This is a genomic window from Micromonospora sp. NPDC049662 (assembly GCF_040675055.1).
Lineage (GTDB): Bacteria > Actinomycetota > Actinomycetes > Mycobacteriales > Micromonosporaceae > Micromonospora.
In genome coordinates this window covers 1-57,671 of record NZ_JBFAOC010000009.1, presented here as the reverse complement: position 1 = coordinate 57,671, position 57,671 = coordinate 1, and the positions used below count along the sequence as shown (strand labels likewise).

Below are 57,671 nucleotides of genomic sequence, written 5' to 3'. Positions count from 1 at the left end.
CGGGTCGCTGTGAGCCGCTGTGAGTCTTTGTGAGTGGCTGTGAGTCGCTGTGGGTGCCAGGGTGTAGGGCTCCGGAAAGCGCCTCGTCTCGCGCTCTCGCGCCGGGGCCGCACGCACTCACAGCCCTGGTCAGGGCCCCCGTAGGAACGTGAGCTGGCCGTCGGTCGACGCGGAGCGGCGCAGCGCTGTGAGCGGGTGTGAGTCGGACAGGCGTTCGCCAGCGCACACAAACGGTGGTTATATGAGTGCAAGCGCAGTGCGGCCCCCGATCGGGCGTACGTCGTGCCGGCTGCCCCGGACGACGTGGGCCCGTCTATCCGGCCGCGCCGACCGGTGGCCATACCGCCCAAGCGGTCGTCCGGGCGCGGTACCGGCTCGCAGATCCGCTTCCTCACTGGGCGCGACCATCGACCTGGCCGCTTCGCGGGCCGGGTAGGAAGTGACCTGCGGACCTGGTGTCATCGCGTCATTCGCTGGCCCGTCGCGGCGGCGCCGGGGCTAACGGCCAGATGACGCATCGCCGGGGATGGCGTAATTCGGGGTCCGCGGGCGGCGGGAGTGTGCCACCGACGGCGGGACTGTCCCGCTGTCGCCAGCCTGGCCGAGGGAACGGGGCCCCCGTCGACGGAACCCGGTACCCGCTGGACTCGCGGGGGATCGAGCGGCCAGCTCGTCTTTCACACGCCTCCGGCCGTTTGCCACTTCTCGGCCGGCCCTCGCAGAAATCAACGGCCCGGTGAACCGTGCCAAGGTCAGTTGCGGCGTCAGTGCCCGCCTCCGTTGCGGGGTCGTCCTTGAACCTGACCCCGCAACGGACCCCCGGTTCCGCTCACATCGCAGCACACGCCGCCAGTGATCAGATCCGTCCCAGCTCAGAGAGACCTTCCGGTCTCTCCCTCACCCGCGCAGGAGCCACCAACCATGTCCGATCAACTCCTTCGTGCCCAGTCGATGCTGACCGCCCGCGACCACGTCCTGCTCGGCTGGCTGGCCGACCACGGCGTGTTGACCACGCCGCAGGTCGCCTACGCCCTGTTCCCGTCGCTGGACTTCGCCCAACGCCGGCTGCGCCGGCTCCACGATGTCGGCGTCATCGACCGGTTCCGGCCGCTGAGGACCGACGGCGGCTCCTACCCGTACCACTGGGTCCTGGACCAACTCGGCGCGGAACTCGTCGCCGTGGACCGTGACCAGCCACCGCCACGGCCCAGCCAGACCAAGGCCCGACGCCGCCGCTGGACCGTCGCCCGCATCCTGGACCACCGGCTCGGCGTCAACCAGTTCTTCACGGACCTCGCCGGTCACGCCCGCACTCACCCCGACCATCAACTGCGGCGGTGGTGGCCGGAGGCGCGGTGCGCCGACCTCGGTGTCTTCGCCAACGCCGACTCTCACGTCGCACTCCAGGTCAGTCCCGCCCCGGTCCATCCCGACGGCCACGGCATCTGGACGGCCGGCAACCGGCAGGTGCCGTTCTTCCTCGAGTACGACACCGGCACCGAACCTCTGACCGAGCTCGTCCGCAAACTCGACGACTACCACCAGATGGCCCGCTGGGGAGGGCCGCAGTGGCCGGTGCTGCTGTGGCTGCACTCCGCCGAGCGCGCCCACCACCTGCACCAGCGACTGGCAGAGCAGACCCTGTTCGCGCCCGTGGTCACCGCCAGCCGCGACCATGCCGCCCGGGCCGCCATCGGCCCCGCCGGACCGCTGTGGCAACTGCACGGCCATCACGGCCTGCTCACTCTGGCCGACCTCGCCGACGCGCTGCCCTTCCTGCAACACCCCGACCATGGGCCCGACGCGTTCGGCCATCCCTTCGCCCCGCGCCGGAAGGCCGGGCCGCCGCAAGGCTGAACAACAGACCGCCGCGCCCGAACGTCGGTCGACGGCAGGACCTGCGACGTACGCCGCGTCGAGCCCTGTCTCCGACGTCGCCACACCTTGCGACTCCGCCGGTGTTCACGCCTGTGCCGCGATCCGCACACGGAGCCGCCGAGCGACACCGCAGCCCCCGCAATCACCCCCGCCGCGCAGCGCCGCGGCGGACGTGATGCCACCCGGGCGACCGCTCCGACGCCGTCGCCCGGGGCATCCGTCCCACCGCTGCCGCCGATTGGCGGCACGACCTCGGGGGTACCGGTCATGTTGACCACCTACCACCCACCGTCCCGTCCCGTCCACCCGACCCATCTCGGCGGAGCTGGCCCTCACCGAATCCCACCGCCTCCGCCTCCGCGACTGGTGGGCCGTCGAGATGCTCGCCGAGCACCGCACCCTGACCACCACCCACCTCACCGCGCTCGGTTTCGCCACCGACCCGGCATCGTCCGCCCGGCGCCTGACGATCCTCGCCCGCCGCGGCTGGATCGACCGCCTCCTGAGCACCGCCATCGCCGACACCGGCGACACCTGGTGGTGCACGGGCCCGCTCGGCGCCCAGCTCACCCACTCGGCGATACTGGCCGTGTCACGCCGGCACGGGTCTACCGGGCCCGCGACCGGCTGCGCGAGCACCCGCGCCTGCCCGCTCTGCTGCGGGCCAACGGCTTCTTCGTCGACCTGACCACCCGAGCCCGCACCCAACCCGGCACCGATCTGCGGACCTGGTGGTCACCACGCACCTGCGCACTGATCACCACCTCGCGGCACAATGTCTGGCACGGCGAGTACATCCACGACCGCAACCGACACGCCTTCTGGTACAGGCCCGGCCCCGGATACATCCACACCAGCGCCCTGGCTGACCGCGTCCACCACTACCGGCGGCTCGCCGAGCGGACCGGCCTGGCGACGCTGTTGTTCCACGCCGCCGACGCACAGCGAGAGCAAGAGCTGCGCCGGCACCTCGACCGCCGCACCCTGCGGCACCTCACCGTCGTCACCAGCAACCCCTACCAGGGACACCCCGCCAACCCGGTGTGGCAGCCGATCGGCGACACCCGCCGCTTGGCCCTGACCGACCTCCCGCACAAGTCCGAGCAGCCGGCCGCCCAACAACCTGATCTACGACGTCAGGCCACGCGCTCCGCACCCCATTTACGACCCCGACCGCCCGTACGATGAAGCTGTCGCGACGGCGACTACCAGTACTCGTCGAACCACTGAACCACCAGACCCCTGTCCCTCGGCCGGCCCACCCAGGCCGGCCGAGGGACAGCCACTCGCACAAGCTGGAAAGCCGACGACGACGCGAGTTCGACAGAACAGGTCGCGACGCCAGACCGTGCCTTCCCGCGCTACTGAGTGAGGCCATCAGCGAGTGACGAGACATCCATTAGCCGACTGCCTCCACAAGCAGTTTTAAATTCGTGCGAAGCTCTCGGAGGCCAAGGGTTTCCTGAGCAATTCGTTCGCGGCCCAGAAGCAACTGAGAGATCGGGCTACGTAGATGCTCAGGCGCCCAGGCAACTAGCGTGGAGGGGTCGATGATGCCGGGGTTGGATCTGTCTGGGCGAGGAACGCCGTGTGCGAGCAGCCACTCGTAGAGCGCGGTTGCAGGTTGAAGAGGCGGCAACTTGTGCGCGTTCGCCGTCGCGGCGGCGCTGGCTGCGATGCGCAGTCCAGCGGCGTCGAGGTCGCCTACGTAGTACAACGCGGTTGGCGCCGGGTCGAGCAGGGTCACGGCTGTAATGGAGGTGGGGAACTGGTTGCCGCAGCCCCACCCGATGTGCAGGTCGGGGCGCACGGCGGGATTCAGGTGCCGGGCTGTCTGCAGGAGCGAGTGGAACGTCGCGTTGTTTTCTGCCACCAGCAGCCGCGTCGGCCCTACCCCGGGGACGTGCTGGGAGGGGAAGGGTACGGGCGTGGGATAGCAGGCAAGTAGGTCGAGGGTCAGGGCCCCGGTGGTAAACAGTCGTTTGGTCGTCTCGATGGCGAGTGCCTTCTCGTCGTCGAGGACCTCCAGGGAGCGTTCTTCGAGAGGGACGGGTTCGGCGTCGGCGTTGTTTCGCAGCCAGATGGCAATCTTGTCGAGGAGTTGGTACTCGTCCGGTCGGGTGGCGATCGCGGCGGCTGCTTCGAGTGCTTGCGGCCAGACTCGCCGTGCCGGTGTCGCCCGGGCCCGACGGGGCTTCGTCGTTTTGCCCACCCAGAGCGGCAAGGGCGGTCTCGTCCGGTCGTCCCAGCCGGAGCGTGCCTTCGGCAGCACGACGGCGCCCGCTTCGGCGAGGCTTGCCAGGACGGCGGCGAGCCGGGTCCGTGCTGTCGGATCGCCGACGAGCGTCGGGTCGGCGGCGGTGGCATGCCGGAGCAGGCCGTCGACCGGTACGCGGCTTGTCGGATGGTCTGCGACGTAAGCGACAATAACGTCATTGAGCGTCGTCGTCATGTCGACGCCTCAGTGTGGGGATGGTTCCCCTCACCGCTGGACGATTCGTCATGTGCGACGCGGACGCCGGTGATGAGTCGCTGGTCGGTGTCGGCGAGCGTGTCATCCTGGACGATGTAGCGGCGGTTCCGGGTGCGGCCCGGGCGGTTGTCCAGCCGGATGACGTTGGGGAACCGGGACACGGCATCGGGGTCTTTCACCCCGGTGGTGTACACGAGCTGGACCTTGTGTGCGGCGGCGACCGCTCGTTGGAGGCCGACGAGGCTGCCGTGTGAGGCACGGCCGATCGGGTTGTCGAGCAGCAGGACACCGCCCGAGCGATCCCGGCGTCCGGCGTTCACGGCGCGCAGCGCGGCGATGGTGCAGTAGAGCGCGACGCAGACGGTCAGTTTCTCTCCGCCGGACCATTTGCCGAGCCGGGTGATGTCCTCGGTGGTGGGGACGAGGTCCAAGGCGGGTTTGAGGACCTTGACGGTGAAGCCCCGGGTTCCGGCTGCCTCCTGGACGGCATCCTTGAGCAGCGGCAGTCCTTCCGGTTTGACGCCGTCGGCGATGCGCCGTTCCACGACGCGGTTGACGTAGGTGCGGAGGTCCGCGCCGCTGGCGGGTGCTTCGAAGGAGATTCTGAGCATCTGTTTCCCGGCCCAGCCTCCGGTCTTCGTCGCCACTCGCGAGTACCGTTCGGCCTTGCGCAAGGTGTCGAGGGTGTTCGAGACGAGGCGGGCGAGGGAGTCGGTCACGATCGCCTGGTCCTTGGCGATGTCGGCGAGTTCACCGTTGATCATGTCCGCGCGCAGTCTGAGCTGCTTCGCCAGGTTTCCCGCGTGCTGCGCCAGCACGTCTTCGTTGTCGTGGAGGACGCGGTCCTTCGCGGGTGTGGCGACCCCCGGATACCTGCTGCCTGTTGTCCGCAGGTCCCCGACCGCGTTCGCCCGGGAGACCGCCGCGTCGCCCGCACGTTTCTCCGCGGCACGCAGCGTTTGCATGGCCGCCTGCTTGTGGGTCTTAGCCTCGTCGTCGGGCCCGGCGAACGGCGCGATGACCCGGTCGGCCGGGTCGGGAAGACCGTCTGCGAGCAGCTCGAATGCCGTGGCCCGACTCCGGTATTCACCTTGCTTGGCATCAACGTCGCGGAGTTCGCCCTCTGCGGTTGTTCGCCTTTCGACGCACGCTTGGCCGATCTCGTCATGCTTAGCCGCCAGAGCGTCGGCCTGCTCTGCTGTGGTTGGCTCAATCGGCAATGCGCGCCTGGGCGGATCGGTGCGTCGCGCCCGAATTCTGGTGAGCGTCGCATGGTGCCGTTCGATGTCGCCGGAGGCGTGGCCCTTCCGGCCAACCGCCTCCTCCTTTGTCTCTCGGGCGGCGGCCAGTGCCGCCGCCCGGGCCGGCTTGGTCTGCCCCTCCGCTGTGGTGATCAGGACAGCGGCACGTTGCAGGGTCTCGGCGGTGACTGCAGCGAGGGCCTGTGTTTCGGTCGCCAAAGCCGTGGTGAGGTTGCGTTCCCGCTCGGCGAGCACCGACTGGGAAGCCTGGACCTGCCAGGTACGGGCGGCCTCCTGACGCCGGGCGCGTAGGACATCAAGAGACACCGCCGGATCGTCAGGAAGGTTCGGCTCGGAGTCGAGGAACGTCAGGCCAGCGGCCTCGCTTCGGTATGCGCTGGCCGCCTTGCCCTCGGTATCGGCTAGCTTGCTCTGCTCGGTGGCGTGGTCGAGGGCACGGTTCGCCTCCTCCGTAAGGTGCTCGGCCCGGTCGTGGGCATCCTTCGATCGCGACTTGGCGTCGGCGAGTTCGCTGCGCCATTGCGCGGCCGCCCCCATCTTCTGGATCAGGCCGGACAGGCGGGCGCGGGACGTCTCGATGCCGGAGATCTGTCGCTGTGTCCGCTGCCCCGTCGCCGTGTCCTCGGCCTCCGCCTCGTCGAGTTCAGCGAGGTCAGCGCGAACTTGTTCGAGTGCTGCCGCGATGCCGAGGAGGGTGTTGTCGAGGTCTTCGATGCGGCCGGAAAGGCTGTCGAGGTGCCCGGTGGGGCAGTCGGCGAGTAGTTGGGTGAGCTCGCCGAGCAGCGCCCGGTCGGCTTCACGCGCTTCGGTTAGGCGGGACTGCTGGTCATCGTACGTCTCGGCACGGGCGGCGACCTGGCGAACGTTGCCCTCGGCCCAGGCCGGGTCCATCAAGCCTCGATGCAGTCCCATCCACACCGGGCCAGTGCCGCCGGGGCCTGTCCAGCTGGAGCCCACGATTGCGGTGGCGGCCTGAGCGGTGTAGACGCCGACGAGCGCTGTGGTTGCCGTGTCGACGCCGGCCAGCGCGGTTGCGGCGGTGTCGGCTTGGGCGGTGGGGATGACGAGACCGACGCCGAGGCGCGCGAGCTCCGGGTCCGTAACCGTCTCCAGCATGCGCGTGCCGGGTAGCAGGGTGCGGAGGTGGTCCCAGCCGGTTTCGGCCATGATGCCGTGTTCGGCCAGAACAGCTTGGACTCGCTCGGCGTCGAGGGTGGTGGGTAGCAACCCGGTGCGTGCGTGTACGTCGAGGATGCGTTGGTCGTCGATGCGCTCGGCCTCCAGCCGGATGAGCGCCACATCGGTATCGACGATCGCGTCCGACAATCGACGGGTCAGGGTATCCGCTTCTGCCCAGACGTCCACGGGGGCCTCGCCGGTGGCCTCGGTGAGATCCTGTACGCGTTCGCGCGCGACGAGCTTGGACGCACGTTCGACAAGAGCGGCACGTTCCTCCGCGTGCCGGGTGCGCTGCGCGTCGAGCCGGACCTGCTCACCCGTCAGCGTCGTGAGTGTGCTAGTCAATGCGCGTCGCACCGCCGGGCGATGTTCACGACGGCCCTGGATCTCTTCAAGGATGCCCGTGAGGGTGGTGTGCTGTTCGGCGAGAACGGCGTCATGGTCGACAGGGTCGGTCTGCTCGTTCGGAAGCACGCCGTCGCGGATAGCCGCGCGTAGATCTGTGGCCAGCGACTCCAGCCGAGCCGTCGCGGTCGCCGCGGCCCTGTCCGCTGCCTGCGCCTGCTGGCCGGCTTCCTTCGCCGCGGCGCGGTGCGCCTCGACGTCTGCCTTCGCCGCCCTGGCGGCTTCAGCAGCCGTTCCGGCTTCAGCCTCGTGGGTTTCGGCCAACGTGCGCAGCCGGGTTCGCAGGCGAGCGCTGTGCTCGTCGTGCTCGCGCCGCAATGGTGCGGTGCGCTCGCGTTCCTCGCCGGCCTCTCGCCGGGTGCGCTCCAGCGCGTCTTGCAGCTCTTCCTTCTCTGCCAGATGTCCGGCTGCCTCCCATGCTTCGATGAGCCCGGCGGTGTCCCTGATGACGCCGTCGGCCCTGCTGTATTGATCCTCCGCAGCGCGGAGTCGCATCTGGGCGGCGCGTTCCTCGTACAGGTAGACGAGCTCGTACGCGGCGCCGCCCTCGGTCACCGCCGCGGCGCGGCGCTTCTCGATGCCGTCGCGCTGCCCGGCGAGGGCCTCGATCCTATTTTTCGCTTGAAAGACGGTCGCAGCGAAAGCGGCGGACAGCTTGGCCGCCTCGTCAACGGCTTGCTGGAGGGCGATCGCCGATGCGTCGACCTCCTGCTGGCAGACGTGAATGCGGTCCAGGCCCGTTGCCGAGTCAAGGCAGAAATCACGCTCGGCCGTCTTGGCGGGCTTGGTCGCGAGCAGCGATGCGATCGAGGCCAGACGATCGGCGACGCCGATCGCATCTTCCGGTGCAACCGTGAGATCGATGAGCAGGTCGATGAACTCGCGGGCCGACGAAAATCGGAACATGTCCTCCACGCCGCCCTCGACGTGGTTCATCTGTTTCTGCGTGCGAAACAGTGCTGGGTCGAGGCCGCGACTCGTCAGCGCGGCCGTCCACTCGTGTTGCTTCTCGGAGATGACCAGATCCATGGCCTGCGGGTAGGTCGCTGCGAATTCCTTCAGAGCGGCGACATAGCCCGCCCGGCGACACGGCTCACCGGCGGCGTCAAGGATGGGGAGGCGGTGCAGGTCGAGCACGCCCGGCACCGCATAAAATGCGTAGAAGGTCGTGTCGAGCCGGTCGCGGGCCCGGTCGGCGTCGGCGGGACGGCGCAGGTCGGACCACTCGTAGACGACGCCGGTGACGAGGATGCGGTCAGGTGAGCCGTCCAACGTGTCCGAGGCGGCCGGATGCCACACCGCGACGGTGTGCGCGGTGTCGCCGCTGTCGACGTAGTCCGTGAGGCTGCGTTTCACCGTACGCCCCATGAAGTCGATAGCTCTCGGCAGAAGCAGCGCGTAGAACAGCGACAGTAGTGAGGACTTGCCGCCTCCGTTACGCAGCCACACTACCGAGTCGGCGGGGTGGCTGCTGCTGTCGTCCGGGCCGGTGAGGTCGAGCGTGACGTCGGTGAAGCGAGCGGATCTCTCCCCGATCGAGTGGAGCCGGAATGCGGCCAGATGGTAGGTCATGCTTGCTCCCCGTCGGCTGCGGCGGGCGGCTGGACAGCGGGGCTCGACGGCCGAATGTGCGGCCGTCGGGCGATGTCCGCCAGGAAGGTGTATGCAGGTTCACCGGCCATGTCCTTGACCTGGACGCGGAACCGCTCAGTGAGCATCCAGGTCCCGCCAGTGCTGTCGGCACGGGCCATGCCCTGCTCCACGAGCCAGCCGAGGACGTTGCGAACCCAGTAGAGGGTGCATTTTGGCGACAGCCGTCCGGAGCCGCGGCCCTTGTCGCCGACGAGCGTGGACGGCATCTCGTGATAGGCCCGCCAGGCCTCGTCCAAGCCGTCGTCGGGGACTGGCTCGCCAGCGGCGTCGTGCTCTTGCAGGCGTTCGCACATCGCGCGCATCCACTGCTCGAACTCGACGTCCGCCACGCGGCGAATTCGTTCCTCCTCCAGGTCGGCCGGGGTGGGGTAGGCGTAGGCGGCCACGCCGACCAGGACGAGGCCGGCCATCAGGCGTCCTATCCGGGTCGCCGCGTGAGGCATGTCGCCGACCCGGTAGGCGAACGGAGACTCGGGGCTGACGCCGAGGACGAGTCCGAAGTCGCCGTCGGACAGGACGCGGGCGTGCAGCCCGTGCAGAACCGCATCGGCGGCGATGCGGAAGTCGGACTCTGTGCGGTACCGGCCGAGCACCCGACGGTATTCATGGCTGCGTCCGGGTCGCTGGGTGGGTTGCAGCGCATACGCGATGAGGGTCCCGATGTCGGTGTGATCGTTCTGTGTCAGCGTCATCGCGTCTCCGCGTGTATCCAGGGGTCGTCGGTGACCGGTTGCGGGTCGGCGGTCGCTAGGGCGTCGGGATGCGGAACGATGATCAGGTCGTCGCCGTCCCATCCCGGCAGATCGAGCTTCAGGTCGTCGGCGTCCGCGACGGCACGCGGCCCCAGGATCCGCGCGGTCAGGTCGACCGATGCCGTGTGCTCGGTGTCGGTCTCCTCGGGCGCGAAGCACCACAGCGCGGCCAACGCCAGGATCTCCGCGGCCCGCTGCCGGTCGGTGCCGCTGTCTAGGCCGGGATCGGTCAGGGCATCGGCGAGCAGCGCCGACAGGCGGGCGGGCAGGCCTATCCGGATGACGACCCGCCGTGCGGCGTCCACGATGTCCGGCCCGATCGTCGGCGGATCCGGGTCTCCCGCCTCATCATCGTCGTCAAGGTCACGGTCGTCGTCGGTGGGGTCGCGCACCGCCCACAGGTCGTAGACCAGCCGGTACAGCCGAGACAGTCTCGGAGGGCGCGGACCGGTTATGTCCGACATCCACCTGTCGGTGACCAGGAGGGCGGTCTCGCTGTCCAGGCCGAGCAACGGGGTGAGGATCTCCCGGCTGAGGTCGGGCAGGTGGCCCAGCGCCGGTGGCCGGAACGACTGCCGATCCTGCTCCTCCAGGAACACGCCGCGGGCGGCGATGACCTGCCGGTGCAGCGCGTCGTGCCGACGCGAAGATTCGGTGAGCAGCGCGGCGATCCTGGCTGCCGCCATGGTCACCTGCTGGTCGTCGGATTCCAGCGACTCGCGGACCTTGGCGAGCAGGCGATGCTCGGCCTCCACCCGACCAGCGATGTGTTCCCGGGCCGTGGCCAGGCGTTGCGGAACAACCGTTGCCCACTCCTGGATGACGGCACGCAGATCCCGGCGGGTGTTCTTGATCAGCTCGTGGAGGTCCTCGGCGAGCGAGACCGACAGCAGCCGAGCTCGGACCGCGGCGCGTTCCGCGGCGTCGAACGCTCCTTTGGCCAGCTGACGTTCCAGTAGCACCTCGTTGGCGACCTGCTCGTCTTCGACGTCGAACTCCAGTCCACCGACCAGCGCGTTGATCGCGTCGCGGGTGGCCTTGAGGACGACGTCGCCGCGCACCGGGTCCTCTCGCTCGATCAGCAGCCGGAACTGTACCTGCCGCTGCTGGTGGGCCCGGGCCTCGTTGGTGAAGTCGCTGATCCGGTAGGTGAACGGCGCCTCGCGCTCGCCCCGGTTCAGGAGAGCGTCGACGGTGTACTCGCCGACGCGGCGGTGTTCCGATGCGGGTCGCTCTGGTGCGGTACGGCGGGCGAGCGTGGTGAGGCCCTCCACGACGTCGTCGTAGGTGGCTTCCTCCTCGAATCCCTGCTGGGCAATGACCAGATCAATGGCGGCGAGGGCGAACGTCGCGACGTCGTAGGTGGCCGCCGGCCAGCCCTGCCGGTTCGCGGCGACGATCGCCTCGGTGATCGGGCGGGATCGCATGAGCACCGCGACCCGCACCGGGAAGGTGCGGTCGAAGACTGAGAGTTCCGCAGAAGCCGGTGACTGGGACACGGCGGTGCCGGCGAGGTCGAAGAGCTCGTCCACTCATCTCCTTCCATGCGCTTCCGCACTCGTACGGTAATCGATCGTTCTCAGCGGGTGAGGTCGGCTGCCGAGGCGGGTAGCCGGAGGCGCCGTCCTTGCTGAGACATGGCGTGCATCAACTTGAAGCCCTCGCGGGTGAGCAGATCACCGTTGAGGACTGCCATCGATACAAGGTCGATCGTTTCGCGCGTGGTGATTCCGCGAAAGCGGGCGAGCCGCAGAGCTTCCTGGTCGTCCGAAATCCACCATGAGCCGGCCAGCTCTGGCCAGTGCTCAATCACGTAGCAGGTTTCCGCCTCGCCCAGGTGCTGCAGCGGCTTATCGTCCGTACCGCCGAACACCGCCCGCCGAATGCGGTTGATCTGCTGGATGTCGGACTCGTCGGTCACCTCGATCGCCTCGCCCAGCCAGCCTTCCGAGGCCAGGCGGTGCAGGGCGGAAAGGACGCTCGCCGATCGGCTTGCCTCGTACGCGACCGCTTCGGTCCAGCGCCCCCGTCCGTTGAGCACCGACTTGAGCAGGTCGAGCCGGTCGATGGCGGCAAAGTTGCACAGGACGGTGTTGTCCGGGAACAGGAACTCGCTCATGGGGCATCGTGAGTTCCGTGCTCCAACTCGATCCCGCGCCTGAGTTGGTCGACATCGACGCCGAGTAGGCTCGCATAGGGGCGCAGGGTCGCTGCGCCGGCTTCGTAGGCGGCGTAGGTGTCTCGGACGAGAAGCCCGGGCGGGCGTGGTCGGGCCGCCTCGGTGACCAGGTGGGCGAACACCTCGCCCCGGCCGGCTACGTGCGCTGCTTTGGCGGCGGTCAGGGACTTGAAGCGGTCGCAGGTTCCGGCGTCGATGAGCCGTAGCTGCAGCAGTCGGTACGCCAACGCGGACGGCGTCACGATCAGATCACAGGCTAGGGCAGCGAATGTGTCATCGGTAAAGCCGGTGGGGCCGGCGGCGGCGCGCAGTATGTCCTCGGGCATGAGGAAGGCAGCGGCGAAGGCGTTGGCCCGCATTTCGCTCGGGTCCTTGGCCTGCGACTTGTCGTAGACGTCCCGGTCAAGATGGACGTCCTGGTTGTCGTCGGTGAGCAGGTGGGCCAGCTCGTGGGCGAGGGTGAACCGCTGCCGGGCGGGCACGTGCGAGGTAGCCATGAGGATGAGCTTGACGTGCTGGGACGAGGTCGCCAGGCCGTCGAACCCAGGGCCTAGTTCGACGACGGCGACGTCGGCGCCGAACACCGCCTCGATCACGTCGGCCAGGTTGCCGGTCGCGACCGACCGACCCGCCTGCGTCAGGCGGGTGAGGGCTGCATGAGCCAACCGGCGCCCCTGATCCGCGTATCCGCCGTTCGTGGGACCCAGGGTCAGCGGCCGCCAGGGCTGCGGGTAGCCGAATGACGCCATATCGGCGCGCAACGTGCTGTATCGCCGCGCAGCGGTGATCGCCTTGGTGGCACTACCGCCGGTGGTTCGGGCAGCCATCGCCAGCGGCGGCTCGTCGCCTGTGATGAGCCAGTCGACCGTCACCTGGCATAGCTCGGCGATGCGTGCGAGATCGACCGAGGAGAACCGGCGGGCACCGCTGAGTGACTTCGACATCTTCGACTCGTCGAGGCCGATGCGCTGCCCAAAGGCGCGACGACTCATCCCGGATGCCTCGATCAGGCCCAGGACTCGCTCGGCAACGCTTGACATGTGGCAGATCTTATCTACGGCCTTGCGAAAATCGCAAGCCCTGTGGAGAATGGCGGACGGTGAGCGACGAGGGGAAGACACTGACGTGACGATCATGGCTAACCAGCGGACCGGGAGCGGGCCCGGATTCGCCGTGCCGCTCCTGCCCGAGCCGGGCCAGGTGGTCACCGTGCGCGGTTCGACGTGGGCCGTGGTCGAGGTGCGCCAGCAGGGCCTGCCCCGCAGCCCTGCGGACGAGGGCGCAGCCGGTCTGACGCACGTGGTGGCGCTCCAATCGCTGGAGGAGGACCGCCTCGGCCAGGAACTTGCGGTCGTGTGGGAGCTGGAGGTTGGCCACACGGTCGCTCCCGACCAGGGACTGCCCGAGACCATGAGTCCGGAGGCGTTCGACGACCCGAACACGCTTGCCGCGTTCGTCGACGCGGTGCGCTGGGGTGCGGTCACCTCGGCGGACGCGAACTCGTACCAGGCCCCGTTCCGCAGCGGCGCGAACGTCGAGGCGTACCAGCTGGAGCCGCTGCGGCGCGCGCTGCAGTCGTCACGAACCAACCTGCTGCTCGCCGACGACGTCGGCCTGGGCAAGACCATCGAGGCCGGCCTGGTCATTCAGGAGCTGCTGCTGCGCCACCGCGCCCGCACCGTGATCATCGTGTGCCCGCCGAGCCTCGCCTTGAAGTGGCAGGATGAAATGCGCGAGAAGTTCGGCCTGGACTTCGTCATCGTCAACAGCGACCTGATGGCCACCGTCCGGCGCAGTCACGGGCTGAACGCCAACCCCTTCCGATTGTTCCCCCGAGTCATCGTCAGCATGTCGTGGCTGCCCACGCTGCGCGCCCAGCGGCTGCTGCGGGACGTGTACGCCGACGTGGCGGACACCACCACGGCCCGCCGGTTCTCCTTTGACGTCCTGGTGGTCGACGAGGCCCACCACGTCGCACCCGCCAGTCCCACCACCGCGCCGGGCCGGCGCGGCTACGCCGTGGACAGCCACCGCACGACGGCGACCAAAGCGCTCGCCGAGCGGTGCGAGCACCGGCTCTTCCTCAGTGCTACCCCGCACAACGGGTATTCGGAGTCGTTCACCGCCCTGTTGGAGATGATCGACGGGCGAAGGTTCACCCGGGGCGCCAACCTCGACGAGCGCGCGCTGCGCGACATCGCGGTCCGCCGGCTGAAGACCGATCTGCCGGAGAAGGGTTTCCACCGGCGGGTGCTCCGACCGATCGTGTTCACCCCGAGCGATGAAGAGCAGCGGCAGTTCGGCACCCTCACTCGGATCCTTGCCGAAAGCGCTCGGGCCAACGGCAAGTCGGGTGCTGGCGGCATCGTGGCCATGCTGCTGAAGAAGCGGTTCCTGTCCAGCCCGTGGGCGTTCGCCCGCACGCTGGAGCTGTATGAGGAGGCGACTGACGGCGGCCGGCTGGCGGTTGACGACGAGGAGCAGTACTACCAGGAGGTGCTCGGCAGCGGACAGTCCGACGAGGAAGAGGGTGACGTCGAGCATCCCGAGTTCACCACTCTGCGGCAGAGTAAGGGCTCCCATGCGCTCGTGACGGCGACCAACGACGAGATCGACGAACTCGTCGACTGGGGCCGCCGCTACGAGCACCGCCCGGATTCCCGCCTGGAGGCGCTGATCGGCTTCCTTGATGCGATCTGCCGCCCCGACGGCAAGACGTTCACCAATGAGCGGGTCGTCGTGTTCACCGAGTACGCCGCCACGCTGGACTGGATCGCCCGGGTGCTGGCCCAGCGCGGCTACCGCGATGTCCTCGCCACCATTCAGGGCTCGACGCCGGCCGACGAGCGGGAACTGATCCGCGACCAGTTCACCAAGGACCCGGCGAAGTACCCGGTCCGGGTGCTGGTCGCCACGGACTCCGCCGGCGAAGGCATCGACCTGCAGGACCACTGCCACCGGCTGGTCAACTTCGACATCCCGTTCAACCCGTCGCGGCTGGAGCAGCGGATCGGCCGTATCGACCGGTACGGCCAGAACCACACACCGGAGATCTACCAGCTCGTCCCGGACTCGACCGGAACGGCGTACGCGCGGGACGTGAACTTCCTGATCGAGCACATCGCCAAGAAGGTTGGCACGGTCGCGGCCGACCTGGGGTCGGTCAACCAGGTCATCGACGCCGCCGTGCAGGACCACTTCAATCCGGCCGCGGCCGGCCGCAGAAGCAGGCCGGCCGTCCCCGACGACGGGAACGCGGTGATCACCCGCGCTCTCGCCGGTGGGATCACGCTCAACCGCCAGCTGACCGAGCTGTCCCGCAACTACGACGTCCGCAAGGCGGAGATGCACCTGACGGCCGCGAACGCCCGCCGGGTCGTCGACGCCGCGCTGACACTCACCGCGCAGCCACCGCTGGTACCGGACGACAGTTTCGCCCAGGATCTCGACGCCGAGGTCTTCCGCGTACCCAACCTCGGCTCCGCGTGGCAGTCGGCGTTGCGTGGCCTGGACACCCGCAGCGAGCCCGGCGTGCCCCGACCGATCACGTTCGACGACAAGGCCGCAGAGGGCCGCCACAAGGAGCTGGTTCACATCCACCTCGGGCACGCCCTGATGCAGCGCTCCGCGCGTGTCCTGCGCAGCGCGCTGTTCAGCGTCGACTCCCCGGTCCACCGGGTCACCGCGGTTATCGTCGATGGCCTGCCGCAGTCCTGTGTCGCCGCCGTCTCCCGCCTGGTCCTGGTCGGCCGGGGCGGCCTGCGCCTGCACGAGGAGGTGTTCCTCACCGGCATCCGGGTGCACGGCCAGGCGATGGCCGAGGCCAAAGTGGAACAGGTCCTCGACGAGACACTCGACGCACACGACCTCACCCTGGCCGACGAACCCGTACGCGCCGCCCTCGCAGACCTGTGGAACGCCGAAGACTCCCGGCTGCGCACACGTCTGCTGACCGCGATGGCCCGCAAGGCCGAGACCCGGCAGGAGAAGGTCACCGAGGCGCTGCAGGTGCGCCGGGACTCCGACGTCACCCGCGCCCGGGAGATCTTCGCCGCGTTCCGGACGAACCTTCAGGAGTCCCGGGACCGGCTGACCGCCGAGATCCGCAGCCAGGAAGAACTTCTGTTCACCGACGACCAGCAGGCCCAGCGGCGCCGCGACCTGCGCGCCATGGAGGACCGGTTGGCGAGCCTGGACGATGAGGAACAGCGCGAGATCGCCGCCATCCGTGAGCGATACCGCGACATCAAGCCGCACGTGTCCGCCGCCGCGGTCGTCTTCGCGCTGACCCCGGCCGACGCCGAGGCCGGAAGGGTGGCGGCATGAACCGCAAGCACGTACCGACCGCCGCGGACCTGCACCGCGGGTGGCTGGAACTGGTTGACACCGACGGCCCGTTCCTGGCCGTGCCGGCGCTGCGGCGAGTCTGGCCGCAGGGCATGCCGCAGCCGGAACGCCACGCGCTCGCCGCGCTGAAGGACGCCAAGCCGGCGTTCGAGAAGGCATGGGAGAACTGGGACAAGCACCCCGGCGACGCCGCAGCCCTGGCCTTCTACCGCCAGGCCCGCGACACCTGGGTCGACGTCGTCGTGCGTAACGTTTTGGGCTGGGGCGACTCATACCGCACCGAGACCGGCATCGCGAGCGTGCGTTCACCCAACCACGCCGTGACCGTACGTCCCGACGGCGCCCTCGTCCACGGTGACCTGACCGGCGCGCTGGTCCTGGTCACCGACCCGGTCGACTCGCTGCGCGACCCGCTCGACGACGGCTGGGCCACCAGCCCCATCGACCGCATGGACGAACTGCTGCGCGCGGCGAAGGTCCCTATCGGCGTTGTTACCGACGGCCGCTGGTGGGCGATCGTCAGCGCCCGCGAGAAGACCATGGTCGCCTCCGGCATCGTCGACGCCCAGACCTGGATCGAGGAACCCCACGCCCGGAACGCGTTCATCGAGTTGCTCCAGCGCCGCCGGCTCGTCGGCGGCAAACCGGAAGACCGGCTCGCCGAACTGTTCGGTGTATCCGTCGCCGCCGCCGAAGAGATCACCGAGGCGCTCGGCACCCAGGTCCGCCGCGCCGTCGAACTCCTCGTCCAAGCTCTATCGGAAGCAGCCCTGGACGCCGATCCCGATCCGCTGCCGGACAACCGCGCCCACGTATACGAGGCAGCCGTCACGGTCATGATGCGGGTGGTGTTCCTGCTCTTCGCCGAGGAACGCGGTCTGCTGCCCCAGGGACGGCTGTTCGCCGCGGGCTACGGCATCAGCGGCGAACTGGACGCCCTCGACTCCCGCGCCCGAGAGGAAGGCACCGAGGCGCTCGACGCCACGCACCTCACCTGGCACCGGCTCCTGGCCACTTCGCAGGCGCTGTTCCACGGCTCGTCGTTCGAAGACATCCGCCTGCCCTCGTACGGCGGATCACTGTTCGACCCGAGCCGCTTCCTGTTCCTCACCGCCCGCAACGACGGTGGCACCCTCGCTATCACCGTCAGCGACCGGGTGATGCTGGAAGTCCTGAACGCCGTCCAGGTCGCCAAGCTCAAGGGACAGCCGGCCCGCCGGATCTCCTTCCGTGACATCGACGTCGAGCAAATCGGCTACATCTACGAGGGCCTGCTCGGCTACTCCAGCGCGCAGGTCGACGAGGTCATCGTCGGACTGATCGGCAAGGAGGGCGAGGAACCCGAGATCCCCCTCGCCATTCTCGAAACACTCTCCGCCGAGACACAGACCGACACCGTCCTGGCCGACGCCATCCTCGCCTGGGTCAAGGACCATCAGCCGGCGGCGACCGCACCGTCCAAGTCCGCGCTCATGAAAGCGATCAAGGAAAGCGCCAAGATCGAGGACGCCGAACGCGCCCTGCGGGCGGTCACCACCGACGAGCAGCTACGCGACCGGCTCCGCCCGTTCATTGGCATCATTCGCCGCGACCTTCGTAACCGCCCCCTCGTCGTAGTCCCCGGCGGCGTCCTTGTCGTCGAGACGCCGTCGCGGGCGTCGGCCGGCGCCCACTACACCCCGCGCTCGCTCGCCGAAGAGGTCGTCCGTCACGCCCTCGAACCGCTCGTCTACGACCCGGGACCGCACCAGCAGGCCGACGGCTGGGTGCCGGTGTCGCAGGACCGCATCCTCGACCTCAAGGTCGCCGATATCGCCTGCGGATCCGGCGCCTTCCTTGTCGCCGCCGCCCGCTACCTCGCCGCCCGCCTCGTCGAGGCGTGGCGCAGCGAGGGCGTCGCGGTCGGCACGCCGCACGAACAGCAGACCCACGCCATCCGCACGGTCGTGGCGACCTGCCTTTACGGCGCCGACATCAACGCAATGGCCGTCGAGATGTGCAAACTCTCGCTTTGGCTGGTCTCACTCGACCCGAAGCTGCCGTTCTCCTTCGTCGACGACAAGATCCTGCACGGCAACTCATTGCTCGGCCTCACCGACGTCCGGCAACTCAAGCACAAGCACATCAACCCTGACACCGCACCCCACCAGCCCAGCCTGCTCGACCTTGACGTCGATGGCGTGCTCCGTCAAGCGGCCCGACTCCGCCAGAAACTCGCCACCGAGGTCGACGACAGCGACCCGCAACGCTCGGCATCCACCAAACGCCGGCAGTGGCGCGACTACCAGCAGCTCATCGCACAACTCACCGACATCGCCGACGCGGTGGTCGCCGCCGGACTGCGGCTCGGCGGCAAGCCCGGCAAGGCGCTGCGCGAGGCGTACGAGAACCTGCTCGTCGCCATCGAACGGGCCTATCCCGGCTCTAGCGGTACACCGGACCGCAACATGCTCGACAAGATCCTCGACGCCGGGCTCACCCCGACGGTGGAAACCGACTACGAACGCTGGAAGCCGCTGCACTGGATCCTCGCCGTGCCCGATGTCATGGAGCGTGGTGGCTTCGACGCGATCATCGGAAATCCGCCTTTCGTAACAGGGTCAGATATTACGGGCGCGATCGGGTCTAACGTTCGAGACTGGCTAGTCCATATCCTGGCGTATGGACAACGGGGCAACGCCGACCTCGTAGCCTATTTCTTCCTGCGAGCTAGCGAGCTCGCCGCGAGTCAAAGCGCATTCGGTCTTATTGCTACAAATAGCATCGCGCAAGGCAAGACGCGCGAAGTGGGCCTGGATCAGATGGTGGATAAGGGATTCACCATTACGAGGTCCATCCAGAGTGAACCTTGGCCGGCGCAGGGAGCAAGCCTGGAGTATTCGGCAGTCTGGGGATCGCCGGGCGTCATCGCGCCCTCTGTGCCTAGAACCGCAGACGGTGTTCAAACCCATCGGATCACGACACTATTGGAACCCGCAGGCAAGGTGGAAGGGCGACCCGTTCGGCTCGCCCAAAATCTCGGAACGGCGTTTGAGGGATGTAAACCTTCCGGAGCTGGGTTCATTGTCACTCCCGATGAGGCGAATTCGTGGATTGAAGCCGACAAGCGGAACGCGCGCATATTGTTCCCATACCTCAACGGTGGCGACCTAAACTCGCGTCATGATGCGTCGGCTTCCAGGTGGATTATCGACTTCAATGAAGCGTCGGAGCCGGAGGCTCGGGCATACCCCATCCCTTACCGGCGTGTGCTCCAACGCGTGAAGCCGCAGCGTGCAAAAGGGTCTATGGCGATGAGGGACGCCCCGTGGTGGCTCTTTGAGCGGTCCCGTCCAGCTATGCGTCGGGCAATCGCCGCTTTGGACGAGGTTCTTGTCATGGCAAGGCACTCTGTTACGTTAATGCCGTACCGCGTGAAGAGGTCCTTCTTGTTCGGGGATGCGCTGGTAATCTTCGCTACCGATTCATATGCCGATCAGGCCGTCTTGTCGGCAAGCCCTCACCAGATGTGGGCGATTAAGTACGGATCGGGTCTACGCAGGGATCCGCGCTATACCGCATCGAATGTGTTTGCCGCATTTCCGAGACCACTGCCAACGGAACGCATGGAGCGAATGGGTCGGAAGCTCGATTCTAGTCGGCGAGAAATAATGGTCCGGCGGGAAATTGGGTTGACCGACCTCTACAACCTCATCAACGATCCCGCCACGACAGATTCCGCAGATCGTGACGTTGCTACAATGCGCGCTATCCACATCGAACTTGATGAAGCAGTTATGGGCGCGTGTGGATGGAGTTCGGTGTCGCTGGATCACGGCTTCCACACCTATCGTCGGATGCAGAGGTGGACCGTAAGCCCGAACGCGCGTGTGGAAATTCTCGACCTGCTGCTGGCGGAAAACCACCGACGCGCTGCTGCCCAGGGTGAGGCACCGCCGCCTACTGAGGAGGAACTGGATGAGGGGGACGGCGAGTGACCGCCGCGCAGAAGCCGCCGAAGGACCGGCGGTACCGGCTCAAGTATGAGCCGGACGGGCGGTCGTGGACGGCACGGGAAGATCTGGTCGACATCCTCGAACGTGAGCTCCTTGGTCCAGCAAACGGGCCCGAGGAAGTGCTCGACGCTTCGCCTGACGTTGTGTACTTGATCGGTCGGATCGCTCCGGAGCGGCTCAAGGCGGGCAGTGACGACCCGAAGGAGGCGGAGTCCGACGATGTCGTCACCGACGTCGGCGATGCCCTCGATGCCTTGGAGAGCCGTGGGGTTCCGGTCACCGCGGTTGAGGAGAGCGGCGCGGGCGCCGACGAGGATGCCGTGGAGGACGAGCCGCAGAAGCGCGGGCTGATGATTCCCGCCTCCATGGGCCTGCGCTGCCAGCTTCCTATGGACGTTGCGGAGTTCACGGTGACCGCGTCGTGGGGCGTCTACGAGCCGATCAACGAGAAAGGCGAGGACGACAAGGCCGGGATGCGCAGCTACATGCGCATCCCCGTCGAGATTCCGGCGAAGGTCGTCGTGGCCGACCTCGCACCCGGGAAGACCACGACGGTCCCGTTGAAGGACAAGGTGGTTCTTCGGATCGATCGCCACGACGCTCCGGAGCGTGGTTGCAGGCTTATCGAGATCGCTCTGTGCAATGACCAGGTGACCCCGCGCAAGATCCCGGTAAACGCGTGGCTGTTCCAGACCGTGCTGCGGGTCGAGGTGGGTGGCGAGGACGTATTCCTGCCGGTCGCCGATCCGTTGATCGATACGCGTCCGGAGCGCGATGACGAGCTGCGCCGGCTGCGGTTGCAGTATCGGGACCGGCTGGAGTTCGCCGTGGGTCGCACCTGCTCGGTCGATTGGGACGTGGACGACGGCGCGCGGCGGGCGCGTGCGGTATGGACGACCTGGTTGCCGACGTGTCAGACGCCGCAGACCACCGCTGAGGAGATCGGTGCGGCGCTGCTGGATATGAAGCGTCTGGAGTCGGCGGGCGTGGACGAGCTGCGGGCCGGCTTGGAGCCGATCGTGAAGGGCTACGCCACATGGCTGGAAGGGCAGAAGAACGAGGCCGAGGCGCTTCCCGATCATCTCCGTGGTGAAGGGCTGGACGCTGTTCGGGAGGCGGGCAGGGTTCAGCAGCAGCTCGCTGGTGGGCTGGACCATCTGCTCGGTGATCCCGAGGCTTTGCGGTGCTTCCGGTTCATGAACCGGGTGATGGCCGACCAGCGCGTCCAGTCGCAGGTCGCCGCGCGTCGGGCCAAGAATCCGACGGAGAGCATCGAGCAGGCGCGGAAGGCGGTGCTCGCAGAGGGGCCGAAGGCGCACTCATGGCGTACGTTCCAGCTCGCGTTCGTGTTGATGCAGCTTCCGCTGCTGAGTAATCCGGCGGCGCCGCGGCGTTCTGGGGATCTGGCCAAGGCGCAGCTGTTGTTCTTCCCGACCGGTGGCGGCAAGACCGAGGCGTATCTCGGCTTGGCCGCGTACACGTTCGCTATCCGCCGCCGGCAGGGCATCGTCGACACCCCGGACGGGCCGCTCGACGGTGGGCGCGGTGTGGCGGTGCTCATGCGGTACACGCTGCGGCTGTTGACCGCGCAGCAGTTCCAACGCGCCACGACGCTGGTGTGCGCCGCGGAACGGGTTCGCCTGGAGGATGAGGCGACGTGGGGGACCGAACCGTTCCGGATCGGGTTGTGGGTGGGCACGGATGTTAGCCCGAAGCGGTACGACGAGGCCGCGACGCAGCTCAATCGGGCGAACCGGAGCGGCGGCGGATACCGGTTGACCGTCCTGCAGATCCAGCGGTGCCCTTGGTGCGGCAGCCGGATCAGCGCCCGGAACGTGCGGGCCGCCGAGGGGATCCGCCGGGTGTTCGTGTACTGCGGCGATGACCTGGCGCGCTGTCCGTTCGCCGAGGGTGGCGAGGTGCCGGATGGCCTGCCGGTCCTCACCGTCGACGAGGAGATCTACCGGCTCGCGCCCGCCTTCCTCATCGCCACGGTGGACAAGTTCGCCCGCCTTGCCCGCGAGGGTGAGGCGGCATCGCTGTTCGGTTACGTGTCGCGGCACTGCGGGCGGCACGGCTTCGTGCACACCGATTATCGGCATTGCGACATCAAGGACGGCAGCAAACACCCCAGGAGCAAGGACGGTTTCCCACAGGCGGCCGTGCACCCGACGTCGCGATTGCGGCCGCCCGACCTCATCATTCAGGACGAGCTGCACCTGATCACCGGTGCTCTCGGGACAACGGTCGGGTTGTTCGAGGTGGCCATCGACGTGATGGCTGGCTGGCGGACGGAAGCCGGTGATCGGGTGCGGCCGTTGGTGGTCGCTTCTACAGCGACCGCGCGCAACGCCCCGGACCAGGTGCGCGCGTTGTACGGCCGGGACGTCACGATTTTCCCGCCCCAGGTCCTCGATGCCGGGAAGACCTTCTTCTCCAAGGAGGAGAAGATCTCCGAGGAGTTCCCAGGCCGGCGCTATGTCGGGTTGTCCACCACCGGGGTCCGCCTGACGACCGCCGAGATCCGGGTTGCCGAGGTGCTGATGGCGGGCGCGCAGCTGCTGTTCGACCGGTGCGGTGACGTCGCCGACCCGTACATGACGCTGGTCGGCTACTTCAGCGCCACCCGGGAGCTCGCCGGCATGGCCCGATACATGGGCGACGACATCCAGACCGCCCTAGCCAAGAGGCGTCCCTGGTCGTTGCTGCCGAGCCGTACCGGAACGAACTTCGGGTCGCTCAACGTCGCCGAACTCACGTCCCGAGTCTCCAGCGCCGACATCACCGCCACCCTGGACCAGATGGCGGTGCCGTTCGACGCGCAGTTCGACTCCACCGCCGGCAAGCGGGAGCTTCGGGCATTGCGCGAGGCGCACAAGCCGGTGCCGGCCCGGGACGTGAGCCCGTACGACTCGGTCCTGGCCACATCGATGCTTCAGGTCGGTGTGGACGTGACCAGGCTCGGGCTCATGCTGGTCGTCGGTCAGCCGAAGAACACCGCCGAGTACATCCAGGCATCTTCGCGTGTCGGCCGGGACGCAAAGAGGCCCGGTCTGGTGATCTCGCTGGGCAACTGGGCACGGCCCCGCGACCTGGCCCACTTCGAGCAGTTCCGCCACTACCACGAGACCTTCTACGCCCAAGTCGAGGCGTTGTCGGTAACTCCCTTCTCGACGACGTCGCTGGAACGCGGGCTCGACGGGGTCCTGTTGAGCGCCGCTCGCGTGGTGCAGGCAGCCGAGGCGCAGGGACTGTCGCCGGAGCAGAGCGCCGGCCGGATCGACGGCCAGCGCACCTTCGCGGTCGAGCTGATCGACGCGTTGGTCGACCGGGTGTTGAACGCCTCGGACGAGGACTCGGCGGACCGGGCGCGGCAGCGGCTACTCAACCGGCTCGACCAGTGGGACAAGCGCCGTAAGCACGTGGCCGACCTGCGCAAGTCTTTGGTCTACGAGAAGGTTGCCGATGACAGCCGCCAGGACACGCTGATGATGAGCGCGGAGAACGCCCGGTCCCGGGCCGACGGGCGGGACGCGCCGCCGTTCGTGGTGGCCAACTCCATGCGCGAGGTGCAGCCGGAGATCAATCTGCTGGTGAGCCCGATTAAGGAAAACCTGTTCTACATCGCGCCGCCCGGCGCCCCGACATGGGTACTGCCCGAGGAGAGCGGAACGTCATGACCGACGTCGCCAGATTCGTCTACGACGCAGCGACGGCCGTCGACCCACTGGGCGACGCGGAGAAGGAAGCCGAGAAGGCAACCAAGCACAACCGCGCCAAGGTCGGCTCCGGCCGCCCGTCGTCGCTGCTCTACACCTACGGGCCCGGTTCGATCATGGACCTGCCCCAGTTCACGATCATGCCCACCGGACTCGACGACTGGGACCGGATCTGGCGCCGCCGCGACGGTATCCCACAGATCCGCGCGCCGCGGCTACGGGAGGTGGTTGCCCGACTCCTACGCTCACGTGACGTCCAGTTGCGCCCTCATCCATGGCAGCCTAAGAAGATCAGCCTGTCCACCGAGGGCAACGACCTTGGCGTACCCGCTCGGGTCTTCCCGCAGTGGCTTCGTTGCACCGGCTGCGACATGCTCGGGCTGCTCTCGCAGTTCTCCTACACCAACACCCACCCGTTTCGCACCGATCTGGCGTGCTTCGAACACGCAAAGTGCACCGGGCGCAAAGGCGGCGGTAGCCGCAAGGCGACCAGTCGGACTGCTGTCCCTGCCCGCTACCTGCTCGCCTGCGTCGACGGTCACCTCGACGAGTTCCCGTACGACCTGTGGGTGCATCACGGCAAGGCATGTCCCGAGGTCGAGATACCGGCGCTGAAGATGGTTGACCGCACCGCCGGCAAGGGCGCGTCAGCGGTCATCCACTGCGAATCCTGCGGACAGCGCCGACCGATGAACGAGGCCCAGGGCGAGGCCGGGCGTAGCAAATTGCCGAACTGCCGCGGCCGTCATCCCCACCTCGACGCGTTCGAGCCGAAGGGATGCCGCAACAAGACCCGGCTCATGCTCGTCGGCGCGTCAAACCTGTGGTTCCCCGCCACCCAGTCGATCATCGTGATGCCGGAGTCCCAGCAGGAACGCACCAGCGACCTCGCCAACCGGATCCGCGTCGCGCTCGGCGACAAGCTAGCCAAGTACCGCGACGACCTCGAAACGCTCCGAGACGTGCTCGACGGCAAGGTCGACGTCTCAGAACTGTCCGACGAACAGCTGAACGACGCTGTTGCCGCCGCGATGGCGCCCCCGGAGTCGGCCGAGGAGCAGGAGGCGTGGCTTCGCGACTGGGATCCAGTTGATCTGCTCGTCCCCGAATGGCGTTACCTACTGAAGGACCCACTCGGTCTGCGCCACGAGGACGAGACGAGCGGACTGACACTTTCTAGGCGTGACCGCGACGCTGACCTTCGCACCGAGATCGTGCGGGTCTTGGCCGTCGAACGGCTGCGGAAGGTCAACGCCCTGGTCGGGTTCACGCGTATCGACGACATGGACCGGGCCGGCGACCTGCCCCAGCGTCTAGCCCCGCTCGCCCGCGCCCCACGTCCGGCCTGGACGGTCGCCACCGAGGACCGCGGGGAAGGCATTTTCCTCCAACTCGACGAGCGGGCCGTCGCCGTCTGGGAGAAGCGCATTCTCGCGACCGAGCTCTGGGAGGCTCACCGCGAGGCACACGAGCGCAACTTCGAGAGGCGCTTCTCGGAAACTGCGAAGCATGTTAAGGCCGACTCGCGCCTCAAACCGCCCCGGTACTGGCTGGTCCATACGCTAGCTCACGTACTCATCCGGCAACTGGCGATGACCAGTGGTTACTCTGCCGCGAGCCTGAGCGAACGCCTCTATGCCTGGCCGGAAACGAATAACCGCGAGGCGGCGGTCGGCCTATTGATCTGCACCACGGCATCCGACAGCGATGGCACCCTCGGCGGACTCGTCCAGCAGAGCGAACCCGCCCGACTGCAACGAGTCGTGGCCAACGCGCTCTACCGCGCAACGCGATGCTCCTCAGACCCGATCTGCGCGATGCGCCAGCCCGACAAGTCCGAGGACTTCCTCCACGGCGCGGCGTGCCACTGCTGCGTCATGGCATCCGAAACGTCCTGCGAACGCGCGAACCGCTTCCTGGACCGCCGCCTGCTCGTCAACCTTCCCGGGAGCCGCGTTGGATTCTTCGGAGACATCGATTGACGCTTCCGCCGCCCGCCGCCTCGGTCAACTGCTTACCGGCACCGAGGCAAGACAGGTCGCGGGCCGCCTTGCCGACGGCGACACCCTGACCGTCGCGCTGAAGGCCATCCCGGCCGGACGTCGTGCCGAAGTTCGGTCTTTAATGGGCGAAGACTCAAAAATTTCTCTGATCGCTGTGCTCCGAGCGATCGAGGGGGCGCGTACGGCGCCAAATTCAGCTGTTGCGCTGTGGACAATGCCCGGGCACGTCGCCCGAGGCGGACCTCTCACCAGCTCAGTCAGCCACTTCGTCGAAGATGCTCGGCAATCTGTGACCTGCTCTACCTTCAACTTCCAGCGTTCGTCCGCACTATGGGCAACGCTTCGGCGCGCGGCACTGCGGCCGGAACTGGCCGTGCGGGTCTACGTCGACACTGCCGCTGCCGACCACGGCCCGAGCCGTTCAACCCCGACCACCACTGAGGTGGCTAAGCATCTGCACCCCGGGCTCGTCTTGCGAACGAGGGAGTTCAACGGTGTCCGAGTCCGTAATCATGCTAAATTCATCGCGATCGACCACCGCTTTTTGCTAGTTAGTAGCGCGAACTTTTCCTGGAGCGCAGAGAACGGCAATGTCGAATTCGGGATACTCATCGACAACCGCAATCTGACTGAGGCAGTCGAGCGCGAAATGCTTGACGCCGAGGACCTGCTCTACGAACATGTTGTCTGTGGCCGAGGGGCTTCGGCGCCACGAGTTGACGGCTTGAGCGGGTGAGGCGCGGCCCAGTCGGATAGCTCAACGATGCTCGGTGCCGTCGTTGATGCTCCGCGTACGCTCGGAAGCTGTGTGCCGGACCGGCGCCGGCTGGACGGTGCGACACGTTTGCTTGCTGGAACCCGGCGATATCCGGCGCGACAACCGTCGAGACTCGGATGGACGGTCGGCTTTCGGGACTCATGCCGGCCAACCGCCTTACGAACAGACGAGCACCCTGCGAGGTGCCAGGGTCCACCAGGGACGTAGATCGTCATGTCGACGGGCGCGAGCCGGCAGGTGAGGCTCGATATCTCGTCGATGAATACCGATGTAGCGCAGCGACACCTATGGATTAAAAGTCCACAGCTCTGCCATTGAGCTAGCGGCCCGCGCGCTCAGGTTACCTGACAGTCAGCGATGCCGGCTCTCGGCTTCCGGCCGGCCGTCGATGCCTCGTCAGAGCACCTCGCCCTTGATCGACTCGCCGTCCGGGAAGTCGGGGTATCCGAGTGGCCGGGACACCCCGGTTTCCGGGAAGTCGAGTCGATCAAGAAGGCCGCGGCGGGACACACGGTGGTTGAGCTGGTCCTGGGCGGGTACGGGGTCGGGCATGCGGATCGTGGTGGTGGGGGCGAGCGGCAACGTCGGTACGGCGGTGCTGCGGCGGCTGCGCCGGGAGCGCGGTGTGGAGCTGGCCGGGGTGGCCCGGCGGCTGCCCGGACCGGATGCCGGTACGCCGTACGACCAGGTCGAATGGCACTCCTGCGACATCGGCGCGCCGGCTGCCCCGGCTCAGTTGGCCGAGATCTTCGCGGGCGCGGACGCGGTGGTCCACCTGGCCTGGCAGATCCAGCCCAGTCACGATCAACGGATCCTGCGGCGGACGAACGTCGACGGCAGCCGGGCGGTGTTCGAGGCGGTGGCGCGGGCCGGGGTGCCGGCGCTGGTGTACGCGTCGTCGGTCGGCACGTACGCGCCCGGCCCGAAGGACCACCCGATCAGCGAGCGGTGGCCGGCCACCGGAGTGTCCGGCTCGTCGTACAGCGAGCACAAGGCCGAGGTCGAGGCGCTGCTGAACGGGTTGGAGCGGGAGCACCCGGCCCTGCGGGTGGTGCGGCTGCGACCCGGTCTGATCTTCCAGAGGGACGCCGGCGTGGAGATCACCCGGTACTTTCTCGGCCCGTTGGCGCCGGTACGACTGCTGCGCTTCGGTCGGATTCCTCTCGTACCCACGAACCGGCGGCTGCGGATGCAGGCGGTGCATGCCGACGATGTGGCTGACGCGTACGCCAGGGCGGTTCTGGGTGATGCGCGCGGCGCTTTCAATGTCGCCGCCGACCCGGTGCTGACGCCGGAGCTGGTGGCTCGGCACTTCCATGGTTGGACGGTGCCGGTCGCGGCGCCGGTGCTGCGGGTGGCGGCGGCGCTGACGTGGCGGGCGCGGCTGCAACCGGTCGACGCGGGCTGGGTGGAGCTGGGGCTGAACGCGCCGCTGATGTCCAGCGAGCGGGCGGAGACCGAGTTGGGCTGGACTCCCAAGATCGACGCGTTGACCGCGCTGAAGGAGCTGTTCGCCGGCATGGCCGGTGGCGAACACACCCCCAGCCCGCCCCTGTCCGCCGCATCCCGGCAGCCCGGCCGCCCCACCGGCCTCCTGGCGGGCCGTCCCCCAGGCCAAGGAAACCCCTACTGAGGTGATCAAGAGGTTCGCGTCACCAGACGGACGAAATCTGACGCAAACCTCTTGATCACCGGGCCAGAAGTTCAGAAGGGGGGTCAGGTGAGCGCGGCGCCCAGGAAGAAGATGCCGGGGTGGCCGGGGGTCTCGAACTTGCCGCTGGGGTTGCGGCGCAGGGTCGAGTTCTCGATCTTCATGGTGCCGGTGCGGTTGTTGCTGACGAAGAAGATCGCGCCGCCGCCCTCGTTGGCCCTGTTGTTCTCGATGATCGTGCCGGCGATGCGGACGGCGAACTCGTTGCCGTCGCAGTAGATCGCGCCGCCGCTGCCACCGCCGGGCGTCCCCGACTTGGCCGGGTTGGCGCCGTTGCCGATGGCCTCGTTGTTCCGCAGCAGGCTGTTCAGCACCGTCCACGACACGCCAATGCTGCTCAGCGCCCCTCCGTTCGAGCAGGAGCCGCCGTCGAAGGTGCTGCTCACGACGTACACCGGCTTGTTCTCGTACTGGCTCAGCACCCGCACGGCCGCGCCGCCCAGGTCCGGGCCGGTACGGTCGCAGCGGTTCCGAACGAAGCGTGAGTTGACGATCTTGAGCCGCCCGCCGCGGACGAAGATCGCGCCCCCGCCGCCACCCTCGGCCCGGTCGCCCGTGGAGTTGCCGTCGGCGAAGGTCAGGTTCTGCACGGTGAGCTGCGGGTGGTCCTGGTTCTGGCAGTGCGAGGTGGTCCAGCCCTGGGCCTCGTCGCAGGTGTTCAGGTAGAGGATGCGGCGCTGTCCCTGGCCGCTCAGCGTGACCTTGCCGCCGCCGTCCAGCACGACCTTCGGCCCGTTGGCGTTGCGGACCTTCGCCGTCGCGGCCATCTTGATCGTCACCGGGGCCGGTCCACAGTCGAACGTGATGACGCCACCGGCGGCGACCGCCTTCACCACGGCCGCGGAGGTGCAGCTCGCCGGGGTGCCGGTGCCGACGGTCCGGGTCGGCTTCGAGGTGTCCACGGCACGGGCCTCGGTGGGCACGCTCGCGTGGCCGTTCGGGTTGCCGGCCGCAAGCACCTTGGCTGCCGAAGTGGTCGGCTTCGGGCTGGCGCTGGCCCCCGGACCGCCGAGGCCGTCGCGTCCCGCCGGCACGACGTCCTGGTCGCCGGTCGCCACGGCCTGCGGCGAGGCGGACGGCGTGGCATTCGGCGTCGGCGCGTCGGACGCGCACGCGGGCAGGGTCGCGGTGGCGACACCGAGGACGAGCAGGGCGGCAAGCGACGTCATGCGCACCCCGTGACTCTAGGAGTCGCGACGCCGCGCCGCCGAATCCGCCGGGCCAGGTTTAACCCCTGGCTAAGGCTCGACCCGCGGTCAGGCGTGGGAGAGGGCGAACGCGGTCAGGAAGCCGGCGACCGTGATGAGACCGACCAGCAGGTGGGCGTTCTCGAACGCCTCCGGGACCATCGTGTCGGTGATCATGGCGAGGATCGCCCCGGCCGCCAACGCCGTGATGGCCGCCAGCACCTCCGGTGGCGCGTCACCCAGCAGCGTGTTGCCGACCAGCGCGGCGAGCCCGCTGATCAGCGCGATCCCGGTCCAGAGCAGGAACACGTACCGGCGGGTCCGGCCGGCCTGGCGCATGCCGGCCGCGCTGGATAGCCCCTCCGGGATGTTGCTGAGGAACACCGCCACGACCGTGACCAGGCTGACCGCGCCGCCGGCCAGCAGGCTCGCGCCGATCACGACCGATTCGGGTACGCCGTCCAGCAGCGCCCCCACGGCGATGGCCGACCCGGAGCCGGGTTGCTCGCCCTCGGAGGGCTGCTGACCGCCCGAGCGCTTGCGGTGTCGCGCGCCGCGCCGGGCGAGGCCCACGTTGGCGAGGGTGTACGCGCAGGTGCCGCCGGCCGCGCCGATCACCGTGGGCAGCATCCCGCCCTGGTCGTGCGCGACCTCGATCAGCTCGTACGAGACGGCGGAGAGCAGCACGCCCGCGCCGAACGCCATGACCGACGCGATGAGCCGCTGGGGCACCCGCGCGAACCAGCCGACCGCTGCTCCGATCAGCAGCGCCGACCCGGCCAGCAGTCCCCATCCGCCCGCCTGCAACCACTCCGGCATTCCCGGGACCGTACCCCGGGTGGTGGGGGCGGCAAACCGTGCTCAGAAGTCGGCGAAGAGGTACGGGACCGCGCGCGGAAAGATGCCACGCAGCTCGGCGGCGGCGTCGACCGGCACCTCGCCCAGCCCTCGCAACGGCAGCTCGGACGGATCCAGCACCCCGTACGCCAGAGCGGAGAGCCCGGCCGCGGTGAGCGTCGCGGTCGGCGCCGGGCCGCGGTCGCCGGCAACGATCTCCAGGTTGCCGGTCGTGCCGTCCAGCAGGTGGGTGCCGGCCAGCCACCGGTCGTCGGTCAGCTCGACGCGGACCCGACCCGGCCCGGCGGGCAGCCCGCGCAGCGCGTCCAGCGACAGGAGCCGGGCCATCGGCGCGGACGCCCCGGGGCGGCCCGCCCGCGCCTCGACGTGCACGTCCAGGTCGGTGAGCCACAGCTCGGGCAGCTCGTCCGGCGGCACCTGGACGCTGACCCGTCCGACCTGGTCGACGTGCCGGGCGAGGAACTGCAGCAGCAGCATCCGGGCGAGCGGGTCGGTGGCGAGCAGTTCGTTGCCGTGCAGCGTGCCGCCGTGTTCGTCGATCCGGTAGGTGACCGCGCCGGTGACCTCGCCGTCCACCCGGGCGGTGAGCAGCCAGTGCTCGTCGCGGTCCCGCAGCCCCACCGCCCGGTAGTCCGGGAAGACCGAGAAGCCGTGCCGGTCCCGCAGGCAGCGCTCGGTGAACGCGCGCCACGCCGGGTAGCCCGCCCCGATCCGCTCCCAGCCCACCTCGCCGGGGAGTTCGGCGCGCAGCAGCGGCCCGAGGTCGGCCGGGGTGAAGGTGACCGTGCGCGGCTTGGGGAGCCCCACATAGCCGAACCGGGCGTAGAAGCTGGGTCGGAACGGGTAGAGCGCGCTGAGCGCGTGCCCCTCGTCGCGCATCTCGTCGAGCAGTTGGTGCAGCAGCGTCCGTACGTGCCCCTGCCGGCGGGCCAGCGGATGGGTGGCCACACTGGCGACGCCGGCCATCGGCAGCACCACCCCGCGCAGGTTCTGCCGCATCGGGATGGCCGAGGCGGCGGCCAGCGTGACGCCGTCCTCCTCGACGGTGAGCGTCGTGTTGCCCTCGTTGTAGGGCAGGTAGTCACGGAACTGCTCGACCCGCGCGGCGCCCAGCGGTGACGAGTCGAACGCGTACGCGGCCAGCGGGAAGCTGGTGGTGAGACGGTCGTCGGCGGTCACCCGGCGGATGGTCATCCGCTCATCTCAACCCGCACGGCCTGCGACAGCAACCGGATTGACCAGATCCGCTCAGCCGACGGGTAGGTGGCGCAGGTGCCGGCGGCGGCGCAGCCGCACACTGGCCACGGTGGCCACGCCCACGACCAGCAGGGCGGTGACGATGAGGCCGTGCAGCACACCCCGGGTCAGGTAACCGTCGTCGGTGTGGTCCACCGCCCAGGTCGCGACCTCCCGGCTCGACCAGAACGGCGTCAACCTCGCCCCCGACTCGGCCGGGTCGATGAGCATCTGCACGGTCACCACCGTGAGCAGCAGCAGCGTGCCCTCCATCTCGCGGGGCAGCAGCGTGCCGATCAGCACCCCGAACGGCGCGGCCACCGCGACGCAACACAGCAGCGCCGCGACCAGGCCGCCGTAGCGCAGGTCCGCGCCGTCGAGCATCGGCAGGAGGAAGAAGGGTACGGAGATGACGAGCCCCACCGCCCACAGGCCGAGCATCCGGCCCAGGTAGAGGTGGTGCGGACGATAGCCGGCCAGTCGAAGCCTCGGCTCCAACTCCCGCGCCGCGGTGGTCGCGAAGAGCGCCGCGGTGCTCACCGCCCAGCAGACGCCGAGCAGCAGCGACCGGACCGACTGACCGAGGTACGCGTCCCGCCGGATCAGGTAGAAGGTCAACGGCATCAACAACAGCAACAGGAGTACGCCCCGACGCCGCAGCAGCTCCCGTAGCGTCATCTCGGCGACGGTGACGAGCCTGTTCACGGGCGGCCTCCTCGAACACCGGGCGCGACCCGCCCGGACTGGTGTGCCGGGGTCAGGTCGAGCACGGTGTCCACCCGGTCGAGTTGGTTCAGGAGGTGGGTCACCACGACGATCGCCGCGCCCCCGTCCCGCAACCGGCTGAGCTGATCCCAGAAGTTGACGTAGGTGCCCTGGTCGAAGCCCTGGTACGGCTCGTCGAGCAACAGGACGTCCGGCTCGCTGAGGGTGGAGATGGTCAGGTTGAGCTTCTGCCGTGTGCCGCCGGAGAGGTGCCGGGCCTGCACGGTGCCGCCCGCCTCCCAGCCGAGCTGTCGGGCCGCCGCCCGGCCGGCGCGGCGGGCCGGTCCACGGGCGATGCCCTGGCCGGCGCCGACCAGCACGAAGTGCTCGTCGGCGAGCAGGAAGTCGGAGGTGCCGCCGGACTGCGGGCAGAAGCCGAGCCGGCCGTTGACGGTCACCTCGCCGGCGTCGGGCGACATCAGCCCGGCGCAGATCCGTAGGAAGGTGCTCTTGCCGCAGCCGTTCGCGCCGACCACCGCCGCGATCTGTCCGGCCCGGACGGTCAGTGAGACGTCCCGCAGCACCGTCTGCCGGCCGTACCGTTTGGTGATGCCCGCCGCGTGCAGCCGGACCGGTCCGGGGCGTGGCCCGGGCGCGGTGCCGATGCTCTCCACGATCGCGCCCGCGTACTGCTGGGGTGGACCGAAGACGACCCAGGGATCACCGCCGGAGTCGCGCAGGTGTGTGGCGGCCTCGGCGACCACGTGCCGGGCGGCGTCCGGCGCGACCCGGCGCTGGTGCAGCTCGGCGGCGAATGTCCGGAGCCAGTCGTTGGCGTTCACCCGGCAACCCCCTTCGTGACGATGTCGTTCACCGGCCGCACGAAGGTGAGCCAGGCGCTGCCGCCCTCGCGCAGCGCCGCCTGCCCGTCGTCGGTGAGCCGGTAGTACTTGCGGGCCGGCCCGGCGGTGCCCTCCCGCCACTGGGCGGTTACCAGACCGGTCTTCTGTAGGCGCAGCAGGACGGGGTAGAGCGTGCCGCCCTGGATCGGCCCGACGCCCGCCGCGTCGAGCGCCTGGGCGAGTTGGTAGCCGTAGGACTCGCGTTCGGCCAACAGGGCCAGGACGCAGATGTCGAGCACCCCCCGCAGCCACTGCCCGCGCCGGTCGGAATCCACAGCCGGGACACTAGTGCCGCAACCTAGATGGCACAACCACCTAGTTGAGGTGACCGGGCCCGATCGGGCGGCCCCCATGGGACCGTCGAGCGGGCCGGATCGGTCAGCGGGTGGTGACGTCCGAGACGACGACCGTGACATTGTCGGGAGCACCGGCGTGGTGGGCCAGCTTCACCAACTGCTCCCCGCACTGCTGGCGGTCGGAGTACATGCCCAGCGCCGCCGCGATGGCGTCGTCCTCGACGTAGTCGGAGAGCCCGTCGCTGCACAGCAGCAGCCGGTCACCCTGCGCCACGGTGAGCACACCGACGGCCGGCGGCGTGTCCGCGCCCTGCACGGCCCGGGTCACCAGGGAGCGCTGCGGGTGGTGCCGGGCCTGGTCGGGGGAGAGGGTGCCCTGGTCGACGAGCGCCTGCACGAACGTGTCGTCCCGGGTGAGCTGGGTCAGCTCCCCGTCGCGCAGCAGATAGCAGCGGGAGTCACCGACCTGGGCCAGCACCAGCGTCTCGCCGGCCAGCAGCGCGGTGGTCAGCGTGGTGCCCATCCCCTCGCGCGCCGGGTCCACGGTGATCGCGGCGTGGATGCGCTGGTTGGCGGTGCTGACCACGGCACGCAGGGCGTCCGCGGCCGCGTCCGGTTCGGTGGGTGGGGTCAACTCGTCCAGGATCCGGATCACGATCTCGCTCGCCACCTCGCCCGCGGGCAGGCCACCCATGCCGTCGGCGACGGCGATCAGGCGGTCACCGGCGAGGGCCGAGTCCTCGTTGTTGGTGCGGACCAGGCCGATGTCGTTGAGGATGGCCGAGCGGAGGATCAGCGTCATGGTGCCAGCTTGCCAAGAACACCCCGCCTTCGTCTCTACGCACTACTGCGTAGGGTTGAGAAATGATGCCGGTGTCCATGGTCGGACGCGCCGGCGAGCTCGCCGAGCTCGACCGGGCGTGGTCGTCCGTGGCCGCCGCCGAGCGTCGCGCGCCGACCGTCGCGGTGCTCACCGGCGCGGCCGGCGTGGGCAAGAGTCTGCTGGTCGCCGCCGCCGTGGATGCCCTCACGCCGCGTCCGTCCGTGGTGCTCTCGGGGGCCGCCCGGGTGTACGGTCCGGCCCCGTACGACTGGTTGGCGTCGGTGCTCACCGGCCGCGACACCGGCTCGCTCGCCCTGCCGCCGGACGCGCTGGCGTGGCTCGCCCAGCAGCCCACCGCACCGCGCGAACGGTACGCGCCGGGCACCCTGCTGCGCCTCGCCGTCCGTACCGTCCAGTTGCTGGTCGGCCCCGGCCCGGCGGTGCTGGTCGTGGACGATCTGCACGCGCTCGACCCGGCCAGCGTCAACCTGGTCGGTGAGCTGGCCACCGTGGCCGAGCTGCCGGCGCTGCTGATCGTCGCCAGCCGGCCGGCCGCCGACGCGGTGGCCCCGGACCTCACCCGCCGCGCGTTGGCCCGCCTCTGCGGGGTACGCGGCGTCGTCCGCCAGCATCTGGGTCCGCTGCGCCCGGCCGAGGTCGCCGAGGTGTTGACCCAGGTGTACGAGGGTGCGCCGCCGTCCGACCGGCTGGTCACCTCGGTCTGGCGACACACCGGCGGCAATCCGTACGCGTTGACCGAGCTGCTGGCCGCGTACGCCGGGGAGGGGCCGGACGCGTTGCTGCGACGGTTACCCGGGCCGCGTACGCCGCTCGGCCCGGTCGAGGCGGTCGACGTGGAGTTGACCGCCCGGGAGGTCGAGGTACTGGGCTGCCTGGTCAGCGGTATGTCGAACAAGCAGGTCGCGAAGGCGCTCGGCATCTCGGTGCGGACGGTCACCGTGCACGTGTCGAACCTGCTGCGCAAGACCGGGTCGGCGTCGCGGACCGAGGTAGCGCTCTGGGCGGTACGCCGACGGCTGCCGGTCCCCGCCCCGGTGGACTGAGCCGGGTTCAGTTGCGGGGGTAGCGGAGCAGCAGGCTCGCGGCGACCTCCTCGTCGCCCACCGCCGCGTACGTGTGCGGCACGTCGGAGACCCAGCGGAGGTGACCGCCGGCCGGGGCGGTCAGTGGCGCGTCGGCCGGGCCGGCCCGCAGCACTCCGCCGAAGACGGTGATGTGTTCGGTGACGCCCGGCTGGTGGGCGGGGGACGTCTGCACGACGCCCGGTGCGACGCGCATCCGGTACAGCTCGTAGGTCGCGTCGGTGTCGGTGAACACTTCCAGCAGGGTGGCGGTGACGGCGGCGCCGTGCACGACGGGCCCGGGGGTCGGGTCGGCCAGCAGGGCGGTGAACGGTACGCCGAGCTGCGCGGTGACCGCCCAGAGCGTCTCCAGGGTCGGGTTGCGGGTGCCGTGTTCCAGTCCGGAGAGGGTCGCCTTCCCGATGCCGGCGAGCCGGGCCAGTGTGGACAGCGAGATGCCCCGCTCCTCGCGCAGGGCGCGGACGCGCCGACCGACGACGACGGGGTCCACGTCGAGGCCGGGACGGCCCGCTGGTGGTGGCTGCGGCATCCGACTATGGTGCTACACACTGCCGTTCCGTAAACGGAACGCTCCGGGGGTGGTGACATGGGTGGACGCGCGCAACCGGTGCTGGCCGGCGTGGTGACCGCGCTGGTCGGCTTCGCCAGCTCCTTCACCGTCGTGCTGGCCGGGCTCCGGGCGGTCGGCGCGTCGGACGCGCAGGCCGCCTCCGGCCTGCTCGCCCTCTGCGTGGCGTGCGGGCTCGCCGCCGTGTGGCTGGGTTGGCGGCACCGCATCCCGATGAGCGTCGCCTGGTCGACGCCGGGCGCGGCGCTGCTGGTGGCGACCGGGCCGCCGCCCGGAGGTTGGCCGGTCGCGGTGGGCGCGTTCCTCGTCTCCGGGCTGCTGATCGTCGCGGCCGGTCTCTTCCCGCCGCTGAGCCGGGCGGTGGCCGCCATCCCCAAGCCGGTGGCCGGCGCGATGCTCGCCGGAGTGCTGCTGCCCCTGTGCACCGCACCGGTCCGGGCGCTCGTCGAGCTGCCCCGGGTGGCCGGTCCGGTGGTGGTCGGCTGGCTGCTGCTGCACCGGTTCGCCCGCCGCTGGGCGGTGCCCGGGGCGCTGCTGGTGGCGGTGGTGGCGCTCGCGCTGACCGCGCCCCCGGCCGGGCTGAGCGGCACCGCGCTGATCCCGTCGGTCACCGTGACCGTGCCGGCCTGGAACGTGTCCGCGCTGGTCGGCTTGGCCCTTCCGCTGTTCCTGGTCACGATGGCGGCGCAGAACGTACCGGGCATGGCGGTGCTGGTCGGCTACGGCTACCGTCCGCCGTTCGGCGCGGCCCTGCGCGCCACCGGGCTCGCCAGCCTGCTGGCCGCCCCCGCCGGCGGACACGCCGTGAACCTCGCGGCGATCACCGCCGCGCTGGCCGCCGGCCCCGACGCGCATCCCGACCGGGAGCGTCGGTGGGTCGCCTCGGTCACCGCCGGCGTCGGGCTCGCCCTGCTCGGGCTGGGCGCGGGCGTCGCCACGGCCCTGGTGGCGGTCGCGCCGCCGATCCTCATCGAGGCCGTCGCGGGGCTGGCCCTGCTGGGCGCGCTCGCCACCGCGCTCGCGGCGGCGGTGACCGACCCCGAGGGCCGGGAAGCCGCTGTGGTCACCTTCGTGGTGACCGCGTCCGGGGTGACGCTGGTCGGCGTGGGAGGCGCGTTCTGGGGGCTGATCGCCGGCTGCCTGATGCTGCTGCTCTTCCGTCGCCCGGCCGCGCCCGTCCCGCCCGCGCCCGTCCCGCCCTCGTCGGAGAGTTCGACCGAGCCAGCACGACGGCTCCCGGCCTGATCCACTCGGGCTTCTGGAAGGCGGGGTGTCCGGGGTGCGGTGATGCCGCTGTTTGCGGGAAGCCGAGTCGATCAGGGCGACCGGGTTACTCCTCGCGGGGGAGGTCGGCCATGCCCACGGCGAGGAGGACCCGGCCGTCGGCCACCGAGCCGATCCGGTCGGCCGGGACGTACACGGCTCCGTCGGCCGACTCGGTGGAGACCTTCAGGTAGCCGGTGTGCAGCAGACGTGCCGCCAGGTCGGCCGGCACGTCCGGCTCCTCGACCGCGGTCGCCTCGATCAGCTCGTCCAGGCTGCTGCCCGGGTCGGCGGTCGGTGTCTGCACGGTCACCGCGTTCGGGTCGCCCCGCTGGACGAGGTCCACGGTGCCGACCTCGGTGCCGGCCACGTCGATCACCGGCATCCCGGTGGTGATCCGCGAGATGGTCGCTTGCTGCGCGTCCTGCTGGTCCATCTCTCAGCGGTTCCCGAGGCGGCCCGCCGCTAAACGCCGCCTCCGGAGCCGCGCGCTCAGCCGTTCGGGAGGGTCCAGCCGCCCGGTGGGCGGGGAGACAGCTCCCGCCAGGTGTCCGTGCCGTCGAGCAGCGCCCGGACCGTCTCCTCGGCCTCGTCGGCGCTGCCGTACTCGTAGAACCGGGAAATGCCCTCGGCGCCGCCGGCCCGCTGCTCGACGTGCCACCGGTCGGCGTCCACCCGGAGGAAGACGTCCCGCCGGGCCAGCCGCCCCCACTTCCCGTTCCACCAGTGCTTGCGCTGCTCCATGGCCGGACTCTATCGAACACACGTACGAGAAGATGCGGCCCCTGCGGGAATCCCGCAGGGGCCGATGTGCATCCGTGTGGGTCAGCGCTGCGTCGGCGGTTCGGTCCGGCGGCCCAGCACGTCGTCAAGCGCCCCGCGCTGCTGGCCCGGGGTCGTGTGACCGGCGGAGACCAGGGCGTCCCGGATCTCGGTGAGCAGCTTGACCTCCTCGCTGGGGGCCGCGGGCGGCGGCTCCTCGCCCCGCTGCCGCCGCTCGGCCAGCTTGTTCATCGGGAACACCACGAAGAAGTAGAGCACCGCCGCGGTGAGCAGGAACGTGATCACGGCGTTGATGAATGCCGCCCAGTCCACGTAGTTGCCCTCAGTGAGCTTCCATTTCCCGGCGCTGAGGGCGGTGCCTCCGCCGATCGCCTTGATCAGCGGTTCGAGGAACGACTTGGTGAGCTGGGTGACCACGCCGGTGAACGCGGCGCCGATCACGATGCCGACCGCCAGGTCGACGACGTTGCCGCGCATGATGAAATCTTTGAAGCCCTTGAGCATCCGTACTCCCGAGGTGTCCGGTTTTCCGTCGCGGACAACCTATGCCCCGTCGGCCGGCTCCAGAAAAGCACCGGCCTCGATCGCCGCCCGGCCCGCGTCGCCGGCGCGGATCGCCTCGACCAGCCGGGTGTGGTCGACGTAGCGCTCGGGCGCGAGCGCGCCCCCCATCGCCTGGGCGACGGTGCTGCGCAGGGCGGCGCCGAAGGAGGCGTACAGCTCGGCGAGCATCGCGTTGTGCGCGGCGGCGACCACCGCGACGTGCAGCGCCGCGTCGGCCTCCACGAACGCGTCGACCCGGCCGCCGCGCCAGGCCGCCTCGCGGTCGGCGAGCGCGCCGTCGAGCGCCGCCAGGTCCTGCGGGGTACGCCTCAGCGCGGCGAGTCGGGCCGCCTCCACCTCGAAGGCACGGCGTACCTCGATGACCTCGGTCATCCGGTCGTCGCCCAGTCGACGGGCCACCACCGGGGCCAGCTCGTCGGTGGACACCACGTAGGTGCCGGAGCCCTGCCGGCACTCCAGCACCCCGGCGTGCACGAGGGCGCGGACGGCCTCGCGGATCGTGTTGCGCCCGACGCCCAGCGCGGCGACCAACTGTGGCTCGGTGGGGATGCGGCCGCCCACCGGCCACTCGCCGCCGAGGATCCGGGCCCGGAGTTGCTCGATGGTCTGGCGGACGCGGTGCCCCCGGGGAGGCGCGGCTGGCTGCGCGGCGGGGGAATCGACCGACGGTGGCACTGGTTACATCACCGGCCTGAAATTCATCCCATGATTGTAGGTTAGAGGTCATGACCCCGCCAGCCGCCGCCGCTCCGGCCCCGCCCGCACCCGTCCTCGCCGTCGACACCCGCCCGGCGGACGGCACCACGGCCCGGCGGACGCACCCGGTGACCGGTGGCGCGCTGGTGCTGGTCGGGATGCTGCTGGTCGCGCTGAACCTGCGCATGGCGGTCACCAGCCTCGGCGCCCTGCTCGACGAGATCCGCGCCGGGTTGGGGCTCTCCGGCGTCATGGCCGGACTGGTCACCACCCTGCCGACCATCGCGTTCGCCGGCCTCGGCGCGCTCACCCCGTGGCTGGTCCGCCGGGTCGCCCCGGCCCGGGTACTGGTGGTCGCCATGATCGTCCTGGCCGTCGGCCAGGTGCTCCGGGCCGCCACCGACTCGGCCTGGATCTTCGTGCTCACCAGCGCGTTGGCACTGGCCGGCATCGCGGTCGCCAACATCCTGCTGCCCATGCTCGTCAAGCAGCACTTCGGCCACCGGACCGGCCTCGTCACCGGGGCGTACACCATGGCGTTGACCCTGGGCACGACGGTGGCCGCGGCCTCCGCCGTGCCGATCGCGCACGCCTTCGGGTCCTGGCGGGCCGGGCTGGGCGTCTGGGCCGGGCTGGCCGCGGTGGCCGTACTCCCGTGGGTGCCGCTGGCGCTGCGGACCCGCCGGGGCGCGCGGCGCGCGACCCCGACGGCGGCCGTCGCCGCGCGGGTCCGGCCGGCGCGGACCCGGCTGGGTTGGGCCATGGCGATCTACTTCGGGGCGCAGTCACTCAGCGGCTACGCCATCATGGGTTGGCTGGCCCAACTGTTCCGCGACGCCGGCTACCGGCCCGAGTCGGCCGGGCTGCTGCTCGCCGGGGTGACCGCGCTCGGCGTGCCGATCGCGCTGCTGATGCCCACCCTCGCCGGCCGGCTCGCCACCCTGCGCCCGCTGGTGTTCGGCCTGACCGGCGCGTCGGCGCTGGCCTACCTGGGGCTGGCGCTGGCACCGCACGGCGCCGCGCTGCTCTGGGTGACCCTGCTGGCGCTCGGCCAGGGCGCGTTCCCGCTGATCCTCACGACGATCGGTCTGCGCGCGCGGACCGCCGACGGGACCGTCGCGCTCTCCGCCTTCGCGCAGAGCACCGGGTACGTGATCGCCGCCCTCGGCCCGCTGTCGGTCGGCATCCTCTACGAGATCACCGGCGGCTGGACGGCGCCGATCGGATTCCTGCTGGCCGCGCTCGCCGTGCAGACGGCGGCGGGCATGGCGATCGCCCGTCCCCGCTACGTCGAGGACGAGTAGGTCGAAACAGCGGTCAGGAGGACGCCGGCGTCGGTTCGCCGGCGACGGCCTCGTCCACCGTCGGGTAGGTGTGCAGCACCTCGACGAGCCCGCTCACCTCGAGGATGCGCAGCACGCCACGCTGCGGAGCGGCCAGCCGCACCACACCGCCGGCCTCGTCACAGCTGTTCTTGGCGCGAACGAACACCGACAGACCGGTCGAGTCGCAGAACGAGACGTCCGCCAGGTCGAACACCAGCCGGTTGCGGCCCTTGTCGAGCAGGTCGGTGATCTGGTCCTGCAACTGCGGTGCGGTTGCCATGTCCAGCTCGCCCGCGACCGACACGACGACCACGTCGCCGCGTTGTTCCGTGTGCACCGTCAGGGACATTCGCCAGACCTCCTGTTATCGGGGGAACGGTATCCCACGACCGGGGTCGCACGCAGAACGGGAGCCGGCATCCGGTGGTCCCCGTCATTCCATTGCTACGGAGCAAGTAGTTGTGCAGGCCCCGGTGATAGAGTCCGGCCGGTCCAGGTCGAGGGGGGTTTTCGCGATGGCGTTGAACGCCGAGGAAAGTGGTCGACTGGCCGCGCTGCTGGGCGGCCACGCCGAGCAGATCACGCAGCGGTGGACCGACATCGTGGCCGGCTCGCTGCGGGGCCGGCTGAGCCACGCCGAGCTGCGCCGACAGGTCGAGGATCTGCATCAGGCCATCATCGGCGTCGCCCAGCAGGGCAGCTTCGACCTGTCCGCCGAGAGCACGGGTGAACTGCGCGCCACGCTCTCCGAGTTGTCCCGGGGCAGGGCCCGGCAGGGCTTCTCCGCCACCGAGACGACGATCAGCGTCTTCGCGCTCAAGGACGTACTGGCCGAGCTGCTCCAGGAGTCCGGCGGGGCCGACGCGCTGCACGACTTCGTCGCCTACTCCAAGCTCGTCGACGAGCTGGGCCTGTTCACCTTTGAGAGCTTCGTGCGTACCCGCGAGAGCCTCATCGCCGACCAGGCCGAGCAGTTGCTCGAACTCTCCACCCCGGTGGTGAAGCTGTGGGAGGGCGTGGTGGCCGTCCCGCTGGTCGGCACCCTGGACTCCGCCCGGGCCCAGGTGGTCATGGAGCGGCTGCTGCAGACCCTGGTCGACACCGGTTCCCCGTACGCGATCATCGACATCACCGGCGTCCCCGCCGTGGACACCCAGGTCGCCCAGCACATCCTGAAGACCGTGGTGGCCGCCCGACTGATGGGCGCCGACTGCATCATCTCCGGCATCCGGCCGCAGATCGCGCAGACCATCGTGGCGCTCGGCATCGAGTTCGGCGACATCGCCACCAAGGCCAGCCTCGCCGACGCGCTGCGCCACGTGCTGCGGCTCACCGGGATCGAGTCCGCCCGTCGCCAGTCCCGCAGGGACGCCTGATGGAACGCGTACCGATCCTCAAGATCGGTGACATCCTGCTGGTCTCCATCCAGCTCGACATGTCCGACCAGACGGCGGTTCAGCTCCAGGACGATCTCGCCGAGCGGATCGTGGCGACCGGCTGCCACGGCGTCATCATCGACATCACCGCGCTGGACATCGTCGACTCGTTCGTCGGCCGGATGCTCTCCACCATCGCGTCGATCTCGAAGGTCCTCGACGCCGAGACGGTGGTGGTCGGCATGCGCCCCGCCGTCGCCATCACACTTGTCGAACTGGGGCTGTCGCTGAACGGCATCCGTACCGCGCTGAACGTCGAGCGCGGCATGGAGCTGATCGCGGCGGCCAACGCCGACGAGCTCGATCACCAGCTCGACGACGATCCGGACGCCGAGACGGCCACGCCGTGACCACGGGCATCGACCTGGGCCACCCGCAGGCGCAGTCGGTCCGCAGCGACGAGGACGTGGTACGCGTCCGGCAACTGGTCCGGTCGGTGGCGGTCGCCGTCAAGCTGTCGCTGGTCGACCAGACCAAGGTGGTCACGGCCGCGAGCGAGCTGGCCCGCAACACCCTGGTGTACGGCGGCGGCGGCACCGTCGAGGTGGCGACCGTGGACAACGGCCGACGTAAGGGCCTGCGGATCGTCTTCGCCGACTCCGGCCCCGGCATCGCCGACCTCGACCTGGCCCTGACCGACGGGTACACCACCGGCGGCGGCCTCGGCCTCGGCCTCAGCGGGTCCCGCCGGCTGGTCGACGAGTTCGAGATCGAGACGTCGGCGGAGGCCGGCACCCGGATCACGGTCACCAAGTGGGCCCGGTGAACGGGGACCCGGTCACCGACAGCGGCATCTGGTTCCGGGTGGAGGCGGGCAGTACCGCCAGCGCCGTACGACGCGCTGCGGAACGCCTCGGCGAGCAGATCGAGATGGGTGCGGCCCGCATCGCGGACCTGGCCATCGTGGCCGCCGAACTGACCAGCAACCTCGTCAAGCACGCCGACAACGGCGTCCTGCTGCTGCGGCCGGTCCGCCGTGCCGGGCAGGCCGGCGTGGAGATGGTCGCCATCGACTCCGGGCCCGGCATGGCCGACCTCACCGTCTCCTCCCGGGACGGGCACTCCACCACCGGCACGCTCGGCATCGGCCTCGGCGCCATCGTCCGGCAGGCGAGCTGGTTCGACGGCTACTCCCTGCCCGGTAAGGGGACCGTCTTCGCCGTCCAGGTCTGGCCGGCCGAACCGGCGACACCGTCCTGGGCCGGTGGTCTCACCCGGCCGATCCCCGGCGAGACGGTCAGCGGTGACGGGTACGCCGTCCGGCTCGTCGACGGCCGGCACCAGGTGCTCGTCAGCGACGGTCTGGGGCACGGCCCGCTGGCCGCCGCCGCCACCGAGGCCGCGCTCGCCGCCTTCCGCAACGCGCCGGCCGGCGCCCCGGCGGCGGTGGTGAGCCACCTGCACCGGAGCATGTCGCACACCCGTGGCGCGGCGCTCGCGGTCGCCGAACTGGCACCTGGCGTGCTGCACTACGCCGGGCTCGGCAACATCTCCGGCGTGATCGTCGACGACGATGGCCAACGCCGCGGGCTCGTGTCGCTGCCCGGCATCGCCGGGCACCAACGGCCGACGGTACGCGGCTACGACTACCCGTTCGGGCCGGGTTCCCGGCTCGTCATGCACAGCGACGGCGTCGTCGACCGCTGGCGGTTGGCCGACTACCCGGGCCTCGTCGAACGGTCCCCGCTGGTGCTGGCGGCAACCCTGCTGCGCGACGCCGGAACGCGGCGCGACGACGCCTGTGTCCTGGTGGCGAGGTCCGGGCATGAGCGTTGATCCGGCCTCGGTGCCGCTGCTGCAGATGGCGCTCCGCGTCGAACAGGACATCTTCGTCATCCGCCAGCGTGGCCGCGAGGTGGCCGGCGTGGTGGGCCTCGAACACCAGGACCAGGTGCGGATCGCCACCGCTCTCAGTGAGGTCGCCCGGGACCTGCTGCGGCTGACCGGCGGCGCGGACGTCATCTTCCACCTCGAGGGGCGGCCCGACGGCCGCTTCCACCTCCGCGCCGACCTGGCGCCGGTGGGGCCGCTACCCGACGGCCGGTACGAGCCGCAGTCCGGTGCGGTGTCCCGCCTGGTCGACTCCCTGAGCGTGACGACCGCCGAGGGGGTTACGGTCGTAAGGATGTCCCGCAGAGTCCCGGCGAACGCGCCGATCCCGACCCCGGAGCGGCTGGCCGAGTTCCGTTCCGAACTCGGCCGCACCGCGCCGGGCAGCGCGTTGGACGAGTTGACCGTGCAGAACGGCCAGCTCATCGCGGCGCTCGACGAGGTGCGCAGCCAACGCGACGAGCTGGCCGTGCTCAACGAGGAGCTGGCCGAGACCAACCGTGGCGTGGTGGCGCTCTACAACCAGCTCACCGAGGAGCTGGAGGCGACCAACCGGGGAGTCGTCGCCCTCTACGCCGAGCTGGACGAGAAGTCGGCCCAACTGCGTGCCGCGAGCGAGTCGAAGAGCCGGTTCCTGGCGAACGTGAGCCACGAGCTGCGCGCCCCGGTGACCGCGATCATCGGGCTGGGACGCCTGCTCGCGGACTCCTCCTCCGACCCTCTCACCACCGAGCAGGTCCGTCAGGTCGGCCTCATCCGCTCCTCGGCGGAGGATCTGCTCGGTCTGGTCAACGAACTGCTGGACCTCGCCAAGGCCGAATCGGGCCGGATCGAGCCCGACTGGGCGGACGTGGACCTGCGCCCGGTCTTCGGTCAACTGCGCGGCACCATGCGGGCACTGGCCACCCGGCCCAGGGTGGAGCTGACGGTGGAGGAGCCGACCGTGCCGGCCGTGCTGCGCACCGACGAGGTGCTGCTCGGCCAGGTGCTGCGCAACCTGCTGCACAACGGGCTGAAGTTCACCGAGCGCGGCGAGGTGCGGCTGCGCGCCCGACGCCGCGACGACCGGTGGCGCTTCGAGGTCAGTGACACCGGCCCGGGTATCCCCCCCGAGCTGCACGATCGGATCTTCGAGGAGTTCTACCAGGTGCCCGGCGCGACCCGGGTCGGCGGCACCGGCCTCGGCCTGCCGTACGCCCGGCGACTGGTGACCCTGCTCGGTGGCACGCTGGAGCTGGCCAGCGAGCCCGGCCGGGGCAGCACCTTCACCGTCTCACTGCCCATCGGCGGAGCGTGACGGTGGACGCCGTACCGACGACCGTCCTGGTGGTCGATGACAGCCGTACCAAGCGTTACCTGCTGGTCAGTTGGCTCAGCCGGGCCGGGTACACGGTGCTCGAGTCGGAGAGCGGCACCGAGGCGCTGGCCCGGGTCGAGACGGCGCGGATCGACCTCGTGGTGCTGGACGTCCGGCTGCCCGACCTGAGCGGCTACGAGGTGTGCGAGCGGATCAAGGCGGCCCACCCGGCGCTGCCGGTGATTCACGTCTCCGCGCACGCCGTGGACGTGGCCGACCGCGCCCAGGGGCTCACCCGGGGGGCGGACGCGTACCTGGCCGAGCCGATCGAGCCGGAGGAGCTGATCGCCACCACCCGGGCGGTGCTGCGCTACTACCAGGCCCGGCAGCGTGCCGAACTGCTCGCCGAGCGACTGCTCGGCCTCGCCGACACCACCGTCGCGGTGCACGCCGCGGCGACGTTCGGGCGGCTCCTCGAGGTCGCCGCGGAGGGGGCCGCGCAGATCTTCAAGAGCCCTGCCGCAGTGATCGCCGAGACGTTCGACGGTGACTGCATCGCCGGTGTCTGCGCCGGCCCCGGCGCCGAAGCCGCCGTTGTGCCGTGGGTCGTCGACGACACCGGAGTGCCCACCGGCGCCACCGTGCGGGTGGAGCCTCCGGAGAACTGGGGTCTGCTCACCTGGCCCGCGGACGACACGGTGACCGTGGCCGCGGCCCGGCTGCGGGAGGACCGCGCGCCGCTCTACGTGGTCGTACCCACCGCCACCCAGACCGCCCGGACGCCGGTGCTCGTGCAGCTCGCCCAGGCCGTCGCGGCGGCCGTCGAGGCCCAGCGCTCCTTCGACGAGGAGCACCGGATCGCCGTCACCCTCCAACGCAGTCTGCTCCCGCGCAGCCTGCCCACGGTCGCCGGACTGGACTTCGCGGTGCGCTACGAGCCGGCTAGCGCGCAGACCGAGGTGGGCGGCGACTTCTACGAGCTGGTGATGCTCGACGGGCACCTCCTGCTGGCGATCGGGGACGTGGCCGGCCACTCGCTGCACGCGGCCACCGTGATGGCCGAGCTGCGGCACGCGGTACGGGCGTACGCCGTCGAGGGGCACCAGCCCGGCGAGATCCTGCACCGGGTCAACGAGCTGATGCGTACCCTGCTGCCGAACGAACTGGCCACGCTCTGCGTCCTGCTGCTGCACCCGCCGAGCGGTCACGTCCGGCTGGCCAGCGCCGGTCATCTGCCGCCGCTGCTGCACCGGGACGGCAAGGTGGAGTTCGTGCAGCACTCGGCACCCCTGCTCGGCGTCCGCGCGCCCCGACCGGCCGACCTGGAGTTCGTCCTGCCGACCGGCGCCACGCTGGTGTTCTACACCGACGGGCTGATCGAGCGCCGGGACGCCACCATCGACGAGGGGCTGGCCGCGCTAGCGGCGGTGTCGACCACGGTGGACGACAACCTGGACGACTTCTGCGCCCGCCTCCTGGTCGAACTCGCCCCCGACAAGATCCAGGACGACGTAGCCGTAGTAGTCCTCCGCCGCCACTAAACCCCCACCCCACCCCCCCGGCCCTCCGCCCCCCAGGCCCTCCGGCCCCCTCTCTGCTCCGGTGATCAAGAGGTTTGCGTCAAATTTCGCCCTGTCGATGACGCGAACCTCTTGATCACGCGGGTGAAGGGGTGGGGGTGGGTGGGGGGTGGGGGTGGGGGGGTGTTGACGGGGGTATTCGCTGGGTGAATAGTGGGGCGGTGTCTACGCCGCATGTTCTGCTTGGGTTGCTGGCTGGGGGGAGTCGGCACGGGTATGAGCTCAAGCGTGCGCATGACCAGCGGCTGCCCCGGGCTCGACCGTTGGCCTTCGGGCAGGTCTACGCGACCCTCGGTCGCCTCGAACGGGACGGTCTGGTGTCCGCCGCCGGTCAGGACCGCGCCTCCGGGCCGGACCGCACGGCGTACGCGCTGACCGACGAGGGTCGCTCCACTCTGGATCGGTGGCTGTCCACGGTGGAGTCGCCGATGCCGTACGTGGCCAGCACGCTCTTCGCCAAGGTCGTCGTGGCGCTGCTGGTCGCCGACGTCGACCGGGCGCGGTCGTACCTGGTCGCCCAGCGTGCCGCGCACACCGCGCGGCTGCGGGAGCTGACGGCGGTCAAGACCGACCCGGCCGCCACCCTCAACGACATGGTCGCGGCCGACTTCGCGATCGCCCATCTCGACGCCGACCTGCGGTGGCTGCACACCACGCTGGGCCGGGTCGCCGACTGGCACCGGGAGGTGCACGCGTGACGCAACTCCAGGCTCGCGGCGTGGTTCGGGCGTACGGCCCGACGCCCGCCCTGCGCGGTGTGACGCTCGACGTGGCCGAGGGCGAGATCGTCGCGGTCACCGGGCCGAGTGGCTGCGGCAAGTCGACCCTGCTGCACTGCCTGGCCGGGATCCTCCGGCCCGACGCGGGCGAGGTCACCTGGCGCGGCCACCGGCTCGACACCTGGTCGGAGGCGGCCCGGTCCCGGCTACGGCGTACCGAGTTCGGGGTGCTGTTCCAGTTCGGGCAGTTGGTGGCCGAGCTGACGGCGGCCGAGAACGTGGCGCTGCCCCTGCTCCTCGCCGGCACGGGGCGGCGAGAGGCGCGGACGGCCGCGCTCACCTGGCTGGAGCGGTTCGGGGTGGCCGACCTGGCCGACCTGCGACCCGGCGAGATGTCCGGCGGCCAGCAGCAGCGGTGTGCGACGGCGCGGGCACTGGTCACCGAGCCGCGGGTGCTCTTCGCCGACGAGCCGACCGGCGCGCTCGACACGCTCACCGGCGAGCAGGTGCTCACCCAACTGGTCCGGCTCGCACGGGAGCAACGCACCTCCGTCGTGCTGGTCACCCACGAGCCGCGGATCGCCGCGTACGCCGATCGGGAGATCGTGCTGCGCGACGGCCTGGTGGACCACACCGGCCTGGGGCTGGACGTGCCGTTGGCGGGCGGCGCACGGTGAGGCCGGCGATGCTGGTGCGACTCGCGTTGGCCGGCAACCGCACCGACACGGCACGCGTGGTGCTGACCGCGCTCAGTGCGCTGCTGGCGGCGCTGGCCGGGCTGGCGGCGCTCACCGTGCTCGCGATCCAGAAACCGGCCGGCGACGCCTGGGCGCAGTCCGAGCAGTACCGCAACGCGCTGCTGCGTGAACCGGGACTGCGCGGCGGGACCGCCTTCGCGCTGCTGATGCTGGCCGTACCGGTGCTGGCGCTGGCCGGCCAGTGTGCCCGGCTCGGCGCTCCGGCCCGGGACCGGCGACTCGCCGCGCTCCGGTTGGCCGGCGCGACCCCCGGTCAGGTCACCCGACTGGCGGTGCTGGAGACCGGCCTGGCCAGCCTGCTCGGCACCGGTGTCGGGCTGGGCGTCTACCTGGTCGGCCGCGAGCTGCTGCACCGGCCGGACGACCAGGGCCGGTTGGCGCTGCCCACCGACGTGCTGCCCTCGGTCGCCGTGCTGGCCGCGGTGGTGCTGGGTCTGCCGGTGATCGCGGCGCTGGCCACCGCCCTCATGTTGCGTACCGTCACGACGAGCCCGCTCGGGGTCAGTCGCAAGGCCGCCCGCGAGCGGGGTCCACGCCCCTGGGCCGGAGTGCTGATCGGCCTCGGTCTGGCCTGCTTCGCGGCCACGCGCCCGATGCTCCGATGGGTCGACGGGAACGACGTGGTGCGGGGCTGGCTGGTGCCCCTGCTCTTCCTGGCGGGCGGGCTCGCCGCGATGATCGGGGTGGTCGTCGGCGTCGGCTGGATCTCGTACACCTGCGGGCGTCTGCTGCGCCGACATGCCCGCGGCGCGGCGGCGTTACTCGCGGCGGGCCGGCTGATGGCCGACCCGTGGGCGGGCAGCCGGACGTTCGCCGCCTTGCTGGCCGCCATGATCTTCGGTGCCGGCGCGGCGGTCCAGCGTGCCTACTTCGTCGCCCAGGCCGCGCTGGAACGGGAGCAGAACCGTCTCGCCGGGGTGGACGACGGCGGCGCCAACCCGTTCTACCTGTCGACAATGGACCTGGTCGACGCCGCAGTCGCCGTCGCGGTGCTGATCGCGGCGGGCGGTCTGCTCGTCGCGCTGGTCGAGGGAATCGTGGCCCGCCGTCGCGCGTACGCGGCGCTGGTCGCCACCGGCGTGCCCCGCAGCACGCTCAGCGGATCGGTGGCCTGGCAGGCATTGGCCCCTGCGGTGCCGGCGATCCTGCTGGCGCTCACCGTCGGCGTGCTACTCGGTAGGGGACTCTTTCCCAGCGTCACCACGAGCACATCGTCGACGACGGTGTGCGACGCCACGGCGGCGCTCTGCGACGACCCGGCCACCCGTGACCAGTACACCCACCTCGTGCCGACCGCTGCGCAGGAGCGGACTGTCGCCGTACCGCTGGAGCACCTGGCCTGGCTCGGCGCCGGCGCTCTGGCGGCGGTGCTGGTGACGGTCGGTGTCGGCCTGCTCTTCCTGCGGGTGAGCACGGCGGTGGACGAGTTGCGGACGGCCTGAGCGATGTAACGCCGTCGCCTGCGGTGCCGCTGTCCGCATCGGGAGCCCGGCCATCGGGTTCCCGGTGACGGGCCGGACGGTCCGTGACGCGGGCGACGGTGGGAGTTACGCCAGATGTACGACCAACCCGGAGCTGCCCCGCCGGTGTTCGTCGACGGGACCGGCCGCCGCCGTCGGTTGACCGTCGTCGCCGGTACCGCGATCGGTCTCGGCCTGCTCACGAGCCTTGGGCTGATCGCGGCAGGGCTCTTCATGGACACGTCCGTGCCGCTGCCGGGTTGGTCCGACGACAGCCGGGCGCCCAGGCCGGTGGAGGCCGGCGTGGACGGGGCCGACCAGCCTCGGGCGTCCACCGGTCCCACCGGGCCCTCTCCGGTGACCCGTACGTCGCCGCCGGTCCCCGGCCCCACGGCGTCCGTCGCCGCGCGACGATCCTCGCCGCCCCCCGCCGTCACCGTGACACCGTCCGCAAGCGCCCAGCCGGGCCGGGGCGACGAGCACCGCAACACCGCCAAGCCGAGCCGGCCACCGGGTAAGCCGCAGTGACGAGGGCGCGACACGTGGCCCGACGTGACCCTCGGGCCCACTGGTTCCTGCTCCTGCTCGGGCTGCTCCTGCTGCTCGCGGTGCTCACCGTGAACGGCCTGGTGACCGGAATCGCCGGTGGATCCGGCGGAGCATCCGGCGGGGCATCCGCCGAGGGCTCCGGCGCGGGCGTGCCTCCCGGCGTCGGCACGGGTGGGCCGGTGCTGCGGCTGGATGGGGACGAGCCGGTCAGCCGGGCCCTGCCGGCTCGGACCATCGCGCTGACGTTCGACGACGGGCCGGACCCGCACTGGACCCCCCAGGTGCTCGACGTGCTGCGCCGCCACGGCGCGCACGCCACGTTTTTCGTGGTCGGGGCCCGGGTCAACGAACATCCGGAGTTGGTCCGACGGATGCTCGCCGAGGGCCACGAGATCGGGTCGCACACCTTCACCCACGCGAACCTCGCCGCGGTACCGCCGTGGCGTCGTGACCTCGAACTCTCGCTGACCCGCAAGGCGATCGCCGGAGCCGCCGGTCGGGAGGTAACCCTCCTGCGGCCGCCGTTCTCGTCGGTGCCGACGGCGCTGACCGGGCCGGAGTACGACGCGTTGCGCGCCGCCGCCGGTGTCGGGCACGTCGCGGTCCTCGCCGATCAGGACACCAGGGACTGGCAGCGCCCCGGCGTCGACCAGATCGCGCGGGCCGCCACCCCGAAACGGGGGCGGGGCGCGGTGGTGCTGATGCACGACGGCGGCGGGGACCGGGCGCAGACGGTGGCCGCGCTGGACCGACTGCTGCCGGCGCTGACCGATCAGGGCTACCGGTTCACCACCGTCTCGGCCGGCATCGACGCCGCGCCATCGATGGTCGCGGCCTCCGCCGGCAGCCGCCTCAGCGGTACGGCGCTGCGGTGGACCCAGCGCGCCGCACACTGGTCGGCGCAGGTGATGAACCTGCTGCTGGCCGTCGCCCTGGTGCTCGGCGTGGCCCGCCTGGTGGTGCAGGTGGTCTGCGCGCGGCGGCACGTGCGCCGGGTACGCCGCCAGCGGCACACCCGCCCCGAGGTTCGCGCCCCGGTGTCGGTGATCGTGCCGGCGTACAACGAGGCCGCGAACATCGCCGCCACGGTGCGCTCGCTGATGGCCAGCGCGTACCCGGCTCTGGAGGTGATCGTGGTCGACGACGGGTCGGACGACGGCACCGCCGAGATCGTCGAGCGGATGCGGCTCCGCGGGGTACGCGTGATCCGGCAGGCCAACGCCGGCAAGCCGGCGGCGCTGAACACCGGCATCCGGGCCGCGCGGGCGAACCTGCTGGTGCTGGTGGACGGGGACACCGTCTTCCAGCCGGACACCGTGTACCGGTTGGTGCAGGGGTTCGCCGATCCATCGGTCGGCGCGATCAGCGGCAACACGAAGGTCGCCAACCGCCGTCGCCTGCTCGGTCGCTGGCAGCACCTGGAGTACGTCATCGGCTTCAACCTCGACCGGCGGATGTACGACGTCCTGGAGTGCATGCCGACCATCCCCGGCGCGATCGGCGCTTTCCGGCGTGAGGTGCTGCTGCGGGTGGGCGGCGTGCCGTCGGACACCCTGGCCGAGGACACCGACCTGACGATGAAGGTCCTCCGGGCCGGCTGGCGGGTGGTGTACGAGGAGTCCGCGATCGCCTGGACCGAGGCGCCCTCGTCGCTCCGCCAGCTCTGGCGGCAGCGCTACCGCTGGTGCTACGGCACCATGCAGGCGATGTGGAAGCACCGGCATGCCCTGCGCGAGTCGGGCGGCGGCGGCAAGCTCGGCCGACGCGGCCTGCCGTACCTCACGGTCTTCCAGGTCGTGTTGCCGCTGACCGCGCCGGCCGTCGACGTGTTCGCCGTGTACGGCCTGCTCTTCCTGCCGTGGTCGACCCTGGCTCTGGCCTGGGCCGGTCTGCTCGTGCTCCAGGCGGCCACCGCCGGGTACGCGCTGCGCCTGGACCGGGAGCGGTACGGACCACTGTGGGCGCTGCCGTTCCAGCAGGTGATCTATCGACAGCTGATGTATCTGGTGGTGGTGCAGTCGGTGGTGACGGCGCTGATCGGCAATCGGCTGCGCTGGCAGCGCATGGTGCGCACCGGTGAGGTCGCCGCGCTGGTCGGCGCCGGCCAGCGGTAGGCCGCTGCTCCCCGGATGTGGTGGCGGCGTGAGGCCACCACATCCGGGATCGAGCGTCAGGCGCGGCCCAGGCGGTCCAGGATCCAGGCGTTGATGAACGCCTCCTCGCGCCAGGCGTCGTACCGGCCGCTCGGGCCGCCGTGCCCGGCGCCCATCTCGGTCTTGAGCAGGTAGTCGCCCTGCGGTGCGGTCGCCCGCAGCCGCGCGATCCACTTCGCCGGCTCGGAGTAGAGCACCCGTGTGTCGTTGAGGCTGGTCACCGCGAGGATCGCCGGGTAGTCCACCGCCGTGACGTTCTCGTACGGCGTGTACGACTTCATGTACGCGTACACCTCGGGATCGTCGAGGGGGTTGCCCCACTCCTCCCACTCCGTGACCGTCAGCGGCAGCGACGGGTCGAGGATCGAGGTGAGCGCGTCCACGAACGGCACCTGCGCCACGATCCCGGTGAAGGCGTCCGGAGCGAGGTTGGCGACCGCGCCCATCAGCAGGCCGCCGGCCGACGCGCCCCGGGCCACCAGCCGGTCACTGGCCGTCCAACCGGCCTTGACCAGGTGCCGGGCGCAGGCCACGAAGTCGGTGAAGGTGTTCTTCTTGGCCAGCATCTTGCCCTGGTCGTACCAGCGCCGGCCCAGCTCGCCGCCGCCCCGGGTGTGCGCCACGGCGAAGACCACGCCCCGGTCCAGCAGGGACAGTCGGGCCACCGAGAACCACGGGTCCATGCTGGCCTCGTACGAGCCGTAGCCGTACAGCTCGCAGGGCGCCGAGCCGTCCCGGGGCGTGCCGACCCGGCAGACCAGCGAGATCGGTACCCGGGTGCCGTCGTCGGCGAGCGCCCAGTCACGGTGCTGCTCGTACTCCGCCGGGTCGTACGGTCGGCCGTCCGGACCGGGCAGCACCGGCTTCTGCTTGCGCAGCACCATCTGCCGGGTGACCAGGTCGTAGTCGTAGACCGAGTCGGGGGTGACCAGCGAGGAGTAACGCAACCGGACCTGCCCGGTGCGGTACTCCGGGTTGGCGTCCAGCCCGACGCTGTACAGCGGCTCGGGAAAGTCGATGTCGTACCCGTCGTCGCTGCCGACCGGCAGCACCCGCAGGCCGGTGAGGCCGTCGGTGCGCAGCGACACCACCAGGTGGTTCGCGAACGCGTCGACCGCCTCCAGCCGGGTGCCCGGGGTGTGCTCGATCAGCGGAACCCAGTCGCCCGGGGTGTCCGCCGAGGTGAACGCCAGCGCGAAGTCCTCCGCGCCGTCGTTGTGCAGGATCAGGAAACGGTGGCCGTGGTGCTCCACCGCGTACTCGACGCCCTGCCGGCGGGGCGCGATCACGGCCGGCGCGCCGGTGGGGTTGCCGGCCGGAATCACCAGCACCTCGCTGGTGATCTTGCTGTGGATGTCGATGAGGATGAACTTCTCCGACCGGGTCAGCTCGACGCCCACCCAGAACCGCTCGTCGTCCTCCTGGTGCACCACCACGTCGTCGGAGGCGGCGGAGCCGATGGTGTGCCGCCAGACCCGGTTCGGCCGCCAGGCGTCGTCGACCGTCACGTAGAACAGCGCCGACGCGTCGGCCGACCAGGCGGTGCCGTAGAAGGTGTCGGGCACCTCGTCGGGCAGCAGCTCGCCGGTGTTCAGGTCCTTCACGCGCAGGGTGAAGCGCTCGTCGCCGGAGAAGTCCGTCGAGTACGCCAGCCAGCGCCCGTCCGGGCTGACGTCGAACGCGCCCAGCGAGAAGAAGTCGTGCCCCTCGGCCAGCAGGTTGCCGTCGAGCAGCACCTCCTCGCCGTCGAGCGGGGCGCCGTCCGCGCTGACCGGTGGCTCGGACTCGCCGTCGCGGACCGCGCGCCGGCAGTGCACCCCGTACTGCTGGCCCTCGATCGTGCGGGTGTAGTACCAGTACCCGCCCTTGCGGGTGGGCACCGACAGGTCCGTCTCGCGGGTGCGCTGGCGGGTCTCCTCGAACAGCTCCGCCCGCAGGGCGGCCAGGTGCGCGGTGCGCTCCTCGGTGTACGCGTTCTCGGCGGTCAGGTAGGCGATCGTCTCCGGGTCGTCCTTGGCGGCGAGCCAGGCGTACTCGTCGACGACGGTGTCGCCGTGGTGGGTGCGCTCGGTGGGCACCCGCTTCGCCGCGGGCGGGGCAGTCTCGGTGGTCACGGCGGCCACGTTACCGGCCGACTCACCCTCCGTGCCGGACCAGCGGCATCCCGAACATCCCCACCCCGTCTTTCGTACACATGTACGATTGCCGGCATGGCGGCAGCAGCGAGTTCCCTCGGCCGGTCCGGAGCCCTCGAGATCACCCGGCGATTGACCGCGATCTGCGGTCCGCCGTTCGCCCGACTCGCCGGCTCGGCCGACGAGGTGGCCGGGCGGCCCGCGCGCTGGGTGGCGGTGCCCGGCGGGCCGCACGCCGCGGCCGAGGTGCTGCGGCTGGCCGCCGTCCACGATCTGACGGTGGTGCCCCGGGGCGCCGGCACGAAGATCGACTGGGGTGCCACCCCGACGCAGGTCGACATCCTGCTCGACACGGGTCGGCTGGCTGGCATCGGCCACGAGCCGGTGGGCGCCCCCGTGGTCGAGGTGGGCGCGGGCACTCCACTGCGGGCGGTACAGGCCACTCTGGAACGCACCGGGCAGCGGCTCGCGATGGACGCTCCCTCGCCCGGCGCGACCCTCGGCGGGGTGCTCGCCGCCGGGGAGGCCGGTCCACTGCGGCACCGCCACGGCAGCCCGTGCGACCAGCTCGTCGGCGTCCGCTATCTGGCCGCCGACGGTGAGCTGGTCAGCGCCGGCGGCGGCGCGCCGGGGCTCGACCTGGCCCGGCTGCTCTGTGGTTCGCAGGGCGCGCTCGGCGTGCTGGTCTCGGCGAGCCTGCGGGTGCAGCCGGTGCCCGCCAGCCGGCTGTGGGTGTCCCGGCCGGTGTGGACCCCGCTGGAGGTCCACGAGCTGATCCGGTCGATCCTCGCCGCCCGCCTCGACCCGGCGGCCATCGAGCTGGACCTGCCCGGCGGCCTGCCCCGGCCACGCAGCGTGTACCCGCCGGGCCATCCGTCCGCCACCGCCCGCGAGCGCCACCCGTCGATGTCCGGCCGGTCCGGGGCCCCGTCCCGGGCGGGCAGCCTCGTCGTGCTGCTCGAAGGCGGCCCGGCCGAGGTGAACGAACGCGCCGAACGGCTGGTCGGCCTGCTGCACGGCGAGGCGACCGTGACCCACTCGGCACCGCCGTGGTGGCGTCGTTACCCCTTCGCGCCCGGCGACACAGCACTACGGCTGGAGGTGCCGATCAGCGATCTGCACGCCGCCGTGTACGCGCTGCGCGACGCGGCCGGCGCTCCCGTGCCGGTGCGGGGCTCGGCCGGTCTGGGCGTGGTGCACGCGGCCCTGCCCGGCGCGGTGCCACCCGACCGGGTGGCGTCCATCCTGGCCGCCGTCCGGGGGGTGCTGCTGGCCCGGCAGGGTCGCTGCGTGGTCGTCTCCGCCCCGGCCGCCGTCCGACAGGCCGTCGACCTGTGGGGAGAGTTGGCCGGCCTGGTCCAGCTCCGCGCCGCGAAGGAGCACCTCGACCCGGAGCGACGCCTCGCCCCCGGCCGCCTCCCCGGCGGCCTGTGAGGCTGTCCCGGCCGGTGCGGACGTGACGCAACGCCGGCGGGGTGAGCCTGCGCCGGTCAGACCGCGTCGTTGCGGAGCACCAGGACGGCGATGTCGTCCCGGGGTGGCTCGACCGAGAAGTTGATGGCGGCGGCGCGCAGGCGCGCGGCGACCACGTCGGCGGAGTAGCCGGCCAGCGGCGCCGCCGCGTCGCGCAGCCGGTCGGTGCCGAACAGCTCCCGACCGTGCCGCCGCTCGGTGACCCCGTCGGTATAGAAGATCAGCGAGTCGCCGGGGGTGAGCGTGATCTCCGTCGTCGGTGAGGTGATGGTGTCGAGCAGACCCAGCGCCGTGCCCCCGGCACCGACGAACCGGGCGCCACCCGCGCCGGCCAGCAGCACCGGCCGGTCGTGCCCGGCCAGGTGCAGCGACACGTCGAGGTGGTCGCCGTCGCCCGGCCCCACCGCGGCCAGTGCCAACGTGCAGTACCGGCCGCCGCCCCGCTCGACGAGCGTCTCGTTGAGCCGGGCCAGCGCCTCCGGCAACGGCTTGCCGTCACCCACCAGCACCCGGATCACGTCCCGGACGAGCCCGGTGACCGCCGCCGCCTGGACGCCCTTGCCCGACACGTCGCCGATCACCACGAGCCAGCGTCCGTCGGGCAGCGGCACCACGTCGTAGAAGTCGCCACCCACCTCGGCGTCATCGCCGGTGGGTACGTACTCGGCGGCGAAGCCGATGCCCTCCACGACCGGCAGCACGGGCGGCAGCAGGGACTTCTGGAGCGTCTGCGCCACCCGTCGCCGCTCGGCGTGGATCCGGGCGTTCTCGATCGCCAGCGCGGCCCGCCGCGCCACGTCCTCCAGGACGGCCACCTCGTCCGGGTCGTGCCGGTGCCGTTGGTGCCGGCCCACCGCGAGAGTGCCGAGACGCTGGCCGCGGGCGATCAGCGGAACCGCGAAGCCCTCCATCGGGCCGCCGAGCGGGATCTGCGCCGCACTCCGGGACGCCTCCCGCAGCCGGGCCTGGATGGAATCCGGGCCGGTCTCCGCCAGCACCCGGTGCAGTTGTGGCAGCACCGACTCGTCGGCGTGGCTGGTCGCGGCCAACCGCAGCCGCCCCCACTCGTCGGTCGTGTGCACGGCGCACCACTGGCCCAGGCGGGGCACCACCAACTGCGGAATCAACGCCATGGTCAGCTCGACGTCCAGCGACTGGGCCAGCAGCTCGCTGGCCTCGGCGAGGAACGTCAGCCAGGCCTGCCGGCGGACGTCCGCCCGGCGCAGCCGGTCGTTCTCCAGGTGCAGCGACAGCCGCTCCGCGGTGAGCACCGCCAACGGGCGGGCGTACGCCGATGGCGCTGCGTCCAGCTCCAACTCCCCGGCGTACGGGCGGTGCACGGTCAGCGGCACCCGGAGCAGTTCGCTGTCGGGGCGGGGCTGCCGGCCGAAACGTGCCAACAACTGTCGGCCCTGCCCGTCGCCCCGGTCGAGGCGGACGGCCCCACCGGCCGCGCCGACCATCTCGGCGACCCGGTTGAGCAGGCTGGCGGCGAAGTCCGGCAGCGGGTCGTCCGCGTACATGTCGGGGGCGGTCTGCATGAGTTCGCTCATCGCGCCCGCGCTCGGCGCCGAGCCGTCGCCGGCCCCGGGGCCGGCGGCCACCCGCGTGCCGCCGGCGCGGGCGCCCGCGCCCGGC

At 70.6% G+C, this 57,671-nt stretch carries 45 protein-coding genes; 23 read left to right on the top strand and 22 right to left on the bottom strand.

Translation table 11 applies throughout. From position 1 onward, the window contains the following. Window positions 1-921: 921 nt before the first annotated feature. Complete coding sequence (locus tag AB0J36_RS09715; RefSeq protein ID WP_357392513.1) at window positions 922-1,857, top strand: replication-relaxation family protein; 936 nt, start codon at window positions 922-924, stop codon at window positions 1,855-1,857. Between the two features lie 558 nt (window positions 1,858-2,415). Further along, window positions 2,416-3,066 (top strand): hypothetical protein, encoded by a 651-nt coding sequence (locus AB0J36_RS09710; RefSeq protein ID WP_357392512.1) that lies wholly within the window; start codon window positions 2,416-2,418, stop codon window positions 3,064-3,066. Between the two features lie 211 nt (window positions 3,067-3,277). Here the strand turns inward: AB0J36_RS09710 and AB0J36_RS09705 are convergent, their stop codons facing one another. The 6 genes from AB0J36_RS09705 to AB0J36_RS09680 are packed head-to-tail and all read right to left on the bottom strand — an operon-like array spanning window position 3,278 to window position 12,821. Further along, window positions 3,278-4,330 (bottom strand): Wadjet anti-phage system protein JetD domain-containing protein, encoded by a 1,053-nt coding sequence (locus AB0J36_RS09705; RefSeq protein WP_357392511.1) that lies wholly within the window; start codon window positions 4,328-4,330, stop codon window positions 3,278-3,280. Beyond that, on the bottom strand, window positions 4,327-8,769 hold the full coding sequence (locus tag AB0J36_RS09700) for a hypothetical protein (protein ID WP_357392510.1): 4,443 nt from the start codon (window positions 8,767-8,769) through the stop codon (window positions 4,327-4,329). The genes AB0J36_RS09705 and AB0J36_RS09700 overlap by 4 nt, the downstream gene beginning before the upstream one ends. Then, window positions 8,766-9,542, bottom strand: a complete 777-nt coding sequence (locus AB0J36_RS09695) for a hypothetical protein (RefSeq protein ID WP_357392509.1) — start codon at window positions 9,540-9,542, stop codon at window positions 8,766-8,768. Before AB0J36_RS09695 ends, AB0J36_RS09700 begins: the two co-directional genes overlap by 4 nt. Next, window positions 9,539-11,134, bottom strand: coding sequence for a hypothetical protein (locus AB0J36_RS09690; RefSeq protein ID WP_357392508.1), 1,596 nt, complete (start codon window positions 11,132-11,134; stop codon window positions 9,539-9,541). The genes AB0J36_RS09695 and AB0J36_RS09690 overlap by 4 nt, the downstream gene beginning before the upstream one ends. A 47-nt stretch (window positions 11,135-11,181) precedes the next feature. Further along, window positions 11,182-11,721 (bottom strand): hypothetical protein, encoded by a 540-nt coding sequence (locus tag AB0J36_RS09685; protein ID WP_357392507.1) that lies wholly within the window; start codon window positions 11,719-11,721, stop codon window positions 11,182-11,184. Beyond that, on the bottom strand, window positions 11,718-12,821 hold the full coding sequence (locus AB0J36_RS09680) for an XRE family transcriptional regulator (RefSeq protein WP_363660393.1): 1,104 nt from the start codon (window positions 12,819-12,821) through the stop codon (window positions 11,718-11,720). The genes AB0J36_RS09685 and AB0J36_RS09680 overlap by 4 nt, the downstream gene beginning before the upstream one ends. Before the next feature lie 94 nt (window positions 12,822-12,915). Here AB0J36_RS09680 and drmD point away from each other — a divergent pair, with 94 nt between their 5' ends. Genes drmD through drmC form a run of 5 tightly spaced genes read left to right on the top strand, consistent with a single transcriptional unit; the run spans window position 12,916 to window position 26,581 of the window. Continuing rightward, complete coding sequence (drmD, locus tag AB0J36_RS09675) at window positions 12,916-16,107, top strand: DISARM system SNF2-like helicase DrmD (RefSeq protein ID WP_357392556.1); 3,192 nt, start codon at window positions 12,916-12,918, stop codon at window positions 16,105-16,107. Beyond that, window positions 16,104-20,105, top strand: coding sequence for a DNA methyltransferase (locus AB0J36_RS09670; protein WP_363660392.1), 4,002 nt, complete (start codon window positions 16,104-16,106; stop codon window positions 20,103-20,105). Before drmD ends, AB0J36_RS09670 begins: the two co-directional genes overlap by 4 nt. Beyond that, window positions 20,102-23,803: a DISARM system helicase DrmA gene (drmA, locus tag AB0J36_RS09665; protein ID WP_357392504.1), complete on the top strand. Its 3,702-nt coding sequence runs from the start codon at window positions 20,102-20,104 to the stop codon at window positions 23,801-23,803. The genes AB0J36_RS09670 and drmA overlap by 4 nt, the downstream gene beginning before the upstream one ends. Further along, window positions 23,800-25,824, top strand: coding sequence for a DUF1998 domain-containing protein (locus AB0J36_RS09660; protein ID WP_357392503.1), 2,025 nt, complete (start codon window positions 23,800-23,802; stop codon window positions 25,822-25,824). Before drmA ends, AB0J36_RS09660 begins: the two co-directional genes overlap by 4 nt. Further along, window positions 25,799-26,581: a DISARM system phospholipase D-like protein DrmC gene (gene drmC / locus AB0J36_RS09655; protein WP_357392502.1), complete on the top strand. Its 783-nt coding sequence runs from the start codon at window positions 25,799-25,801 to the stop codon at window positions 26,579-26,581. The genes AB0J36_RS09660 and drmC overlap by 26 nt, the downstream gene beginning before the upstream one ends. Before the next feature lie 438 nt (window positions 26,582-27,019). On the opposite strand, the gene AB0J36_RS09650 is transcribed toward drmC, so the two are convergent. Then, the gene (locus AB0J36_RS09650) at window positions 27,020-27,175 is read right to left on the bottom strand and encodes a hypothetical protein (protein ID WP_357171630.1); all 156 of its coding nucleotides are present in this window, start codon (window positions 27,173-27,175) and stop codon (window positions 27,020-27,022) included. Between AB0J36_RS09650 and AB0J36_RS09645 the strand changes: the two genes are divergently transcribed. Beyond that, entirely contained in the window at window positions 27,174-28,256 is a 1,083-nt protein-coding gene (locus AB0J36_RS09645; protein ID WP_363660391.1) for an NAD-dependent epimerase/dehydratase family protein, read from the top strand. The genes AB0J36_RS09650 and AB0J36_RS09645 overlap by 2 nt on opposite strands. Window positions 28,257-28,339: 83 nt before the next feature. Here AB0J36_RS09645 and AB0J36_RS09640 read toward each other — a convergent pair whose 3' ends face one another. The 7 genes from AB0J36_RS09640 to AB0J36_RS09610 all read right to left on the bottom strand — a co-directional run bounded on the left by AB0J36_RS09640 (window position 28,340) and on the right by AB0J36_RS09610 (window position 34,320). Next, entirely contained in the window at window positions 28,340-29,503 is a 1,164-nt protein-coding gene (locus AB0J36_RS09640) for a hypothetical protein (RefSeq protein WP_363660418.1), read from the bottom strand. 87 nt (window positions 29,504-29,590) lie between these two features. Continuing rightward, a complete protein-coding gene (locus AB0J36_RS09635) occupies window positions 29,591-30,340 on the bottom strand; it encodes a ZIP family zinc transporter (protein WP_363660390.1) in 750 nt (249 codons plus the stop codon). 42 nt (window positions 30,341-30,382) lie between these two features. Then, on the bottom strand, window positions 30,383-31,573 hold the full coding sequence (locus AB0J36_RS09630) for a GNAT family N-acetyltransferase (RefSeq protein WP_363660389.1): 1,191 nt from the start codon (window positions 31,571-31,573) through the stop codon (window positions 30,383-30,385). 54 nt (window positions 31,574-31,627) lie between these two features. Next, entirely contained in the window at window positions 31,628-32,320 is a 693-nt protein-coding gene (locus tag AB0J36_RS09625; protein ID WP_363660388.1) for an ABC transporter permease, read from the bottom strand. Further along, window positions 32,317-33,162, bottom strand: a complete 846-nt coding sequence (locus AB0J36_RS09620; protein WP_357392499.1) for an ATP-binding cassette domain-containing protein — start codon at window positions 33,160-33,162, stop codon at window positions 32,317-32,319. Before AB0J36_RS09620 ends, AB0J36_RS09625 begins: the two co-directional genes overlap by 4 nt. Then, entirely contained in the window at window positions 33,159-33,497 is a 339-nt protein-coding gene (locus tag AB0J36_RS09615; protein WP_357133795.1) for a PadR family transcriptional regulator, read from the bottom strand. The genes AB0J36_RS09620 and AB0J36_RS09615 overlap by 4 nt, the downstream gene beginning before the upstream one ends. Window positions 33,498-33,600: 103 nt before the next feature. Then, the gene (locus AB0J36_RS09610) at window positions 33,601-34,320 is read right to left on the bottom strand and encodes a protein phosphatase 2C domain-containing protein (protein ID WP_357133793.1); all 720 of its coding nucleotides are present in this window, start codon (window positions 34,318-34,320) and stop codon (window positions 33,601-33,603) included. Between the two features lie 62 nt (window positions 34,321-34,382). Between AB0J36_RS09610 and AB0J36_RS09605 the strand changes: the two genes are divergently transcribed. Next, on the top strand, window positions 34,383-35,405 hold the full coding sequence (locus AB0J36_RS09605) for an AAA family ATPase (protein ID WP_357171621.1): 1,023 nt from the start codon (window positions 34,383-34,385) through the stop codon (window positions 35,403-35,405). Between the two features lie 7 nt (window positions 35,406-35,412). Here the strand turns inward: AB0J36_RS09605 and AB0J36_RS09600 are convergent, their stop codons facing one another. Beyond that, complete coding sequence (locus AB0J36_RS09600) at window positions 35,413-35,973, bottom strand: XRE family transcriptional regulator (RefSeq protein ID WP_357133789.1); 561 nt, start codon at window positions 35,971-35,973, stop codon at window positions 35,413-35,415. Window positions 35,974-36,030: 57 nt separating this feature from the next. Between AB0J36_RS09600 and AB0J36_RS09595 the strand changes: the two genes are divergently transcribed. Then, window positions 36,031-37,257 carry a benzoate/H(+) symporter BenE family transporter gene (locus tag AB0J36_RS09595; RefSeq protein WP_357171620.1) on the top strand — a complete coding sequence of 409 codons (1,227 nt, stop codon included), beginning with the start codon at window positions 36,031-36,033 and terminating at the stop codon, window positions 37,255-37,257. 85 nt (window positions 37,258-37,342) lie between these two features. Here AB0J36_RS09595 and AB0J36_RS09590 read toward each other — a convergent pair whose 3' ends face one another. The 4 genes from AB0J36_RS09590 to AB0J36_RS09575 form a co-directional block, all read right to left on the bottom strand. Continuing rightward, window positions 37,343-37,711, bottom strand: a complete 369-nt coding sequence (locus tag AB0J36_RS09590) for a hypothetical protein (RefSeq protein ID WP_357133785.1) — start codon at window positions 37,709-37,711, stop codon at window positions 37,343-37,345. Between the two features lie 56 nt (window positions 37,712-37,767). Beyond that, complete coding sequence (locus AB0J36_RS09585) at window positions 37,768-38,019, bottom strand: hypothetical protein (RefSeq protein WP_355048337.1); 252 nt, start codon at window positions 38,017-38,019, stop codon at window positions 37,768-37,770. Window positions 38,020-38,100: 81 nt separating this feature from the next. Continuing rightward, window positions 38,101-38,562 carry a large conductance mechanosensitive channel protein MscL gene (mscL, locus tag AB0J36_RS09580; RefSeq protein WP_357171618.1) on the bottom strand — a complete coding sequence of 154 codons (462 nt, stop codon included), beginning with the start codon at window positions 38,560-38,562 and terminating at the stop codon, window positions 38,101-38,103. 39 nt (window positions 38,563-38,601) lie between these two features. Next, window positions 38,602-39,297 (bottom strand): FCD domain-containing protein, encoded by a 696-nt coding sequence (locus AB0J36_RS09575; RefSeq protein ID WP_357171616.1) that lies wholly within the window; start codon window positions 39,295-39,297, stop codon window positions 38,602-38,604. A gap of 179 nt (window positions 39,298-39,476) precedes the next feature. Between AB0J36_RS09575 and AB0J36_RS09570 the strand changes: the two genes are divergently transcribed. Beyond that, complete coding sequence (locus tag AB0J36_RS09570) at window positions 39,477-40,622, top strand: MFS transporter (RefSeq protein WP_355048772.1); 1,146 nt, start codon at window positions 39,477-39,479, stop codon at window positions 40,620-40,622. Between the two features lie 13 nt (window positions 40,623-40,635). Here AB0J36_RS09570 and AB0J36_RS09565 read toward each other — a convergent pair whose 3' ends face one another. Further along, the gene (locus AB0J36_RS09565; RefSeq protein WP_007454464.1) at window positions 40,636-40,992 is read right to left on the bottom strand and encodes an STAS domain-containing protein; all 357 of its coding nucleotides are present in this window, start codon (window positions 40,990-40,992) and stop codon (window positions 40,636-40,638) included. A gap of 166 nt (window positions 40,993-41,158) precedes the next feature. Between AB0J36_RS09565 and AB0J36_RS09560 the strand changes: the two genes are divergently transcribed. The 11 genes from AB0J36_RS09560 to AB0J36_RS09510 all read left to right on the top strand — a co-directional run bounded on the left by AB0J36_RS09560 (window position 41,159) and on the right by AB0J36_RS09510 (window position 52,386). Continuing rightward, window positions 41,159-42,019, top strand: coding sequence for an STAS domain-containing protein (locus tag AB0J36_RS09560; protein ID WP_357133779.1), 861 nt, complete (start codon window positions 41,159-41,161; stop codon window positions 42,017-42,019). Continuing rightward, complete coding sequence (locus AB0J36_RS09555) at window positions 42,019-42,429, top strand: STAS domain-containing protein (RefSeq protein ID WP_355048333.1); 411 nt, start codon at window positions 42,019-42,021, stop codon at window positions 42,427-42,429. The genes AB0J36_RS09560 and AB0J36_RS09555 overlap by 1 nt, the downstream gene beginning before the upstream one ends. Then, window positions 42,426-42,845 (top strand): anti-sigma regulatory factor, encoded by a 420-nt coding sequence (locus AB0J36_RS09550; RefSeq protein WP_357133776.1) that lies wholly within the window; start codon window positions 42,426-42,428, stop codon window positions 42,843-42,845. Before AB0J36_RS09555 ends, AB0J36_RS09550 begins: the two co-directional genes overlap by 4 nt. Then, window positions 42,833-43,855, top strand: coding sequence for a SpoIIE family protein phosphatase (locus AB0J36_RS09545; RefSeq protein WP_357133774.1), 1,023 nt, complete (start codon window positions 42,833-42,835; stop codon window positions 43,853-43,855). Before AB0J36_RS09550 ends, AB0J36_RS09545 begins: the two co-directional genes overlap by 13 nt. Further along, entirely contained in the window at window positions 43,845-45,206 is a 1,362-nt protein-coding gene (locus AB0J36_RS09540; RefSeq protein ID WP_357133772.1) for a sensor histidine kinase, read from the top strand. Before AB0J36_RS09545 ends, AB0J36_RS09540 begins: the two co-directional genes overlap by 11 nt. A 2-nt stretch (window positions 45,207-45,208) precedes the next feature. Further along, a complete protein-coding gene (locus tag AB0J36_RS09535; RefSeq protein ID WP_363660387.1) occupies window positions 45,209-46,747 on the top strand; it encodes a SpoIIE family protein phosphatase in 1,539 nt (512 codons plus the stop codon). 200 nt (window positions 46,748-46,947) lie between these two features. Further along, window positions 46,948-47,484, top strand: a complete 537-nt coding sequence (locus AB0J36_RS09530; protein ID WP_357392497.1) for a PadR family transcriptional regulator — start codon at window positions 46,948-46,950, stop codon at window positions 47,482-47,484. Further along, window positions 47,481-48,182, top strand: a complete 702-nt coding sequence (locus tag AB0J36_RS09525; RefSeq protein WP_357133766.1) for an ABC transporter ATP-binding protein — start codon at window positions 47,481-47,483, stop codon at window positions 48,180-48,182. The genes AB0J36_RS09530 and AB0J36_RS09525 overlap by 4 nt, the downstream gene beginning before the upstream one ends. A gap of 8 nt (window positions 48,183-48,190) precedes the next feature. Continuing rightward, window positions 48,191-49,705: an FtsX-like permease family protein gene (locus AB0J36_RS09520; protein WP_363660386.1), complete on the top strand. Its 1,515-nt coding sequence runs from the start codon at window positions 48,191-48,193 to the stop codon at window positions 49,703-49,705. Between the two features lie 114 nt (window positions 49,706-49,819). After that, window positions 49,820-50,251 (top strand): hypothetical protein, encoded by a 432-nt coding sequence (locus AB0J36_RS09515; protein WP_363660385.1) that lies wholly within the window; start codon window positions 49,820-49,822, stop codon window positions 50,249-50,251. 14 nt (window positions 50,252-50,265) lie between these two features. Continuing rightward, complete coding sequence (locus tag AB0J36_RS09510; RefSeq protein WP_363660384.1) at window positions 50,266-52,386, top strand: bifunctional polysaccharide deacetylase/glycosyltransferase family 2 protein; 2,121 nt, start codon at window positions 50,266-50,268, stop codon at window positions 52,384-52,386. Between the two features lie 56 nt (window positions 52,387-52,442). Here AB0J36_RS09510 and AB0J36_RS09505 read toward each other — a convergent pair whose 3' ends face one another. Further along, window positions 52,443-54,539: a S9 family peptidase gene (locus AB0J36_RS09505; RefSeq protein WP_357133762.1), complete on the bottom strand. Its 2,097-nt coding sequence runs from the start codon at window positions 54,537-54,539 to the stop codon at window positions 52,443-52,445. A gap of 96 nt (window positions 54,540-54,635) precedes the next feature. Between AB0J36_RS09505 and AB0J36_RS09500 the strand changes: the two genes are divergently transcribed. Then, entirely contained in the window at window positions 54,636-55,994 is a 1,359-nt protein-coding gene (locus AB0J36_RS09500; protein WP_357171611.1) for an FAD-binding oxidoreductase, read from the top strand. Between the two features lie 56 nt (window positions 55,995-56,050). Here the strand turns inward: AB0J36_RS09500 and AB0J36_RS09495 are convergent. Next, window positions 56,051-57,671 (bottom strand): SpoIIE family protein phosphatase (locus AB0J36_RS09495; RefSeq protein WP_363660383.1); only part of this gene is annotated, 1,621 nt, incomplete at its 5' end.

What these genes read in the sequence shown, in the direction of transcription:
- AB0J36_RS09715 (WP_357392513.1), top strand. Translation starts at nt 922, where the DNA reads ATGTCCGATCAACTCCTTCGTGCCCAGTCGATGCTGACCGCCCGCGAC.
- AB0J36_RS09705 (WP_357392511.1), bottom strand. Translation starts at nt 4,330, where the DNA reads ATGACGACGACGCTCAATGACGTTATTGTCGCTTACGTCGCAGACCAT.
- AB0J36_RS09700 (WP_357392510.1), bottom strand. Translation starts at nt 8,769, where the DNA reads ATGACCTACCATCTGGCCGCATTCCGGCTCCACTCGATCGGGGAGAGA.
- AB0J36_RS09695 (WP_357392509.1), bottom strand. Translation starts at nt 9,542, where the DNA reads ATGACGCTGACACAGAACGATCACACCGACATCGGGACCCTCATCGCG.
- AB0J36_RS09685 (WP_357392507.1), bottom strand. Translation starts at nt 11,721, where the DNA reads ATGAGCGAGTTCCTGTTCCCGGACAACACCGTCCTGTGCAACTTTGCC.
- AB0J36_RS09680 (WP_363660393.1), bottom strand. Translation starts at nt 12,821, where the DNA reads ATGTCAAGCGTTGCCGAGCGAGTCCTGGGCCTGATCGAGGCATCCGGG.
- drmD (WP_357392556.1), top strand. Translation starts at nt 12,916, where the DNA reads ATGGCTAACCAGCGGACCGGGAGCGGGCCCGGATTCGCCGTGCCGCTC.
- AB0J36_RS09670 (WP_363660392.1), top strand. Translation starts at nt 16,104, where the DNA reads ATGAACCGCAAGCACGTACCGACCGCCGCGGACCTGCACCGCGGGTGG.
- AB0J36_RS09660 (WP_357392503.1), top strand. Translation starts at nt 23,800, where the DNA reads ATGACCGACGTCGCCAGATTCGTCTACGACGCAGCGACGGCCGTCGAC.
- AB0J36_RS09645 (WP_363660391.1), top strand. Translation starts at nt 27,174, where the DNA reads ATGCGGATCGTGGTGGTGGGGGCGAGCGGCAACGTCGGTACGGCGGTG.
- AB0J36_RS09650 (WP_357171630.1), bottom strand. Translation starts at nt 27,175, where the DNA reads ATGCCCGACCCCGTACCCGCCCAGGACCAGCTCAACCACCGTGTGTCC.
- AB0J36_RS09640 (WP_363660418.1), bottom strand. Translation starts at nt 29,503, where the DNA reads ATGACGTCGCTTGCCGCCCTGCTCGTCCTCGGTGTCGCCACCGCGACC.
- AB0J36_RS09635 (WP_363660390.1), bottom strand. Translation starts at nt 30,340, where the DNA reads ATGCCGGAGTGGTTGCAGGCGGGCGGATGGGGACTGCTGGCCGGGTCG.
- AB0J36_RS09630 (WP_363660389.1), bottom strand. Translation starts at nt 31,573, where the DNA reads ATGACCATCCGCCGGGTGACCGCCGACGACCGTCTCACCACCAGCTTC.
- AB0J36_RS09610 (WP_357133793.1), bottom strand. Translation starts at nt 34,320, where the DNA reads ATGACGCTGATCCTCCGCTCGGCCATCCTCAACGACATCGGCCTGGTC.
- AB0J36_RS09605 (WP_357171621.1), top strand. Translation starts at nt 34,383, where the DNA reads ATGATGCCGGTGTCCATGGTCGGACGCGCCGGCGAGCTCGCCGAGCTC.
- AB0J36_RS09600 (WP_357133789.1), bottom strand. Translation starts at nt 35,973, where the DNA reads ATGCCGCAGCCACCACCAGCGGGCCGTCCCGGCCTCGACGTGGACCCC.
- AB0J36_RS09595 (WP_357171620.1), top strand. Translation starts at nt 36,031, where the DNA reads ATGGGTGGACGCGCGCAACCGGTGCTGGCCGGCGTGGTGACCGCGCTG.
- AB0J36_RS09590 (WP_357133785.1), bottom strand. Translation starts at nt 37,711, where the DNA reads ATGGACCAGCAGGACGCGCAGCAAGCGACCATCTCGCGGATCACCACC.
- AB0J36_RS09585 (WP_355048337.1), bottom strand. Translation starts at nt 38,019, where the DNA reads ATGGAGCAGCGCAAGCACTGGTGGAACGGGAAGTGGGGGCGGCTGGCC.
- mscL (WP_357171618.1), bottom strand. Translation starts at nt 38,562, where the DNA reads ATGCTCAAGGGCTTCAAAGATTTCATCATGCGCGGCAACGTCGTCGAC.
- AB0J36_RS09570 (WP_355048772.1), top strand. Translation starts at nt 39,477, where the DNA reads ATGCTGCTGGTCGCGCTGAACCTGCGCATGGCGGTCACCAGCCTCGGC.
- AB0J36_RS09565 (WP_007454464.1), bottom strand. Translation starts at nt 40,992, where the DNA reads ATGTCCCTGACGGTGCACACGGAACAACGCGGCGACGTGGTCGTCGTG.
- AB0J36_RS09560 (WP_357133779.1), top strand. Translation starts at nt 41,159, where the DNA reads ATGGCGTTGAACGCCGAGGAAAGTGGTCGACTGGCCGCGCTGCTGGGC.
- AB0J36_RS09555 (WP_355048333.1), top strand. Translation starts at nt 42,019, where the DNA reads ATGGAACGCGTACCGATCCTCAAGATCGGTGACATCCTGCTGGTCTCC.
- AB0J36_RS09540 (WP_357133772.1), top strand. Translation starts at nt 43,845, where the DNA reads ATGAGCGTTGATCCGGCCTCGGTGCCGCTGCTGCAGATGGCGCTCCGC.
- AB0J36_RS09520 (WP_363660386.1), top strand. Translation starts at nt 48,191, where the DNA reads ATGCTGGTGCGACTCGCGTTGGCCGGCAACCGCACCGACACGGCACGC.
- AB0J36_RS09515 (WP_363660385.1), top strand. Translation starts at nt 49,820, where the DNA reads ATGTACGACCAACCCGGAGCTGCCCCGCCGGTGTTCGTCGACGGGACC.
- AB0J36_RS09500 (WP_357171611.1), top strand. Translation starts at nt 54,636, where the DNA reads ATGGCGGCAGCAGCGAGTTCCCTCGGCCGGTCCGGAGCCCTCGAGATC.